47 protein-coding genes and 3 pseudogenes (2 of these 50 only partly in view) are annotated in these 57,671 nt (G+C 72.9%); 37 read left to right on the forward strand and 13 right to left on the reverse strand.

The genetic code is table 11. The features are described from left to right. Together DBP14_RS37030 and DBP14_RS28080 are read left to right on the forward strand one after the other, a co-directional pair. A pseudogene (locus tag DBP14_RS37030) lies at positions 1-541 on the forward strand (hypothetical protein); its annotated part reaches 329 nt to the left of the window's first position; the annotation flags it as partial. Positions 542-847: 306 nt separating this feature from the next. Continuing rightward, complete coding sequence (locus tag DBP14_RS28080) at positions 848-1,744, forward strand: tetratricopeptide repeat protein (RefSeq protein ID WP_241741296.1); 897 nt, start codon at positions 848-850, stop codon at positions 1,742-1,744. Positions 1,745-1,828: 84 nt separating this feature from the next. On the opposite strand, the gene DBP14_RS28085 is transcribed toward DBP14_RS28080, so the two are convergent. Further along, positions 1,829-3,112: a DUF1015 domain-containing protein gene (locus tag DBP14_RS28085; RefSeq protein WP_129309891.1), complete on the reverse strand. Its 1,284-nt coding sequence runs from the start codon at positions 3,110-3,112 to the stop codon at positions 1,829-1,831. A 73-nt stretch (positions 3,113-3,185) separates the two neighbouring features. Here DBP14_RS28085 and DBP14_RS28090 point away from each other — a divergent pair, with 73 nt between their 5' ends. The 4 genes from DBP14_RS28090 to DBP14_RS28105 all read left to right on the forward strand — a co-directional run bounded on the left by DBP14_RS28090 (position 3,186) and on the right by DBP14_RS28105 (position 7,327). After that, on the forward strand, positions 3,186-4,226 hold the full coding sequence (locus DBP14_RS28090) for an HAD hydrolase-like protein (RefSeq protein WP_129309892.1): 1,041 nt from the start codon (positions 3,186-3,188) through the stop codon (positions 4,224-4,226). A 127-nt stretch (positions 4,227-4,353) separates the two neighbouring features. After that, positions 4,354-5,397, forward strand: coding sequence for an iron chelate uptake ABC transporter family permease subunit (locus DBP14_RS28095; protein WP_129309893.1), 1,044 nt, complete (start codon positions 4,354-4,356; stop codon positions 5,395-5,397). Next, on the forward strand, positions 5,394-6,440 hold the full coding sequence (locus tag DBP14_RS28100) for an iron chelate uptake ABC transporter family permease subunit (protein WP_129309894.1): 1,047 nt from the start codon (positions 5,394-5,396) through the stop codon (positions 6,438-6,440). The genes DBP14_RS28095 and DBP14_RS28100 overlap by 4 nt, the downstream gene beginning before the upstream one ends. Then, the gene (locus tag DBP14_RS28105) at positions 6,437-7,327 is read left to right on the forward strand and encodes an ABC transporter ATP-binding protein (protein WP_164992420.1); all 891 of its coding nucleotides are present in this window, start codon (positions 6,437-6,439) and stop codon (positions 7,325-7,327) included. The genes DBP14_RS28100 and DBP14_RS28105 overlap by 4 nt, the downstream gene beginning before the upstream one ends. On the opposite strand, the gene DBP14_RS28110 is transcribed toward DBP14_RS28105, so the two are convergent. Beyond that, complete coding sequence (locus DBP14_RS28110; protein ID WP_129309896.1) at positions 7,311-7,658, reverse strand: sterol-binding protein; 348 nt, start codon at positions 7,656-7,658, stop codon at positions 7,311-7,313. The genes DBP14_RS28105 and DBP14_RS28110 overlap by 17 nt on opposite strands. Positions 7,659-7,700: 42 nt before the next feature. On the opposite strand from DBP14_RS28110, the gene DBP14_RS37035 reads away from it, so the two are divergent. From DBP14_RS37035 to DBP14_RS28140, 6 genes are all read left to right on the forward strand, one after another. Then, positions 7,701-8,126 carry a hypothetical protein gene (locus tag DBP14_RS37035; protein ID WP_241741051.1) on the forward strand — a complete coding sequence of 142 codons (426 nt, stop codon included), beginning with the start codon at positions 7,701-7,703 and terminating at the stop codon, positions 8,124-8,126. A 7-nt stretch (positions 8,127-8,133) separates the two neighbouring features. After that, a complete protein-coding gene (locus DBP14_RS28120; RefSeq protein ID WP_129309897.1) occupies positions 8,134-8,949 on the forward strand; it encodes a TlyA family RNA methyltransferase in 816 nt (271 codons plus the stop codon). Continuing rightward, complete coding sequence (locus tag DBP14_RS28125) at positions 8,946-9,863, forward strand: NAD kinase (RefSeq protein ID WP_129309898.1); 918 nt, start codon at positions 8,946-8,948, stop codon at positions 9,861-9,863. Before DBP14_RS28120 ends, DBP14_RS28125 begins: the two co-directional genes overlap by 4 nt. A 39-nt stretch (positions 9,864-9,902) precedes the next feature. Then, the gene (gene recN / locus DBP14_RS28130; RefSeq protein ID WP_206739369.1) at positions 9,903-11,645 is read left to right on the forward strand and encodes a DNA repair protein RecN; all 1,743 of its coding nucleotides are present in this window, start codon (positions 9,903-9,905) and stop codon (positions 11,643-11,645) included. 411 nt (positions 11,646-12,056) lie between these two features. Continuing rightward, positions 12,057-12,815 carry a hypothetical protein gene (locus tag DBP14_RS28135; protein ID WP_129309899.1) on the forward strand — a complete coding sequence of 253 codons (759 nt, stop codon included), beginning with the start codon at positions 12,057-12,059 and terminating at the stop codon, positions 12,813-12,815. Between the two features lie 307 nt (positions 12,816-13,122). Next, positions 13,123-14,250, forward strand: a complete 1,128-nt coding sequence (locus DBP14_RS28140) for a glycosyltransferase family 4 protein (protein WP_241741052.1) — start codon at positions 13,123-13,125, stop codon at positions 14,248-14,250. A 316-nt stretch (positions 14,251-14,566) separates the two neighbouring features. Here the strand turns inward: DBP14_RS28140 and DBP14_RS28145 are convergent, their stop codons facing one another. The 3 genes from DBP14_RS28145 to DBP14_RS28155 all read right to left on the reverse strand — a co-directional run bounded on the left by DBP14_RS28145 (position 14,567) and on the right by DBP14_RS28155 (position 19,538). Then, positions 14,567-16,222, reverse strand: coding sequence for a PucR family transcriptional regulator (locus tag DBP14_RS28145; RefSeq protein WP_129309900.1), 1,656 nt, complete (start codon positions 16,220-16,222; stop codon positions 14,567-14,569). 44 nt (positions 16,223-16,266) lie between these two features. Next, positions 16,267-17,649, reverse strand: a complete 1,383-nt coding sequence (locus DBP14_RS28150) for an FAD-binding oxidoreductase (protein ID WP_129309901.1) — start codon at positions 17,647-17,649, stop codon at positions 16,267-16,269. Positions 17,650-17,735: 86 nt separating this feature from the next. After that, a complete protein-coding gene (locus DBP14_RS28155) occupies positions 17,736-19,538 on the reverse strand; it encodes a glycoside hydrolase family 15 protein (protein WP_129312131.1) in 1,803 nt (600 codons plus the stop codon). 505 nt (positions 19,539-20,043) lie between these two features. On the opposite strand from DBP14_RS28155, the gene DBP14_RS28160 reads away from it, so the two are divergent. The 11 genes from DBP14_RS28160 to DBP14_RS28210 all read left to right on the forward strand — a co-directional run bounded on the left by DBP14_RS28160 (position 20,044) and on the right by DBP14_RS28210 (position 32,808). Then, complete coding sequence (locus tag DBP14_RS28160; protein ID WP_129309902.1) at positions 20,044-21,711, forward strand: CTP synthase; 1,668 nt, start codon at positions 20,044-20,046, stop codon at positions 21,709-21,711. 84 nt (positions 21,712-21,795) lie between these two features. Continuing rightward, positions 21,796-22,422 carry an NUDIX hydrolase gene (locus DBP14_RS28165; protein WP_129309903.1) on the forward strand — a complete coding sequence of 209 codons (627 nt, stop codon included), beginning with the start codon at positions 21,796-21,798 and terminating at the stop codon, positions 22,420-22,422. A 291-nt stretch (positions 22,423-22,713) separates the two neighbouring features. Beyond that, positions 22,714-24,780, forward strand: a complete 2,067-nt coding sequence (locus DBP14_RS28170; RefSeq protein ID WP_129309904.1) for a tetratricopeptide repeat protein — start codon at positions 22,714-22,716, stop codon at positions 24,778-24,780. Positions 24,781-24,918: 138 nt separating this feature from the next. Continuing rightward, a complete protein-coding gene (ald, locus tag DBP14_RS28175; RefSeq protein ID WP_129309905.1) occupies positions 24,919-26,043 on the forward strand; it encodes an alanine dehydrogenase in 1,125 nt (374 codons plus the stop codon). 435 nt (positions 26,044-26,478) lie between these two features. Then, complete coding sequence (locus DBP14_RS28180) at positions 26,479-27,612, forward strand: ParA family protein (protein ID WP_129309906.1); 1,134 nt, start codon at positions 26,479-26,481, stop codon at positions 27,610-27,612. After that, positions 27,597-28,160 (forward strand): hypothetical protein, encoded by a 564-nt coding sequence (locus tag DBP14_RS28185; RefSeq protein WP_164992421.1) that lies wholly within the window; start codon positions 27,597-27,599, stop codon positions 28,158-28,160. Before DBP14_RS28180 ends, DBP14_RS28185 begins: the two co-directional genes overlap by 16 nt. 18 nt (positions 28,161-28,178) lie before the next feature. Next, on the forward strand, positions 28,179-29,231 hold the full coding sequence (locus DBP14_RS28190) for a segregation/condensation protein A (RefSeq protein WP_129309908.1): 1,053 nt from the start codon (positions 28,179-28,181) through the stop codon (positions 29,229-29,231). Further along, positions 29,228-29,902 carry an SMC-Scp complex subunit ScpB gene (scpB, locus tag DBP14_RS28195; protein WP_129309909.1) on the forward strand — a complete coding sequence of 225 codons (675 nt, stop codon included), beginning with the start codon at positions 29,228-29,230 and terminating at the stop codon, positions 29,900-29,902. The genes DBP14_RS28190 and scpB overlap by 4 nt, the downstream gene beginning before the upstream one ends. Further along, positions 29,902-30,966, forward strand: a complete 1,065-nt coding sequence (locus DBP14_RS28200; protein ID WP_129309910.1) for a pseudouridine synthase — start codon at positions 29,902-29,904, stop codon at positions 30,964-30,966. Before scpB ends, DBP14_RS28200 begins: the two co-directional genes overlap by 1 nt. 80 nt (positions 30,967-31,046) lie before the next feature. Continuing rightward, positions 31,047-32,054 carry an ADP-ribosylglycohydrolase family protein gene (locus DBP14_RS28205; protein ID WP_129309911.1) on the forward strand — a complete coding sequence of 336 codons (1,008 nt, stop codon included), beginning with the start codon at positions 31,047-31,049 and terminating at the stop codon, positions 32,052-32,054. Positions 32,055-32,058: 4 nt separating this feature from the next. Beyond that, positions 32,059-32,808: a nucleotidyltransferase domain-containing protein gene (locus tag DBP14_RS28210; RefSeq protein ID WP_129309912.1), complete on the forward strand. Its 750-nt coding sequence runs from the start codon at positions 32,059-32,061 to the stop codon at positions 32,806-32,808. On the opposite strand, the pseudogene DBP14_RS28215 reads toward DBP14_RS28210, so the two are convergent. Together DBP14_RS28215 and DBP14_RS28220 are read right to left on the reverse strand one after the other, a co-directional pair. Beyond that, a pseudogene (locus DBP14_RS28215) lies at positions 32,740-33,513 on the reverse strand (nucleotidyltransferase domain-containing protein); the annotation flags it as partial. The gene DBP14_RS28210 and the pseudogene DBP14_RS28215 overlap by 69 nt on opposite strands. 22 nt (positions 33,514-33,535) lie before the next feature. After that, on the reverse strand, positions 33,536-33,937 hold the full coding sequence (locus DBP14_RS28220; protein WP_129309914.1) for a Rieske (2Fe-2S) protein: 402 nt from the start codon (positions 33,935-33,937) through the stop codon (positions 33,536-33,538). A 235-nt stretch (positions 33,938-34,172) separates the two neighbouring features. Here DBP14_RS28220 and aroH point away from each other — a divergent pair, with 235 nt between their 5' ends. The 5 genes from aroH to der all read left to right on the forward strand — a co-directional run bounded on the left by aroH (position 34,173) and on the right by der (position 38,714). After that, positions 34,173-34,535 carry a chorismate mutase gene (gene aroH / locus DBP14_RS28225; RefSeq protein WP_129309915.1) on the forward strand — a complete coding sequence of 121 codons (363 nt, stop codon included), beginning with the start codon at positions 34,173-34,175 and terminating at the stop codon, positions 34,533-34,535. After that, entirely contained in the window at positions 34,532-35,617 is a 1,086-nt protein-coding gene (locus DBP14_RS28230) for a prephenate dehydrogenase (RefSeq protein WP_129309916.1), read from the forward strand. Before aroH ends, DBP14_RS28230 begins: the two co-directional genes overlap by 4 nt. Before the next feature lie 189 nt (positions 35,618-35,806). Then, positions 35,807-36,493 (forward strand): (d)CMP kinase, encoded by a 687-nt coding sequence (cmk, locus tag DBP14_RS28235; RefSeq protein ID WP_129309917.1) that lies wholly within the window; start codon positions 35,807-35,809, stop codon positions 36,491-36,493. A 74-nt stretch (positions 36,494-36,567) separates the two neighbouring features. After that, positions 36,568-37,155: a lysophospholipid acyltransferase family protein gene (locus DBP14_RS28240; protein ID WP_164992548.1), complete on the forward strand. Its 588-nt coding sequence runs from the start codon at positions 36,568-36,570 to the stop codon at positions 37,153-37,155. Between the two features lie 77 nt (positions 37,156-37,232). Further along, positions 37,233-38,714, forward strand: a complete 1,482-nt coding sequence (gene der, locus DBP14_RS28245; protein ID WP_129309919.1) for a ribosome biogenesis GTPase Der — start codon at positions 37,233-37,235, stop codon at positions 38,712-38,714. Positions 38,715-38,787: 73 nt separating this feature from the next. On the opposite strand, the gene DBP14_RS28250 is transcribed toward der, so the two are convergent. Then, positions 38,788-39,192 (reverse strand): hypothetical protein, encoded by a 405-nt coding sequence (locus DBP14_RS28250; protein WP_129309920.1) that lies wholly within the window; start codon positions 39,190-39,192, stop codon positions 38,788-38,790. A 142-nt stretch (positions 39,193-39,334) separates the two neighbouring features. Beyond that, positions 39,335-40,114, reverse strand: coding sequence for a hypothetical protein (locus DBP14_RS28255; RefSeq protein WP_129309921.1), 780 nt, complete (start codon positions 40,112-40,114; stop codon positions 39,335-39,337). A gap of 538 nt (positions 40,115-40,652) precedes the next feature. On the opposite strand from DBP14_RS28255, the gene DBP14_RS28260 reads away from it, so the two are divergent. Together DBP14_RS28260 and DBP14_RS28265 are read left to right on the forward strand one after the other, a co-directional pair. After that, on the forward strand, positions 40,653-41,303 hold the full coding sequence (locus DBP14_RS28260; protein ID WP_129309922.1) for a transglycosylase family protein: 651 nt from the start codon (positions 40,653-40,655) through the stop codon (positions 41,301-41,303). Positions 41,304-41,712: 409 nt separating this feature from the next. Further along, the gene (locus DBP14_RS28265; RefSeq protein WP_129309923.1) at positions 41,713-41,928 is read left to right on the forward strand and encodes an I78 family peptidase inhibitor; all 216 of its coding nucleotides are present in this window, start codon (positions 41,713-41,715) and stop codon (positions 41,926-41,928) included. A gap of 20 nt (positions 41,929-41,948) precedes the next feature. Here the strand turns inward: DBP14_RS28265 and DBP14_RS28270 are convergent, their stop codons facing one another. Continuing rightward, positions 41,949-42,968 carry a phosphatase PAP2 family protein gene (locus tag DBP14_RS28270; RefSeq protein WP_129309924.1) on the reverse strand — a complete coding sequence of 340 codons (1,020 nt, stop codon included), beginning with the start codon at positions 42,966-42,968 and terminating at the stop codon, positions 41,949-41,951. Between the two features lie 221 nt (positions 42,969-43,189). Continuing rightward, positions 43,190-44,503, reverse strand: coding sequence for a glycosyltransferase family 39 protein (locus DBP14_RS28275; RefSeq protein WP_129309925.1), 1,314 nt, complete (start codon positions 44,501-44,503; stop codon positions 43,190-43,192). 259 nt (positions 44,504-44,762) lie between these two features. On the opposite strand from DBP14_RS28275, the pseudogene DBP14_RS28285 reads away from it, so the two are divergent. Further along, positions 44,763-46,307 (forward strand): annotated as a pseudogene (locus DBP14_RS28285) (MFS transporter); the annotation flags it as partial. A gap of 767 nt (positions 46,308-47,074) precedes the next feature. Continuing rightward, positions 47,075-48,265: an acyl-CoA dehydrogenase family protein gene (locus DBP14_RS28290; protein ID WP_129309926.1), complete on the forward strand. Its 1,191-nt coding sequence runs from the start codon at positions 47,075-47,077 to the stop codon at positions 48,263-48,265. Positions 48,266-48,312: 47 nt separating this feature from the next. Here the strand turns inward: DBP14_RS28290 and DBP14_RS28295 are convergent, their stop codons facing one another. Then, entirely contained in the window at positions 48,313-48,750 is a 438-nt protein-coding gene (locus tag DBP14_RS28295) for a cell division protein SepF (protein WP_129309927.1), read from the reverse strand. Positions 48,751-49,083: 333 nt separating this feature from the next. On the opposite strand from DBP14_RS28295, the gene DBP14_RS28300 reads away from it, so the two are divergent. The 4 genes from DBP14_RS28300 (at position 49,084) to DBP14_RS28315 (ending at position 53,908) form a co-directional block, all read left to right on the forward strand. Beyond that, positions 49,084-50,280 carry a DUF5685 family protein gene (locus tag DBP14_RS28300; protein ID WP_129309928.1) on the forward strand — a complete coding sequence of 399 codons (1,197 nt, stop codon included), beginning with the start codon at positions 49,084-49,086 and terminating at the stop codon, positions 50,278-50,280. Between the two features lie 170 nt (positions 50,281-50,450). Next, complete coding sequence (locus DBP14_RS28305; protein WP_129309929.1) at positions 50,451-51,299, forward strand: S1 family peptidase; 849 nt, start codon at positions 50,451-50,453, stop codon at positions 51,297-51,299. Between the two features lie 235 nt (positions 51,300-51,534). Further along, positions 51,535-52,443, forward strand: a complete 909-nt coding sequence (locus tag DBP14_RS28310) for a S1 family peptidase (protein ID WP_129309930.1) — start codon at positions 51,535-51,537, stop codon at positions 52,441-52,443. A gap of 382 nt (positions 52,444-52,825) precedes the next feature. Next, complete coding sequence (locus DBP14_RS28315) at positions 52,826-53,908, forward strand: S1 family peptidase (RefSeq protein ID WP_129309931.1); 1,083 nt, start codon at positions 52,826-52,828, stop codon at positions 53,906-53,908. Between the two features lie 50 nt (positions 53,909-53,958). Here the strand turns inward: DBP14_RS28315 and DBP14_RS28320 are convergent, their stop codons facing one another. Then, positions 53,959-55,056, reverse strand: a complete 1,098-nt coding sequence (locus DBP14_RS28320; RefSeq protein WP_241741053.1) for a DUF3533 domain-containing protein — start codon at positions 55,054-55,056, stop codon at positions 53,959-53,961. 155 nt (positions 55,057-55,211) lie between these two features. On the opposite strand from DBP14_RS28320, the gene DBP14_RS28325 reads away from it, so the two are divergent. Further along, positions 55,212-57,671, forward strand: partial view of a DNA polymerase III subunit alpha gene (locus tag DBP14_RS28325; protein WP_129309932.1) — the 5' portion only. Its footprint extends 1,080 nt past the window's final position; 2,460 of the gene's 3,540 nt are visible here — the first part of the coding sequence; it begins with the start codon at positions 55,212-55,214; its stop codon lies beyond the right edge, outside the window.

A 57,671-nucleotide genomic window follows, 5' to 3' on the forward strand; every position in this document is an offset into this window, starting at 1 on the left:
CAGCGACCGTGGTGGCCGCAGCGGCGGTGGCTACGGCCGCAGGGACGACCGGCGTGAGGGCGAGCGTGGCTCCCGCCCGGCGTTCCAGCGTGACGACCGGGACCGCGGTCCGCGCCGCGACGACCGCACCGGTGACCGGGGCGGCTTCCGCCGCGATGACAGGGGTGGCAACCGTCCCGCCTTCCGGAACGACGACCGCAGGGGCGACCGTCCGGCGTTCCGTCGCGACGACCGCAGGGACGACCGGCGTGATGACCGCCGTGACGACCGCGACCGGGGCGACCGGGGCGGGTTCCGGCGCGATGACCGTGGCGGCGACCGCCCGGCCTTCCGCCGTGAGGACCGCCGTGATGACCGCGGCGGGTTCCGGCGCGATGACCGTGGCGGCGACCGCCCGGCCTTCCGTCGCGACGACCGCCGCGACGACCGGGGCGGCGACCGCCCGGCATTCCGCAGGGACGACCGGAGCGGTGACCGGCCTGCCTTCCGGCGCGATGACCGTGGCGGCGACCGTCCGGCGTTCCGCAGGGACGACCGCAGGGACGACCGCCGTGACGATCGGCGTGATGACCGTCGTGATGACCGGGGTGGTTTCCGGCGGGACGACAGCCGTGGTGAGCGTGGAGGCTTCCGGGGTGGCCGGGACGACCGTGGCGGCGAGCGCGGCGGGTTCCGTCGTGACGACCGCGGTGGTCGGCCCGGTGGTTTCCGCGGGCGCGACGGACGCGATGACCGCAGGGACGACCGGCGTGACGACCGACGCGGCGGCGGCCGGTTCCGCGACGACCGGGACCGGGACCGCGGCCGTGACCGTGACCGGGACAGGGACCGTGAGCCCATCAAGCGGCTGCCGATCCCGGAGGACGTCACCGGCGACGAGATCGACAAGGACGTCCGGCAGGAGCTGCAGAGCCTGCCCAAGACGCTCGCGGAGGACGTCGCCCGGAACCTGGTGATGGTCGCCCGGCTCATCGACGAGGACCCCGAGGGCGCGTACGGCTACTCCAAGGTGGCCCTGCGTCTGGCGTCCCGTGTGGCCGCCGTGCGCGAGGCCGCCGGGTTCGCCGCCTACGCCAACCAGAAGTACAGCGAGGCCCTCGCCGAGTTCCGGGCCGCGCGGCGCATGACCGGCCACACCGAGCTGTGGCCCGTGATGGCCGACTGCGAGCGCGGGCTCGACCGGCCGGAGAAGGCGCTGGACATGGCCGGCGCTCCCGAGGTGCACAAGCTGGACAAGGCCGGGCAGGTCGAGATGCGGCTCGTCGCGGCGGGTGCCCGGCGGGACATGGGGCAGCTGGACGCGGCCATCGTCACCCTGCAGAGCCCCGAGCTCGCCTCCAACTCCGTCCAGCCCTGGACGGCGCGCCTGCGGTACGCCTACGCCGACGCGCTCCTCGCCGTCGGCCGGGAGGGCGAGGCGCGGGAGTGGTTCGCCAAGGCGGTCGAGGCAGACCGCGACGGCAGCACCGACGCCTCCGACCGGCTCGCCGAGCTGGACGGCGTGGAGTTCGTCGACGCCCTCGACACGGAGGACAGCGCGGCCGACGGCGCGCACGACACCGTGACCGACGGCGTACACGACAGTGCGGCCGTCAGCGTGGCCGACGACGTGGACGACGCCGAAGCGCGCACCGACGGCCCGGTCGACGAGCAGAGCGACGACCAGCACGACCAGCACGACCAGCATGACCAGCACGACGAGGACGATCAGGACGACGAGGACGAGCAGGACGACAAGGCCTGACCTGACTGACGCTGCCTGAGCGACGGAAAAGGGGCGGGACCCGACGGGTCCCGCCCCTTTCGTCTTTCCGTCTTTCCGCGGCGCTCAGACCTCCAGCGCCCGCAGCACCAGCCCCGAGGCCGGCTTCGGCCCGAACGACGTCGACTTGCGTGGCATCGTCACGCCCTGCCGGGCCAGGTCGCGGACGACCTCCTCGCGGACGGGGTGCATCAGCACGGCCGTACCGCCGTCCCGCTCCGCCTTCTCGACCGTCGCGGCCGTGTCGTGGATGTAGGCGATGTGGGCGGGGGAGTCCTCGGGGATGTGCCAGACGTGGTCCAGGAGCGTGGCGTGCAGGACCGTGGCGTCCAGGGAGCGCCACGCGGCCGGGCGGTCCTCCGGGATCGTACGGGCCAGCAGGTCGGGGTCCGGGTGGTCGAGCAGATGGAACGCGCCGTCGCCGGCCAGCAGGAACGCGTTGCCCGCGCAGGCCGCGTCGGCGAGCGTCTCCAGCGCCTCGGGCAGCGGCACGTCCAGGCGCCGTACCCGGAACAGGCCGTCCACGGCGGCCAGCGCGTCCGCGACCGGCAGCCCGTGCAGCAGGCGGTGGATGGCGCGGACGCGCAGCGGGTAGCGGGCGGTGTCGACGAGGAGGACCAGGCCGTGGTCCCAGGGGCTGGGCGAGGGATGCTCCGCGCGGAGTTGCCGGTAAGTGGCCCAGCGGTGGTGGCCGTCGGCGATCAGGGCCTGCTGCTGGGCCAGTTCGCTCTGGATGCCGGCCAGGTCGGCGGGATCGGTGACGGCCCAGAGGCGGTGGTGGAAGCCGTCCTCGGTGGTCGTGGCCAGCAGCGGAGCGCGCTCGACGGTGCGTTCGACGATCTCGGCCGCCGCGCCGTTCCCGCGATACGTCAGCAGCAGCGGCTCCAGGTTCGCGCGCGTGGCACGCATCAGGGCGGCGCGATCGGCGACGACGGGCGGCATGACGTCCTCGTGCGGCAGCACCACGCCCTCGGCCGGCTCCGAGACCAGCAGGGTTCCGATCACGCCCCGCTGCAGCATGCCGTCGCCGTCCCGCTGTTCGTACACGTACAGGCAGGGGTCGGAGTCGGCGGCCAGGATGCCCTCGGCGAGCCAGCGGCGCAGCGTGTCGGCTGCCTGTTCGTTGCGGGCCGAGGGGGTGCCGGCCTGCGGCAGGATCAGCCGGACGATGTTGTGCGGGTCGGCGGACTGGAGGTGGTGCAGGCCGTCGGGGCGTACGACGACGTCGTAGGGCGGGGACGTGACGGCGGCGAGGCTGCCGACCCGGTCGGGGTCGTAGCGAAGGCCACGGAACGGGGTGAGTTCCAGGCCTCGGCGCACCGTTGCTTCCGAGTGACCTGCTGTGTTCATCCCGGCATCGTACGTGTGTCAGTGGCGTGCGGGATGATCGGGGGAAAGGCGAGCGAACGAGGAGCGATGCGGAATGAGCCAGGGCGTCAGGACGAGGCCCGAGGGCAGTGGGCAGGCCCTGAGCGAGGCGTACGACACGGCGCTGCTCGACCTCGACGGGGTGGTGTACGCGGGCGGGCAGGCCATCGCGCACGCGGTCGACTCGCTGGCGGTGGCCCGGGACGGCGGGATGCGGCTGGCGTACGTCACCAACAACGCGCTGCGCACGCCGGACGCGGTGGCCGGGCATCTGACGGAACTGGGCATACCGACCGGGGCCGAGGACGTCATCACCTCCGCGCAGGCCGTCGCGCGGCTGATCAGTGACCAGGTGCCGGCGGGCTCCCGGGTGCTGGTGATCGGCGGTGAGGGGCTGCGGGTCGCGCTGTGCGAGCGCGGGCTGGTGCCGGTGGAGTCGGCGGACGACGAGCCGGTGGCGGTCGTCCAGGGGTACGGCGGCCCGGACCTGACCTGGTCGCGGTTCGCGGAGGCGTCGTACGCCGTCCGGCGGGGCCTGCCGTGGTTCGCCTCCAACACGGACCTGACGATTCCGAGCGGGCGCGGGATCGCGCCGGGCAACGGGGCCGCGGTGGAGGTCGTCCGGATCGCGACGGGTGCGGAGCCGCAGGTGGCGGGGAAGCCGTTGCCGCCCATGCACCGCGAGACGATTCTGCGGACGGGCGCGGAGCGGCCCTTGGTGGTCGGGGACCGGCTGGACACCGACATCGAGGGCGCGTTCAACGGCGGGGTGGACTCGCTGCTCGTTCTGACCGGCGTCACCGACGGCGCCCAGTTGCTCGCCGCGCCCCCGCAGCACCGGCCGACGTACGTGGACGCCGATCTCCGCGGCCTGCTCACCGGCCAGCCGGAGATCACCCACGAGGGCGACGGATTCCGGTGCGGCGGGTGGACGGCGACGGCCGGCGCGGACCGGCTGGAGCTGGAGCACGACGGTGAGGGTGAGGGCGCGCCGCTGGACGGGCTGCGGGCGTTGTGCGCGGCGGCGTGGACGGCGGCCGGCGAGGGGACCTGCGAGCTGGAGGGGGACAAGGCGCTGGACCGGCTCGGGCTCTGAGGTTCGCGGAGGGCTACAAGCGCCGTGCGCACCTTTCCCGGGGCAGGGGGCAGGGGGCAGGGGGCAGGGGGCAGGGGACAGGAGACAGGGGATCGAGATTGAAGAGAGGGTAGGCTAACCTAACCTCGTGTTGGTCGACAGTCCTCCGAACCAGTGCGCGCGGACCGCCCCCGCGCCCCCGACTCGCCGGGCGGCCCGGGCCGTTGGGCTCCTGCTCTCGGTCGCGGTCCTCGCGCTCGTCGCGCTGGCGAGCATCGCGATCGGGGCGAAGGCCCTGTCCCCGGACCAGGTCTGGCACGGCCTGTTCCACGGCACGGGAACGTACGGGGACGTCGTCGTCGACGAGCGGCTGTCCCGCACCGTCCTCGGTCTGCTGGCCGGTGCCGCGCTCGGCCTGTCCGGGGCGGTGCTCCAGGCGCTCACCCGCAATCCACTGGCCGACCCCGGCCTGCTCGGTATCAACGCCGGTGCCTCCGCCGCCGTCGTCACGGCCCTCACCTGGTTCGGCGTAACCAGCCTCACCGGCTATGTCTGGTTCGCCTTCGCGGGCGCCGCCGCGGTCGGCGCGCTGGTGTGGTTCCTCGGCGGCAGCCGGGGCGCCACACCGGTCCGGCTGGCCCTCGCCGGTACGGCGATCAGCGCCGCGCTGTACGGGTACCTCCAGGCCGTGATGATCATGGACGACGCGGCGCTGAGCAAGATGCGCTTCTGGACGGTGGGATCACTGGCCTCGGCGAACGACTCCACCATCACCCAGGTCCTGCCGTTCCTGGTCGGCGGCGCGCTCCTCGCCCTCGGTCTGGCCCGGCCGCTGAACGCCCTCGCGATGGGCGACGACTCCGCCCGCGCCCTCGGCGCCCACCTGCACCGCACCCGCGCCCTGGCCATGCTCGCGGCGACGGTGCTGTGCGGGGCGGCGACCGCCGCCTGCGGCCCCATCGTGTTCGTCGGACTGATGGTGCCGCACGCCGTGCGCTCCTTCACCGGACCCGACCTGCGCTGGATCCTGCCGTACGCGACCGTCCTCTCGCCCGTGCTGCTGCTCGGCGCCGACATCCTGGGCCGGATCGTGGCCCGCCCCGCGGAACTCCAGGTCGGCATCGTCACCGCGGTCGTCGGCGGCCCGGTCTTCATCTTTCTCGTACGACGACGGAGGACGGCCCAGCTGTGAAGACCCGACAGACCAGCCGCGTCCTGCGCACCCCCGGCGGGCTCTCGCTGCGCGTGGACGTCCGCGCCCTGATCGTCGTCGTACTGCTGCTGGCCGCCGCCTGCGCCGCCGGAGTGGCGCTCATCGGCACCGGCGACGCGAAGATCCCCGCCGTCGACGTGCTGCGGGCGCTGGCCGGGAACGGCACCGCCTACCAGGACTTCATCGTCAACGAGCTGCGACTGCCCCGCCTCCTGGTCGGTCTGCTGGTCGGAGCCTCGCTCGGCCTCGGCGGCGCCCTGTTCCAGTCCGTGTCCCGCAACCCGCTGGGCAGCCCGGACGTGCTCGGCCTGTCCCAGGGCTCCACGGCGGGCGCGCTCGTCGTGATCGTGCTGATGTCCGGCAGCGCCGCCCAGGTCACGGCCGGCGCCCTGGTCGGCGGCCTGGTGACCGGGCTGGCCATCTATCTGCTCGCCTGGAAACAGGGCGTGCACGGATACCGGCTGGTCCTCGTCGGCATCGGGGTCTCCGCGATCGTGACCGCCGTCAACGGCTACCTGCTCACCAAGGCCGACCTGGTGGACGCGGCCCGCGCGGTCATCTGGATGACCGGTTCGCTGGACGGCCGGGACTGGGACCAGGTCTGGCCGCTGCTCCTGCTGTGCGCCGCCCTCGTGCCGCTGGTCCTCGGCCACGCGCGCGCCCTGCGGACTCTGGAGATGGGCGACGACGTCGCACACGCCCTCGGGGTGCGCGTGCAGCGCGTCCGGCTGGTGCTGATGGTCTCCGCGGTGCTGCTCACCGCGGCCGCCACCGCAGCCGCCGGCCCGGTCGCCTTCGTGGCCCTCACCGCCCCCCAGCTCGCCCGCCGCCTCACCCGCTCGCCCGGCCCCAACCTCGTGCCCTCCCTCTGCATGGGCGCCGCCCTCCTGGTCACCGCCGACTGGGCCTCCCAGCGCGCCTTCGGCGCCGACCAGCTCCCCGTCGGCGTGGTCACCGGCGTCCTCGGCGGCTGCTACCTGCTGTGGCTGCTGGTCACCGAGCGCAGGGCGGGCCGGATATGACCGGCCACCCGCCCGCCGCTGAGGGACGGGCGGGCGACAACCAGACAAACCCGAGGAGCACCGTGAACCGCCTGTCCGCCGAGAACGTCACCCTCGCCTACGACCAGCGCGTCATCGCCGAGCGGCTGTCGGTGGAGATCCCCGACCACTCCTTCACCGTGATCGTCGGCCCGAACGCGTGCGGCAAGTCCACCCTCCTGCGGGCACTGTCCCGGATGCTCAGGCCGAGCCGGGGCCGGGTGCTGCTCGACGGGCAGGCCATCCAGTCGATGCCGGCCAAGAAGGTCGCGCGGACCCTCGGCCTGCTGCCGCAGTCGTCCATCGCACCGGACGGCATCACCGTCGCCGACCTCGTCGGCCGCGGCCGCTACCCGCACCAGGGCCTGCTGCGCCAGTGGTCCGCCGAGGACGAGCGGGTCGTCCAGGAGGCCATGGCCCGGACCGGAACCGCCGAACTCGCCGGCCGCCACGTCGACGAACTGTCCGGCGGGCAGCGCCAGCGGGTGTGGATCGCCATGGCGCTCGCCCAGCAGACCGAGCTGCTGCTCCTGGACGAGCCGACCACCTACCTCGACATCCAGCACCAGATCGACGTCCTCGACCTGTGCGCCGAACTGCACGAGAACCAGGGCCGCACCCTCGTCGCCGTCCTGCACGACCTCAACCACGCCGCCCGCTACGCCACCCACCTCATCGCCCTGCGCGACGGCGAGGTGATCGCCGAGGGCGCACCGAAGGACATCGTCACGGCCGACCTGGTCGAACGGGTCTTCGGGCTGCGCTGTCAGGTCATCGACGACCCGGAGACCGGCACCCCGCTGGTGGTCCCGGCGGCCAGGAAGACACGCGCGGACAGGGGGGCGGGCAGGGTCACAGCAGCTTCCTGAGCCGGAACAGGTCCAGCAGGCTCGCCTCCAGCCTCACCCGGCCCGAGCCCCAGGCCGTCGCGAAGTTCAGGTCGCCGCCGACCAGGGCCACGAGATCGTCGCCGGCCATCGCGAGCCGGATCTGCGCCTTCTCCCTCGGCATCCCTGGATGGGTGTCGTCCACCTCGATCCGGCCGCCGGTCAGCCGGCCGGCGAAGGTGACGTCCAGGTCGGTGATGTGGCAGCTCACGGAGCGGTCCATGGCGGCGGCGGCCCGGGCCTCGCCCTCGGCGCCCCGCATGTTGTCCGAAAGCTTTCCCAGCGCTGCCCGGCACTCCTCGATCGTGGCCATCGCGCACGACGGTACCGCAGCGGTTCGCGGTAGCGTCTGGGCATGAGCGAGTCCGTGTCCGGGGCCGAGCCGCCCACCGAGCCCAAGCCCGAGCCACAGTCCGGGCCACAGCCGGGGCCACAGGCCGAAGCCGGGCCACAACCCGAGGCCAACGCCGAGCCCCGGCCCGAGGCCGGCGCCGGACTACAGCCCGAGGCCGGCGCGGAGCCCCGCCGCGACCAGTACGAGCCCGCCGCGCCCGCCCCCCTGGGCGTCCCCCGTACCCCCACCGGCAACGCCGAGGTGGACGCGCGGCTGGAGCGGCTCGGTGATGCCGACCACCTCACGCCCGACGGACACATCGAGGTGTACGAGGATGTACACAGGGGGCTGCGCGACGCGCTCACCGCGCTCGACGCCCGCCCGGGACCTCCGGCGCCCCCGTCGTCGTACCCGGCGTCGCCGACGCCGTACCAGAGCAGGAGCTGAACCGAACGTGGCAGGAGTCGCACGCCGTCGTCTGGACGCGGAGCTGGTCCGCCGGAAGCTCGCGCGCTCGCGCGAGCACGCCGGCCAGCTGATCGCCGCGGGGCGCGTCACCGTCGGCAAGACCGTGGCGACCAAGTCCGCCACCCAGGTGGAGACCGCGGCGGCGATCGTGGTCCAGGCCGACGCCGACGACCCGGACTACGTCTCCCGCGGCGGCCACAAGCTCGCCGGCGCGCTCGCCGCGTTCGTCCCGCAGGGGCTCGTCGTCGAGGGCCGGCGCGCGCTGGACGCCGGTGCCTCCACGGGCGGCTTCACGGACGTGCTGCTGCGCGCGGGCGTCGCGCACGTCGTCGCCGTGGACGTCGGTTACGGCCAACTCGCCTGGTCTCTCCGGCAGGATGAACGCGTCACCGTCAAGGACCGTACGAACGTACGCGAGTTGACGCTCGACGCGATCGATGGGGAGCCGGTGGATCTTGTCGTGGGTGATCTGTCCTTCATCCCGCTCGGACTGGTGCTGCCCGCGCTGAAGCGGTGCGTGCGGCCGGACGCCGACCTGGTGATGATGGTCAAGCCGCAGTTCGAGGTGGGGAAGGAACGGCTGGGCAGCGGAGGTGTCGTACGGAGTCCGCAGCTGCGGGCGGACGCCGTGCGCCAGGTCGCCGAGAAGGCCTGGGAGCTGGGACTCGGGGCGCGGGGCGTGACCGCCAGTCCGCTGCCCGGGCCGTCCGGGAACGTCGAGTACTTCCTGTGGCTGCGTGCCGGGGCGCCCGCCCTGGACCCGGCCGACGTCGACCGAGCAGTGGCGGAGGGGCCGCGTTGACACAGAACCGAGCGCGTACGGTTTTCCTGCTCGCCCACACCGGGCGGCCGGCCGCGATCCGCAGTGCGGAACTCGTGGTCAAGGGCCTGCTGCGGCACGGTATCGGGGTGCGGGTGCTGGAGGACGAGGCGCGCGACCTGCCGCTCCCCGACGAGGTGGGCACCGTCAAGGAGGCCACCCCGCAGTGCCTGGACGGATGTGAGCTGCTGATCGTGCTCGGCGGCGACGGCACGCTGCTGCGCGGCGCCGAGTTCGCGCGGGCCTCCGGGGTGCCGATGCTCGGCGTCAACCTCGGGCGGGTGGGGTTCCTCGCGGAGGCCGAGCGGGACGACCTCGACCGGGTGGTCGACCGGGTCGTGGCGCGCTCGTACGAGGTCGAGGAGCGGATGACCGTCGACGTCGTCGTGCACCGCAACGGGGACATCGTGCACACCGACTGGGCGCTGAACGAGGCGGCCGTGCAGAAGGCCGGCGCCGAGAAGCTGCTGGAAGTCGTGCTGGAGATCGACGGGCGGCCCGTCACCGGCTTCGGCTGCGACGGGGTGGTCCTGTCGACGCCCACCGGGTCCACCGCGTACGCGTTCTCCGCCGGCGGGCCAGTGGTGTGGCCCGAGGTGGAGGCGCTGCTGATGGTGCCGATCTCCGCGCACGCGCTGTTCGCGAAGCCGCTGGTGACCTCACCGGACTCGGTGCTCGCGGTGGAGGTGCTGCCGCACATCCCGCCGGGCGTCCTGTGGTGCGACGGGCGGCGGACCGTCGAGCTGCCGCCCGGAGCCCGGGTCGAGGTACGGCGGGGGGCTGTGCCGGTGCGGCTGGCCCGGCTCCACCACTCCTCTTTCACCGACCGGCTGGTGGCGAAGTTCGCGCTGCCGACCACGGGATGGCGGGGGGCACCGCACCACTCGGCGGAGTGACATGGGCGGCCTGTGTGCACTCCCGGCCCCCGACCTCGTATGGTCTTCTCCGTGTTGGAGGAGATGCGGATACGGTCGCTCGGGGTCATCGACGACGCCGTGGTCGAGCTGTCGCCCGGGTTCACCGCGGTCACCGGCGAGACGGGCGCGGGCAAGACCATGGTGGTCACCAGCCTGGGCCTGCTGCTCGGTGGCCGGGCGGACCCGGCGCTCGTGCGGATCGGGGCCGGGAAAGCGGTCGTGGAGGGGCGGATCGCCGTGCCCGCCGACGCGGCCGCCGTCGTACGCGCCGAGGAGGCCGGGGCCGAGCTGGACGACGGTGCCCTGCTGATCAGCCGTACCGTTTCCGCGGAGGGCCGCTCACGGGCGCACCTGGGCGGGCGCAGCGTGCCCGTCGGGCTGCTCGCCGAGCTGGCCGACGACCTGGTGGCCGTGCACGGTCAGACCGACCAGCAGGGGCTGCTGAAGCTGTCCCGGCAACGGCAGGCCCTCGACCGGTACGCCGGGGACACCGTCGCCGGGCCGCTCGACAAGTACACCGAGGCCTACCGGCGGCTGCGGGCGGTCTCCGCCGAGCTGGAGGAGATCACCACACGCGCGCGTGAGCGCGCCCAGGAAGCCGACCTGCTGCGCTACGGCCTCGACGAGATCGCCGCCGTGGAACCGCGCGCGGGGGAGGACGTGGAGCTGGCCGAGGAGGCCGAGCGGCTCGGGCACGCCGAGGCGCTGTCGTCCGCCGCCACCGCCGCGCACGCCGCCCTCGCCGGCAACCCCGAGGACCCCGAGGGCATCGACGCCTCGACCCTCGTCGCGGGCGCGCACCGGGCGCTGGAGGCCGTACGGTCCCACGACCCGGCGCTGGCCGCGCTCGCCGAGCGGATCGGGGAGGTCGGCATCCTGCTCGGCGACGTCGCGGGCGAGCTGGCCGGGTACGCCGACGACCTGGACGCCGACCCGCTGCGGCTGGCCGCCGTGGAGGAGCGCCGGGCCGCGCTGACGTCCCTCACCCGCAAGTACGGCGACGACGTGGGCGCCGTACTCGCCTGGGCCGAGCAGAGCGCCGCCCGGCTCACCGAACTGGACGGCGACGACGACCGGATCGGGGAGCTGACCGCTGAACGGGACGCGCTGCGCACCGAACTGGGCGCGCTGGCCCAGGCCCTGACGGACGCCCGGACGGGGGCCGCCGAGCGGTTCGCGGCCGCCGTGACCGCCGAACTGGCCTCGCTGGCGATGCCCCACGCGCGCGTGTCGTTCGACATCCGGCAGACCGAGGACCCCGAGGGCGTCGAGGTCGGCGGCCGGACGGTCGCGTACGGGCCGTCGGGCGCGGACGAGGTCGAGCTGCTGCTCGCCCCGCACCCGGGCGCGCCGCCCCGGCCGATCGCCAAGGGCGCGTCCGGTGGCGAGCTGTCCCGCGTGATGCTGGCCGTGGAGGTCGTGTTCGCGGGCACCGACCCGGTGCCGACGTACCTCTTCGACGAGGTCGACGCCGGCGTCGGCGGCAAGGCCGCGGTCGAGATCGGCCGGCGGCTGGCGAAGCTCGCCCGGACCGCACAGGTCGTCGTGGTCACCCACCTGCCCCAGGTGGCCGCCTTCGCCGACCGGCAGCTGCTGGTCGAGAAGACCGACGACGGCTCCGTCACCCGCTCCGGCGTCAAGGTCCTGGAGGGCGAGGAACGCGTCCGCGAGCTCTCCCGGATGCTGGCCGGCCAGGAGGACTCCGAGACGGCCCGCGCCCACGCGGAGGAACTACTGGCCACAGCCCGGGCGGACCTGTAGGGGTCTTTGCGGGGCGGAGCCACAGGGGCCTTTGCGGGTGGGCCAGCAGCCGGTCTTTGCGGGTCGGGCCTGCGGCGCCCTCCGTGGGTGGGCGTGTAGCCGGCCCTTGCGGGCGGGCCTGTAGAGCGGGCCTCTGCGGGCGGAGCTGCATGGGCCTTTGCGTGCGGCCTGTGGCCGGTCTCTGCGGGCGGGCCTGTAGGGCCTCTGTGGGTGGGCGTGTAGCCGGCCCTTGCGGGCGGAGCTGCATGGGCCTTTGTGTGCGGCCTGTGGCCGGTCTCTGCGGGGCGGGCCGGTAGGGGCGTGTGCGGGCGGCCTGTGGGGGCCTTTGCGGGGCGGACTCGCAGCGGCCTCTGCGGGCGGAGCCGTAGGGGTCTTTGCGGGCGGGCCTGGAGCGGCCCTTAGGGTGGCCGGATGATCGGCAGCCGGAAGTACCGTTCGCTGTTGGTGTCCGCCGTGCTCACCCAGGCCGGGTTCGTGCTGCTGCGGGCCAACCCGCCGGGGAGGCCGGACCGTTGGGAGCGGACGAATCACGCGGGGCGGATCGTCAGGCTGTACGCCGGGCCGGCGACCGCGGTCGGCGCGGCGGCAGCTGCGGCGCGGGTGAGCCCCGCCGCGGGCGCCGCCGTGCTGGCCGCCGGCGCCTGCGGGGCGTACGACGACGTCGTCGGCCACGCCACCGGCGACACCCGGCGCGGCTTCCGTGCCCACCTCGGCGCGCTGCGGCACGGCGAAGTGACCAGCGGCGCCGTCAAGTTGTTCGGGATCGGTGCCGCCGGTCTGGCCACGGGCGCGCTGTTGAAGGAACGGCCGCTCGACAAGCTGCTCGCCGGGATCGTGATCGCGGGGGCCGCGCATGCTGTCAACCTCGTCGACGTACGGCCCGGCCGGGCGCTCGGGGCGGTGCTCGCGCTCGGTGCTCCGGGGATGCTGCGCGGCGGGCCGGGCGGCGATCTGGCCGCCGTCGCGGTGGGGGCCGCGGCCGCCGTGCTCCGCGAGGACCTCGGCGAGCGCGTGATGCTCGGGGACACGGGGGCGCACGCCCTGGGCGCGACGCTGGGAGCGGCAGCCGTCGTCTCCAACCGGCGCCCGGGGTTGCTCGCCCACGCCGTGGCGGTGGTCGCCGCCACGGTGTACGGGGACCGGGTGAGCGCGTGGGCGCGGACGCCGTGAGCTGCTGACCTCCGGGTACGGGCGGCTGGACCTTTCGGCCGGGCCGGGATTTCGCTCACCCGTGTGGGTGACGTGCTCCGGCGCACCGCCCCGGCCCACCGCCGTGCGCGTCTCCCGGCGTTGCCCGGAACGGCCCTGCGCCCTGGCATGCTTGGCAGGGAACGCGATGGGCGCGGGAGGGGCGCGCGGCACATACGTCCGCATCGTTCCGCCCGCTACCTTCTGTACGTCCCTCGTGTCCCCGCCCCACCCCACCCCGAGTCGGCCGAGTCAGGAGCCCCAGGCAACCGTGAGCCCCGCGAGTCCCGTGAGCAGCAACGCACCGCACGGCCAGGCGCCGCTGCGCACCGTGCAGGTGCTCGGCGGAGGCAACGCCGGCAGCAGCGCGCACGTGCGGTCACTGGCCGAGGGGCTCGTCGCGCGGGGCGTGCGGGTCACGGTGTGCGCCCCCGTGGAGGCCGATCGCGCCTACGACTTCACCGGAGCCGGCGCCGAGCACGTGCACGTGCCGCGCAGCAGCGATCCCGTGTCCGTGGCGGCGCTCCGGACGGCCTGCACGGACGCCGACCTGGTCCACGCGCACGGGCTGCACGCCTCCTTCCGCGCCGTGCTCGCCCTCGGCGGCCGGACCACCCCGCTGGTGGTGACCTGGCACAACCGGGCCCACGCCGAGGGTGCGCGGGCGCATCTGCTGCGGCTGCTGGAGCGGCGTGTGGTGCGCACGGCCGCCGTCGTCCTGGGCACCACCTCCGACCTCGTCGACCGCGCCCGCCGCAACGGAGCCCGGGACGCCCGCCTCGCCGCCGTGGCCCTGCCGGGCCGGCGCCGGCCGGCCGTACCGGACGACCCCGACCGGCTGCCGCCCAAGGTCCGCGCCGAACTCGGCTCCACCGGACGCCCGTTGCTCATCGCCGTCGGCTCCCTCGACGGGCTGCGCGGCTACGACGTCCTGCTCGACGCGGCCCGCACCTGGCGGGACCTCGATCCGGCGCCGCTGGTCGTCATCGCGGGGGAGGGGCCGCTGCGGCCCGAACTGCGGCGGCGCATCGCGGAGGAGGAACTCCCGGTCCGGCTCCTCGGACGCCGCGAGGACGTGCCCGAACTGCTCGCCGCCGCCGACGTGGCGCTCGTGACCAGCAAGTGGGAGTCCCGGTCCGTCCTGGCCCAGGAGGCGCTGTACGCGCGCGTGCCGCTCGTCGCGACCGCCGTCGGCGGCATCCCGGACCTCGTCGGCGACGCCGCCGAACTCGTCCCCTACGGCGACGCGAAGGCGCTCGCCGACACCGTCGTACGCCTCCTCGCCGACCCGGAGCGCCGGGAAACGCTCCGCGAACGGGGCGCCCGCCAGGCGGCGGGGTGGCCGACGGAGGACGAAACGGTCGCCCAAGTACTCAGCGTCTACGACGAACTGACCCAACCCAGGCCACTGGCCTAGTCGGCGGAGTGCCGCCCCCGGGGAGGTTTTCGTGCACACCTGCGGGCCGGTGGGGGCTCGTCGCGCAGTTCCCCGCGCCCCTTTCGGGGCGCGGCCCGTGGAGGCAGATCGCGCCCGCGCCCGGGGCTGTGACGAAACGCGGCTCGCCGTGTGGGCGCGGCCAGCGATGCGCAGGCTTGGGCGGCTGGGTGCGCCCCGAAGGGGCGCGGGGAACTGCGCGATCAGCCCCCACCGGCCCGCAGGCGAGCGCGCACGCGTCGGGGCTGGGGCGGCGGCAGTCCAGGCTCATTGGACAGTCACCGGGCTCGGCGCAGCGTCAGACGTGGCGGCGGGCCCGGAGGGCGAGGCTCAGGGCCAGGACGGTTTGGGGGTCTTCCAGGTCCGTGCCGAGCAGTTCGGCGATGCGGGCCAGGCGGTTGTAGAGGGTCTGCCGGTTGAGGTGCAGCTCGCGGGCCGTTTCCGCCTTGCGGCCCGCGTGGGCCAGGTACGTCTCCAGCGTGGGCAGCAGCGGCGGCTTGGAGCGGTGGTCATGCTCCCGCAGCGGCCCGATCGCGCGGTCCACGAACGCCGCCAGGTCGGGATGGTCGCGCAGCCGCCACAGCAGCAGCTCGGTGTCCAGGCGCCGCGCGTCGTACCAGGGCCGGTCGGTCAGCCCCTGGGCCGCCGTCGCCGTCTCCGCGGCGTGCCGGAGCCCCGCCGATGCCGCCGCCCAGCCGCCCGCCACCCCGACGACCACCACCGGCGGCGGGGACCCGGGCCGGTGCATCCCGGCCCGCTCCACGCCCGTCCGCAGCGCCGCCGCGACCCGGTCCGCGACCGCGGAGCGCTCCGACTCCGCGCGCAGCCCGAGCAGCACCGGTACCCGGCCCTCCACCGGCCGCACGCCCAGCAGCACCGGCACGCCCACCGCGGCCAGTTCCTCGCCGACGGCACGCGCCAGCACCGCCCAGCCCCCGCCGGGGGAGAGCGAGTCGCCGAGCCGCATCACCACCGGCAGCAGCGGGCCGGCGCCCGGCCGGAAGCCCAGCACCCTGGCCTGCGCCGGCGCGTCCTCCGCCGTGATCCGGCCCTCCGCCAGGTCGGTGAGGAAGTCGCCCCGGCCGCGGGCCGCCAGCTCCTCCTCCTGCCGGGCCTGCATCAGCACCACCGCCAGGATGCCCGCGGCCCGCTCGGCGGCGAGCCGGTGCACCGGGGCCAGCGGCGCGCACACCGGCAGCAGCACGAGCCGGGCCCGTACCGCGCCCGCCGTCCCCGGACCGCCGCCCGGCACGTCCACCAGCACCGAACCGGCCGGCGGCGGCACGTCCTTGTGCGGGCCTCGCAGCCCCTCCCAGACCTGCAGCGGATCCGCGCCCTCGGGGCCCGACCCGGCCGCGTACAGCAGCAGCCCGTCCGCCGTCTCCAGGAACACCGGGTTGCCGCCGAAGTCGGCCAGGATCCCCAGCACCTGCGGCACCCCGCCCCCGCCCAGCAGCGCCTCGGTGCACCGCCGGTGGACCTCCTCCGCCCGCTGGAGCAGCGCGTAGTGGCCGTTGACGATCTCGGTGTGGATCTCCTCGGTCACCGTCACGAACGGCACCTCGCGGTGCAGTTGGACCAGCGGCAGCCCCGCCGCCCGCGCGGTGTCCACGAGGGCGGCCGGGAGCCGGGCGAAACGCGGGCCCAGCTCCACCACCAGGGCGGCGATGCCCCGCTCGGCGAGCGTGCGGACGAACGCCCGCTGTTCGGCGGGCCGGGTGCCCAGGCCGTAGCCGGTGGTGAGCAGCAGCTCGCCGCCCTTGAGGAGCGACGCGATGTTCGGCACCTCGCCCGCGTGCACCCAGCGGACGGTCCGCCCGAGCCGGTCGGCGCCCGCCACGATCTCCGGCAGACCACTGCGCAGCCCGGGCAGCTCCAGCGCCCGCCGAACGGTGATCCCGGCGCCCTGGGTGTCGAACCCACCGCCCGCTCTGCTCTCCGTACCGCTCTCCATGCAGCGGACGCTACCTGCGCGAACGCCCTCGGCACACCTCCCGGCTAGACCGGCCGGATGTTGTGGTTGAAGCGGAACACGTTGTCGGGGTCGTACGCCCGTTTCACCTTCTCCAGCCGCAGCAGGTTCCCGGCGCCCAGGCCCTCGCTCACCCGCTCGCCGCCCTCGTCGCCGATGAAGTTGAGGTAGACGGCCCCGCTGCGCCACGGGCGGACGGCGGCGCGGACGTCCCGCACCCAGGCGATGGCCCGCTCGTCGTCGGCCGGGTCCTCCCAGATGCCGAAGGGGTGCACCGCCCAGGGCGCGTCCCGGTAGGGCACCGGGTAGTCGTGCGGGCCGGCCGCGATCGCGCCGCCCAGCGGGAACAGGATGTGCTGGGTGCCGGTCGGCACGGGCATGCTGTCGGCGCACGAGCAGTACAGGTCCACCAGGTCGTCCGGCAGCCCGGTCAGGTACTCCGCCGACCAGTAGTTCCTGAGGCCGGGCGGATCGTCCAGCATGCACTGCACGTCCGCGTACGGCATCGGGCCGACGATCTCCGCCTCGTGCGGCAGCGCCAGCAGCGGCCCGGCCAGCTTCCGCAGGCCCTCCTCGTCACCCGCGTAGGTGACCAGCACCCCGCACAGCAGCTTGCCGACCAGCTCCTCGGGGACGAACGGCTCCGGCGGACCGGTGACGTACAGCACCGCGCCGCTCGCCTCGTCCGGGCCGCCGCGGATGACCTCGCGGAAGGTGCGCACCGCGTCCGGGCCGAACTGGGGCAGGCAGAGCAGCAGGGCGATGGAGAACCGCGGCAGCTCGTGCAGGTTCAGGGTGAGGGCGGTGGCGACGCCGAAGTTGCCCCCGCCGCCGTGCAGGGCCCAGAACAGTTCGGGGTTCTCGTCGGCGCTGGCGTGCACCCGCTCGGCGTCGGCGGTCACCAGTTCCACGCCGAGCAGGTTGTCGACGGCCAGGCCGAAGGCGCGGTCCAGCCAGCCGGAGCCGCCGCCGAGGACGAAGCCGCCGACGCCGGTGGTGGAGGCCCGGCCGCCGGTGGTGGCGAGGCCGTAGGGCTGGGTGGCCCGGTCCAGGTGGCTCATCGTGGCGCCGCCCTCGACCCGTGCGGCCTCGGCCGCGGGGTCCACGGTCACCTGGTTCATCCGGCGCAGGTCCACCACGAGCGCGTTGTCGCCCAGCGCCGTGCCGGCCACGCTGTGCCCGCCGCCGCGCACGGCGATCGGCAGGTCCAGCTCCCGGCCGAAGCGGACGGCGCGGACGACGTCGGAGGCGTTCGCGCACTGGGCGATCACCGCCGGGCGGCGGTCGATCATCGCGTTGAAGACGGTACGGGCCTCGTCGTAGCCGGGGTCCCCAGGGGCGAACACGTCGCCGACCAGATCCTGACGCAGCGCGGCAAGGGCCGCACCCGCCTTAGAGAGGGAAGCCATGGCCGCCCCCTTTCCAAAAGGGGCTTTTGTCCGCCTTACAGCCTACGTTCCTGACATGGGGCGGTCACGCCGGGCGGGACGTCACCTCAGCCCCCGTACGCCCCCGACGCAGTCAGCCGCAGCGCCGTGTCGATCAGCGGAACATGGCTGAACGCCTGCGGGAAGTTCCCCACCTGCCGCTTCAGCCGCGGGTCCCACTCCTCCGCCAGCAGCCCGAGGTCATTGCGGAGCGCGAGCAGCTTCTCGAAGAGCTTGCGGGCCTCGTCCACCCGGCCGATCATCGCGAGGTCGTCGGCCATCCAGAACGAGCACGCCAGGAAGGCCCCCTCGTCGCCCGGCAGGCCGTCGACGCCCTCGTCCTGGCCCTCCGTCGGATAGCGCAGGATGAACCCGTCCGAGGTGGACAGCTCGCGCTGGATCGCCTCGATCGTGCCGATCACCCGCTTGTCGTCCGGCGGCAGGAAGCCCATCTGGGGGATCAGCAGCAGCGAGGCGTCCAGCTCCTGGGAGCCGTAGGACTGCGTGAAGGTGTTCCGCTCCTTGTCGTAGCCCTTCTCGCACACGTCCCGGTGGATGTCGTCGCGCAGTTCCTTCCACCGCTCCAGCGGTCCGTCCGCGTCACCCGACTCGATCAGCTTGATCGTGCGGTCCACGGCGACCCAGGCCATCACCTTGGAGTGCACGAAGTGCCGGCGCGGCCCGCGCACCTCCCAGATGCCCTCGTCCGGCTCCTGCCAGTGGTCCTCCAGGTAGCGGATCAGCTTCAGCTGGAGCAGCGAGGCGTAGTCGTTGCGGGCCAGCCCCGTCATGTGCGCCAGGTGCAGCGCCTCGGTGACCTCGCCGTACACGTCCAGCTGGAGCTGGTGCGCGGCGCCGTTGCCGACCCGGACCGGGGCGGACGTCTCGTAGCCCGGCAGCCAGTCCAGTTCCGCCTCGCCCAGCTCGCGCTCGCCGGCGATGCCGTACATGATCTGCAGGTTCTCGGGGTCCCCCGCGACCGCGCGGAGCAGCCACTCGCGCCAGGCGCGGGCCTCCTCGCGGTAGCCGGTGCGCAGCAGCGAGGACAGGGTGATCGCCGCGTCCCGCAGCCAGGTGTACCGGTAGTCCCAGTTGCGCACCCCGCCGATGTCCTCGGGCAGGGAGGTGGTGGGCGCGGCGACGATGCCGCCGGTCGGGGCGTAGGTCAGCGCCTTCAGGGTGATCAGCGAGCGGACCACGGCCTCGCGGTAGGGCCCGTGGTACGTGCAGTGCTCCACCCACTCGCGCCAGAAGGTCTCCGTCGCCTCCAGCGACTGCTCCGGCTCGGGCAGGGCCGGCGGCTGCTTGTGCGAGGGCTCCCACGAGATCGTGAACGCGATCCGGTCACCCGGGGCGACCGTGAAGTCGGAGTACGTCGTCAGCGACTTGCCGTAGGTCTCCGCCTCCGTGTCGAACCACACCGAGTCGGGACCGGCGACCGCCACCGTGCGCCCCTCGTGCTTGTGCACCCAGGGCACGACCCGGCCGTAGGAGAACCGCATCCGCAGGGCCGAGCGCATCGGCACCCGGCCGGTGACGCCCTCCACGATCCGGATCAGCTGCGGGGCGCCGTCACGCGGGGGCATGAAATCGGTCACGCGGACCGTGCCGCGCGGGGTGTCCCACTCCGACTCCAGGATCAGCGAGTCCCCGCGGTAGGTGCGCCGGGCCGCCGTGGGCGGCGGCGCGTCGGCCGCGTGCGCCGGGCCGAGCCGCCAGAAGCCGTGCTCCTCGGTGCCCAGCAGCCCGGCGAAGATGGCATGCGAGTCGAAGCGGGGCAGGCATAGCCAGTCGACTGTGCCGTCCCGGCAGACCAGTGCGGCGGTCTGCATGTCTCCGATGAGTGCGTAGTCTTCGATGCGCCCGGCCACGTGCAACTCCAGTCGAACGGCCACGTCACCCCCGCACGGGGGCTGTCGCTAGTGCGGTCAAGGGGTCGTTGTTGTGCGTCGTTGAGCGGTGAAGCAAAGCAGCCCGCCGAGCCCTGAGGCAAAACGACAGTCCTTGCTCAACGAACTGCCGCGCGCTCGTTGTTCCGGGTGGTGCAGGCGGGGGTGTGCCGTCGTTTCCGGCCGGGCTCGGCAGCGAGTGTCCGAGCAGGATACGACGCACGTAGATGATCTGCGTGCCGCTCCGGGCAACCCGTGTGGGCCGAACGGGTGAGCACCGGGTGAGGGTCGTGTGCCCGGTACGGCCGTGTGCCGGCGTGTGTGCGGAGCGTGGCCGGAAGCCATCGCGCCGCTTCGCTGATACCCTGGTAGCCCGTGGACGGGTGGGAGACCAACCCCCGAACCGCAGCGGCGGCACCCCCGGAATCCTCCGGTCCGGCGGCCGCACCGCATCACAGACAGCGACCACGGGAGCCCCCTCTTGGCCATGCCGCCGCATGTTTTCCGCAACAGCACCGCCACGACGACCAAGCACATCTTCGTCACCGGGGGTGTCGCCTCCTCACTCGGCAAGGGTCTCACCGCCTCCAGCCTGGGCATGCTGCTCAAGGCCCGCGGCCTGCGCGTCGTGATGCAGAAGCTGGATCCGTACCTGAACGTCGATCCGGGCACGATGAACCCCTTCCAGCACGGTGAGGTCTTCGTCACCAACGACGGCGCCGAGACCGACCTGGACATCGGACACTACGAGCGCTTCCTTGACCGCGACTTGGACGGCTCCGCAAACGTCACTACAGGCCAGGTGTACTCGACCGTCATCGCCAAGGAGCGGCGCGGCGAGTACCTGGGCGACACCGTGCAGGTCATCCCGCACATCACCAACGAGATCAAGCACCGCATCCGGCGCATGGCGACCGACGAGGTGGACGTCGTCATCACCGAGGTCGGCGGCACCGTCGGCGACATCGAGTCGCTGCCGTTCCTGGAGACCGTCCGCCAGGTCCGGCACGAGGTCGGCCGCGACAACGTCTTCGTGGTGCACATCTCGCTCCTGCCCTACATCGGCCCCTCGGGCGAGCTGAAGACCAAGCCGACCCAGCACTCCGTGGCGGCGCTGCGCAACATCGGTATCCAGCCGGACGCGATCGTCCTGCGCTGCGACCGCGAGGTGCCGACCGCGATCAAGCGCAAGATCTCCCTGATGTGCGACGTGGACGAGGCCGCCGTCGTCGCCTGCCCGGACGCCCGCTCGATCTACGACATCCCGAAGGTCGTCCACACCGAGGGCCTGGACGCCTACGTCGTCCGCAAGCTCGACCTGCCCTTCCGGGACGTCGACTGGACGACCTGGGACGACCTGCTCGACCGCGTCCACAACCCCGACCACGAGATCACCCTGGCCCTGGTCGGCAAGTACATCGACCTGCCCGACGCCTACCTGTCGGTCACCGAGGCGCTGCGCGCGGGCGGCTTCGCCAACAAGGCCCGCGTCAAGATCAAGTGGGTCACTTCGGACGACTGCAAGACCCCGGCCGGCGCCAAGGCCCAGCTCGGCGACGTCGACGGCATCTGCATCCCCGGCGGCTTCGGCGACCGCGGCGTGCTCGGCAAGGTCGGCGCCATCCGCTACGCCCGCGAGAACAAGATCCCGCTGCTCGGCCTCTGCCTCGGCCTGCAGTGCATCGTGATCGAGGCCGCGCGCAACCTGGCCGGCATCACGGACGCCAACTCCACCGAGTTCGACCCGTCCACCGCCCACCCGGTCATCTCCACCATGGCCGAGCAGCTCGACATCGTCGCCGGCGAGGGCGACATGGGCGGCACCATGCGGCTCGGCATGTACCCGGCGAAGCTGGCCGAGGGCTCGATCGTCCGCGAGGTGTACGACGGCAAGGAGTACATCGAGGAGCGGCACCGCCACCGCTACGAGGTGAACAACGCCTACCGCGCGGAGCTGGAGAAGAAGGCCGGCATCCTCTTCTCGGGCACCTCCCCGGACGGCAAGCTCGTCGAGTACGTGGAGTACCCGCGCGACGTGCACCCCTACCTGGTGGCCACCCAGGCCCACCCGGAGCTGCGCTCGCGCCCGACCCGCCCGCACCCGCTCTTCGCGGGCCTCGTCAAGGCCGCGGTCGAGCGGAAGAACTCCAACTGACACACCGGTTGTACGGTGGCCGGGGCGCGCGCATTCAAACAGCGTGGGCCCCGGCTTTTTTCTGCACGTGGGGAAGGACTGGGCATGACCATCAAGGACACTCCCGAGGAGTGGGAGATCCGGGCGACCGAGACCCCGTTCACCGGGAACAAGACCTCCGTCCGCACGGACGACGTGGTCATGCCCGACGGCTCCGTCGCCCGCCGCGACTACCAGGTCCACCCCGGCTCGGTCGCCGTCCTCGCCCTCGACGAGGAGGACCGGGTCCTGCTCATCAACCAGTACCGCCACCCCGTGCGGCACAAGCTGTGGGAGATCCCGGCCGGCCTGCTCGACGTACCCGGCGAGAACCCGCTGCACGCCGCCCAGCGCGAGCTGTACGAGGAGGCGCACGTCAAGGCGGAGGACTGGAGGGTCCTCACCGACGTGTACACCAGCCCCGGCGGCTGCGACGAGGCCGTACGGATCTTCCTCGCGCGCGACCTGTCCGAGGCCGAGGGGGAGCGGTTCCAGACGGAGCACGAGGAGACCGACATGGAGTACGCGCGCGTGCCGGTCGACGAGGTGGTCCGGCTGGTGCTGGCGGGGGAGCTGCACAATACGTGTCTGGTGGTGGGGGTGATGTCGTTCGTCTCGGCCAGGGCCTCCGGCGGTTTGGCCGAACTGCGGCCGGCGTTGGCTCCTTGGCCGGCTCGGCCGTTCCAGGAGTGAACGATCGCGGCGCGCCGTGGGGGGTCGGTTCGTTTGCGCCGTGCTGGTGCGTTGTGGTTGATCGCGCCCACGCGGCGGAGCCGCATATCGACACAGCCCCGCGCCCCTGACGGGGCGCTCCGCTGAGGCTTGTTCCTATGATCCGTTGGTTCGCTGATCCGATCGGGTCGTCTTCGGTCCTCGCCGTCGTGCTCTGACAGGGGCGTTGCAGAGAGTGAACTAGGCTCTGCCTCATGCCCGACCCGGGGTCGCCGGCGGGCTTGCTCGTGCGGTGGGACGGGAGTGTGGCCCGTGACGGATCAGGCGGTGGACACGGACGGCGTACGGCAGTCGGGCGAACCGGCCGCCGAGGGTCATTTCCTGGGCCGCACACGGGAGTTGAAGGAGCTGCGCGCCGACATCGAGCGCGCGGGACTGGACACCCTCTCCGGCCGCAAGGCACCCCGCGCGCGCGTGCTGCTCATCGCGGGACGCCCCGGTTCCGGCCGTACCGCCCTCGCCGCGGAACTCGTCCGGCAGGTCGCGGACGGTTACCCCGACGGGGTGCTGCGGGCCCGGCTCAGCGAGCCCGACGGAACCGCCGTACCCGTCGAGCGCACCGCCCGGGAGCTGCTCGCCGCCCTCGATGTGACCGCCCCGCCCGGGGCCGGCGAGGACGAGCTGACCGAGGCGCTGCGCACCGCGCTGGCCGACCGCCGGGCGCTGCTCCTGCTGGACGACGCCGCCGGTGCCGAGCAGGTCGACGCCCTGCTGCCCGAGGCCCCGGACTGTCTGGTCGTCGCCGTCTCCGCCGGTCCCCTCACCGGCATCCCCGACGTCCGCCCCTGCACGCTCGGCGGCCTCGACACCAAGTCGGCGGTGGAACTCCTCACCCGCTACACCGGCTCGGTCCGCATCACGGTCGACCCACGCTCCGCCGAGAGCCTCACCGAGGCCTGCCAGGGCCGGCCCGCCGCCCTCACCCTGGCCGGCGGCTGGCTGGCCACCCGCCCCCAGGCGGCCGTGTCCGACCTCGCCAAGCGCCTGCACACCGCCGACGAGGACGGCGCCGACGCCGGTCCGCTGGCCCGCGTCTTCCGCCTCGTGCACGACCAGCTGTCCGGACAGGCCGCCCGGATACTGCGTCTGCTCTGCCTGGCCCCGGCCGGCCTGGTCGACCCGCACACCGCCTCCGCGCTCGCCGGGTGCTCGGTCGGCGCCGCCCGCGCCACACTGGACGACTTCACAGCCCTCGGTCTGCTGCACGCGGTGGACTCGCCCGTGCCGCAGTACGAGGTACCCGGCTGTCTGCACCCCCTGCTGCGCTCGCTGGCCGAGACCCGGGACCGCCCCGGGGAGCTCCAGCTGGCCCGGGCCCGCATGCTGGAGCGGACCGTGCGGCTGCTGCAGGCCTGCCGTGCCGTCACCGAGACGGACAGCCCCGAGGCCCGGGAGAAGCTCGCGGCCATGCCCCGCGAGGTGCGCTTCCCCGGCCCCCGGGCCGCCGCCGACTGGCTGACCGCCCGCCGTCCCGCCCTGCTGGCCGCCGCCCGGCTCGCGGTGGCCGACGGCGAGCTGGACACCCTCGCCCGCCGGCTGCTGTCCCAGCTGGTCAGGGCCATGGTCGCGCACCACGGCACGCAGGCCGCCGCCGCCGACCTGTACGGCGTCCACGGGCTCGTCCTCGACGTCGCCCGCCGCCGCGGACTGCACCGGGAACAGGCCGCCGCGCTGCTGAACCTGGGCGACGTGGACGCCCGTACCGGCCGCACCCGCGCCGCGCTCGCCCGCTACCGGGCCGCGCTGGAGGCCGGACGCGAGGCGAAGGACCCGTACGCGACCGGCCGCGCGATGGAATCCGTAGGCGGCGCGTACCTGGAGCTGGCGGACTACGACCGGGCCGCCGACTGGTTCGGCCGCGCCCTCGCCCTGTGCCTGGCCCGGGACGAGCGCGCCGACGCCGCCCGGCTGTACGGCCGTACCGCCACGGCGCACACCTACGCGGGCCGCTACGGCGAGGCGCTCCGGAGCTGGCGGGCGGCCGCGGCCGGATACCGCAGGAACGGCGAGATCGCCGCTCACGCGCGGGCGTTGAGCGAGGTCGCCCGGGTCCAGGAGTACGCGGGCCGGCCGGAGGAATCGCTGCGCACCTGCCAGGAGGCGGTGGAGTGGGCGCGGCGCGCCGACGACGCCCGGCTGCTGGCCGCACTGCAGCTCAGGGTGGCCGACACCCTGGAGCGGATGGGCGACCCCGCGGCGGCCCGGCTGCACCGCGCTGCGGCCGAGCGCATGCTGGCCGAGGAGCCATCGGAGAGCGACACAGAGCCAGAATCGGCCGAGAAGGCCTGCGAAATCCGCAGTGCATCCGACGAAGATTGATGCAATGAAAGGCTAGACACGCAGAACACCTTCATTAGACTGGCTCTGCCGCACGTTCTCCTGCGGTGTCTCCCGGTGTGCCCCTGCATGCCTGGGTATGTCTTGTAATGCACCCCCATACCCCCTGAGCCAAGGACCGTGATCGACGTGAAGGTCGGTATCCCCCGCGAGGTCAAGAACAACGAGTTCCGGGTGGCCATCACCCCCGCCGGCGTGCACGAGCTGGTGCGCAACGGCCACCAGGTCGTCATCGAGCGGGGCGCCGGCCTCGGCTCGTCGATCACGGACGAGGAGTACGTCTCCGCCGGTGCCGCGATCCTCGACACCGCCGACGAGGTCTGGGCCACCGCCGACCTGCTGCTGAAGGTCAAGGAGCCCATCGCCGAGGAGTACCACCGCCTCCGCAAGGACCAGACCCTCTTCACCTACCTCCACCTGGCCGCCTCCAAGGAGTGCACGGACGCCCTCCTGGAGTCCGGCACCACGGCCATCGCCTACGAGACCGTCGAGCTGCCCAGCCGCGCGCTGCCGCTGCTCGCCCCGATGTCCGAGGTCGCGGGCCGGCTGGCCCCGCAGGTCGGCGCCTACCACCTGATGCGCGCGGCCGGCGGCCGCGGCGTGCTGCCGGGCGGCGTCCCGGGCGTGGCGGCCGGCAAGGCCGTCGTCATCGGCGGCGGCGTCTCCGGCTGGAACGCCGCGCAGATCGCCATCGGCATGGGCTTCCACGTGACCCTGCTCGACAAGGACATCAACAAGCTCAAGGAAGCCGACAAGATCTTCGGTACGAAGATCCAGACCGTCGTCTCCAACGCCTTCGAGCTGGAGAAGGCCTGCCTGGAGGCCGATCTCGTGATCGGCGCCGTCCTCATCCCGGGCGCCAAGGCCCCCAAGCTCGTCACCAACGAGCTGGTGTCCCGCATGAAGCCCGGCAGTGTCCTTGTCGACATCGCGATCGACCAGGGCGGCTGCTTCGAGGACTCGCGTCCCACCACGCACGCCGAGCCGACCTTCCCGATCCACAACTCGGTCTTCTACTGCGTCGCCAACATGCCCGGCGCGGTGCCGAACACCTCCACCTACGCGCTGACCAACGCCACGCTGCCGTACATCGTCTCCCTCGCCAACAACGGCTGGGCGGAGGCGCTGCGCCGCGACGCCGCGCTCGCCAAGGGCCTCAACACCCACGACGGCAAGGTCGTTTACCGCGAGGTCGCCGAGGCGCACGGCCTGGAGCACGTCGAGCTGGAGTCGCTCATCGGCTGACCCGCCGATCCGGAGCGGTCCTCTTCGCGACCGGTCAAGTCGTCAAATCGCCGTCAGTCAAAAGGCGATTCGTCAACACTGGTCGTCAACCTCGCACATCCGGCCGGACCTTGCCCGACAAGGTCCGGCCGGATGTGTGTATGGTCACTTCGCGACTCTCGGTCAACTCGCCTCGAACGTAACGCTTCGACCGATTCGCACACCGGTGAAACCTGCTGTGCGACGGCCGTACGCCCTTGACAGCGAGATGTTTCATTGCCGACACATCCTGCCGGGTCCGGCGGATTGTGTTGCTGCGGACCGCCGACACGCCATAGAGTCGCCAACCGTCGGCATGGTGCCACGCTGACCTTGTCTAGAAGTTTCCTGGTCACCAAGGAGGTAAGACGACTTGTGAATGAGTCGACATTTTCTCCCGGGGGTGGTCAACCAGGAATGCCTGCACGGGGCCAGGGTCCCGCGGGATTCGAGGCTGTCGGCTCCGTCGCTGTGCGCACCTTCGCAGCCCACCAAGGTCCGGGTCCCCAGACCGCCCGGAGAGCACACCAGAGCATGGATGGTCATCACGTGAACGCCATGGCCGGCGACGGAAGTGGCGCGCCCCACAACCACCTCGCCGACTACGACGAACTGCCCGAGGGGCACTTCTACGACCCCGACGCCGAGTACGAGCCCGACCCCGAGTACGCGGCCACGCTCGCGCCCGACGCGGCCCGGCAGCGCCGGGAGCGCGTCGGTCCGACCGGACGCCCGCTGCCGTACTTCCCGATCCCGGGCCCGCTGACCGACCACGGACCCGCGAAGATCATCGCGATGTGCAACCAGAAGGGCGGCGTCGGCAAGACCACGTCGACCATCAACCTGGGTGCCGCGCTCGCGGAGTACGGCCGGCGCGTGCTGCTCGTGGACTTCGACCCGCAGGGCGCGCTGTCGGTCGGTCTCGGCGTCAACCCGATGGAACTCGACCTCACCGTCTACAACCTGCTCATGGAGCGGGGCATGTCGGCCGACGAGGTCCTGCTGAAGACCGCGGTCCCCAACATGGACCTGCTGCCGAGCAACATCGACCTGTCGGCCGCCGAGGTCCAGCTGGTCTCCGAGGTCGCGCGCGAGTCGACGCTGCAGCGGGCGCTGAAGCCGCTGATGGACGACTACGACTACATCGTGATCGACTGCCAGCCCTCGCTCGGCCTGCTCACGGTCAACGCGCTGACCGCCGCGCACAAGGTGATCGTGCCGCTGGAGTGCGAGTTCTTCGCACTGCGCGGTGTGGCCCTGCTGACCGAGACCATCGAGAAGGTCCAGGAGCGGCTCAACCCCGACCTGGAGCTCGACGGCATCCTCGCCACGATGTACGACTCCCGCACGGTGCACAGCCGTGAGGTGCTCGCGCGTGTCGTCGAGGCGTTCGACGACCACGTCTACCACACGGTCATCGGGCGCACGGTCCGCTTCCCGGAGACCACGGTCGCCGGTGAGCCCATCACCACCTACGCCTCCAACTCCGTCGGTGCCGCCGCCTACCGCCAGCTCGCCAGGGAGGTGCTCGCCCGGTGTCACGCCGAGTGAGTCTGCCCGGGGCCGACGAACTGTTCCGCACGACCGGGGGGATGGCGCTGCAGCCGTCCACTCCCCGGCGCGGGACCAACGGTGAGGCCCGGGTGCCGGCTCCCGCGGGGGAGAGCGACGAAGCGGCCGCGGCGGGCACCGAGGACGTGCCCCAGTCGGTACCCGCCCAGAACGGGGACGGGGAGGGCGCGGAACACACGGCGGCCGACGCCGAGCCGGGGCAGGCCGGCGAGGCCCGGTCCCGGTCGGGGCGGCGGCAGGCGGGACCCGACGGTCCCGGTCCGGCGGCGGCCGACCAGTCCCGCAAGCGCGGGCGGGCGGCGTCGCGGCGGCCCAGCGGGCGGGAGCGGCACGACGAGAAGATCACCGTGTACGTCTCCGCCGAGGAGCTGATGGACCTGGAGCACGCGCGGCTGGTGCTGCGGGGTGAGCACGGGCTGGCGGTCGACCGGGGGCGGATCGTGCGGGAGGCGGTGGCCGTGGTGCTGGCCGACCTGGAGTCCCGCGGGGACGCGAGCATCCTGGTACGGCGGCTGCGGGGGCGGTAGGGGTAGCCTTCGGGGGCTATGACCTCGCGTGATGTTCCCGTATCCGGTGCAGGTGCCGGGCGCCGGCGTGCGTTGGGCCGGGGGCCTGGTGCGTCCGTGGTTGAGGTTGAGGCGCCTGCTGAGGCCGGTGGGCCGTTGTGCCCACCCGTTCCTCCCCCAGTGCCTGAAGGGCCTGGGGGGACCCCCAGCGGAACGCCTGCCCACAACGGCGACGGAGTCGAGAGTGCGCCGTCCGCTGCAGAGACTCAGGAACCCGACGGAGTCTTCAAGGTTCGGCTTGCTAATTTTGAGGGGCCGTTCGATCTGCTTCTTCAGTTGATCTCGAAGCACAAGATGGATGTCACCGAGGTCGCGCTGTCGAAGGTGACCGATGAGTTCATGGCGCACATCCGGGCGATGGGGCCGGACTGGGACCTGGATCAGACGACCGAGTTCCTGGTGGTCGCGGCGACGCTGCTGGACCTGAAGGCGGCCCGGCTGCTGCCCGCCGCCGAGGTGGAGGACGAGGGGGACCTCGCGCTGCTGGAGGCGCGGGACCTGCTGTTCGCGCGGCTGCTGCAGTACCGGGCGTACAAGCAGATCGCCGACATCTTCAACCGGCGGCTCGACGACGAGGCCCGCCGCTGGCCCCGTACCGTCGGCCTCGAACCGCAGCACGCCGAGCTGTTGCCCGAGGTCGTCATCAGCATCGGCCCCGAGGGGTTCGCCCGGCTCGCGGTCAAGGCGATGCAGCCGAAGCCCAAGCCGCAGGTGTACATCGACCACATCCACGCCCCGCTGGTCAGCGTGCAGGAGCAGGCGGGGATCGTGGTGGCCCGGCTCAAGGAGCTGGGCGAGGCCAGTTTCCGGGCGCTCGTCGAGGACACCGACGACACCCTCACCGTCGTAGCGCGGTTCCTGGCGCTGCTGGAGCTGTACCGGGAGAAGGCCGTCGCCCTGGAGCAGGAGGCCGCCCTGGGGGAGCTGACCGTGCGCTGGACCGGCGGGGACGGGGACGCGGCGCCGATGGTCACCGACGAGTTCGACCGCCCGCCGGAGCAGCCCGGTCAGACCGAGGAGGAGAAGTCGTGAGCGAGGAGACCGCCGAGATCCCGGCCGGCCTGCGGACCGTCGCCGGCCTCGACCTCAAGCCCGCCCTGGAGGCGGTCCTCATGGTCGTCGACGAACCGGCGACCGAGGAGCACCTGGCCAGGATCCTGGAGCGGCCGAAGCGGCAGATCGGGGACGCGCTGCGCGAGCTGGCCGACGAGTACACCGTGCAGGGCCGCGGCTTCGAGCTGCGGTTCGTCGCGGGCGGCTGGCGCTTCTACACCCGCGCCGAGTACGCCGACGCCGTCGAGCGGCTCGTCCTGGACGGCCAGACGGCCCGCCTCACCCAGGCGGCGCTGGAGACCCTCGCGGTCGTCGCCTACCGCCAGCCCGTCAGCCGCAGCCGCGTCTCCGCAGTCCGCGGGGTCAACTGCGACGGCGTGATGCGCACGCTCCTGCAGCGCGGTCTGGTCGAGGAGGCGGGCACGGAACCCGAAACAGGTGCGATCCTGTACAGGACGACGAACTACTTCCTGGAACGGATGGGCCTGCGCGGCCTGGACGAGCTTCCGGAGCTGGCGCCCTTCCTTCCGGAGGCGGAGGCGATCGAGGCCGAGACCCAGGAAGCCGTACCCTCGTTCGATCCGGATGCCCCGGACCCGGACGACGGTCCCATGACGGACATGCCTAATAGGACAACGACGGAACTTTGATGCGAAGCAGCGGCAGCGGCAAGAGCGGCGGACGCGGTAACCACCGCAGTGCCGGCAACGACAGGGACCAGAAGCAGGGGCAGGGCCGTCCCCGCAAGCCCCGCCCCGAGGAGCGCCGCTACGACGTGGGCCCCGGCGCCACCAAGGACGGCCCCAAGGCCGGGCGCGGCGGCGCCGCGCGCGGGGGAGCCAAGGGCGGCCCGCGCCAGTCCCAGCAGCGTGACGGGCGTACGGCGCCGGGGCGCTCGCGGGAGTACGAGGCCCGCGCCGAGGAGCGCAACCGCGAGCGGTACGCCGGCAAGAAGGACGTCAAGCTGCCCAAGACCTTCCCGGGTGCCGAGCAGGAGGGCGAGCGGCTGCAGAAGGTCCTCGCGCGCGCGGGCTACGGCTCCCGGCGCGCCTGCGAGGAGCTGATCGACCAGGCCAGGGTCGAGATCAACGGCGAGATCGTCCTGGAGCAGGGCCGCCGCGTCGACCCGGAGAAGGACGAGGTCAAGGTCGACGGCCTGACGGTGGCGACGCAGTCGTACCAGTTCTTCTCGCTGAACAAGCCCGCCGGGGTCGTCTCCACCATGGAGGACCCGGAGGGCCGGCAGTGCCTCGGTGACTACGTCACCAACCGCGAGACCCGCCTCTTCCACGTCGGCCGGCTCGACACCGAGACCGAGGGCGTCATCCTGCTCACCAACCACGGCGAGCTGGCCCACCGGCTGACCCACCCCAAGTACGGCGTGAAGAAGACCTACCTCGCGCACATCGTCGGCCCCATCCCGCGCGACCTCGGCAAGCGCCTGAAGGACGGCATCCAGCTGGAGGACGGCTACGCGCGCGCGGACCACTTCCGGGTCGTGGAGCAGACCGGCAAGAACTACCTGGTCGAGGTCACCCTGCACGAGGGCCGCAAGCACATCGTGCGCCGGATGCTCGCCGAGGCGGGCTTCCCGGTCGACAAGCTGGTGCGCACCGCCTTCGGCCCGATCACCCTGGGCGACCAGAAGTCCGGCTGGCTGCGGCGGCTGTCCAACACCGAGGTCGGCATGCTGATGCAGGAAGTCGATCTCTAGGCGCCCGGCCGCGCCCCGGCCCTTGCGTTGATCACCATCCCCCTTTATTGTCAGGATGACGATAAAGGGGGATGGTTCCTATGACCAAGCAGGCGGCCACCGGTGCGCTGATCGGGCTCGCCCTCGGGGACGCGCTCGGCTTTCCGACCGAGTTCAAGACCGTGCCGCTGATCCTCAACATGTTCGGGCCCTGGCGCGACATGGATCTGCCGCAACGAGCGCGGGTGTCCGACGACACCCAGATGACCCTCGCCTTCGGGCGCGCCCTGCGTACCGCCATGGACCGGGGCGTGCTCGGCGCGCCGACGCTTCAGGCGCCGCTCCGCGCGGAGTTCGTCGGCTGGTACGAGTCGCCGGACAACAACCGTGCCCCGGGCAACACCTGCCTGACCGCCTGCGGTCTGCTCAAGGACGACGGGCGCCGCTGGCAGGAGGCCAGCCAGATCGGTTCCAAGGGCTGCGGCGCCAACATGCGCGTCGCCCCCGTCGGCCTCGTCCCCGGGCTGAGTGACGACCAGCGGGCCGGGGCCGCCCAGTTGCAGTCCGCGCTCACCCACGGCCACCCGACGGCCCTGGCCGCCTCCGACCTCACCGCCCGCGCCGTGCACCTGCTCGCCCGGGGTGTCGATCCCGCCGGTCTGGTCGGGCGGCTGCGGTCGTACGCCTACGACAACCGCAGCCGCTACCACCACGCCTGGCTCGGGGACCTGTGGACCCGCTCGCAGGACCCGAGCCCCGAGCAGTTCATCGCGCGGGGCTGGGACGAGTGCCTGGAGATCCTCGGTCGGCTGCAGGAGGCCGTGGGCACCGTCTCCCCGGAGACCGACCCGTGCCTGGCCACTGGGGAGGGCTGGATCGCCGAAGAGGCCTTCGCCACCGGGCTGCTGTGCTTCCTGCTCTTCCCCGACGAGCCCGTCACCGCCCTGCGCCGGGCCGCCTGCACCTCCGGCGACTCCGACTCGGTCGCCTGCCTCACCGGCGCCTTCGCGGGCGCCTGGCTCGGCGCGGACGCCTGGCCGGGAGACTGGGCCGACCGGATCGAGTACCGGGGCGACCTGGTGGCCCTCGGAGCGCTCTGGGACGCTTGAGCCCATGATCGACGACCTCGACATGGACCTGACGCCCGTGATCGCCGAGCAGCCCGACCCCCTGCTGTTCGCGACCGTCTCCGGCGCCCACCTGTACGGCTTCCCGTCCCAGGACTCCGACCTCGACCTGCGCGGCGTCCACCTGCTGCCCGCCGCAGACCTGGTCGGCCTTCGCGAGCCGGCCGAGACCCGGTCGCGGACCTGGGTGCGCGACGGCGTCGAGCTGGACCTCGTCACCCACGACCTGCGCAAGTTCGTACGGCTGATGCTGCGGCGCAACGGCTATGTGCTGGAGCAGCTGCTCTCGCCCCTGGTCGTGCACACCGGCGACGCGCACCGGGAGCTGGCCGCGCTCGTGCCGGGCGTCCTCACCAGCCACCACGCCCACCACTACCGGGGCTTCGCGGTCACCCAGTGGCGGCTCTTCGAGAAGTCCGGCGAACTCAAGCCGCTGCTCTACACGTTCCGGGTGCTGCTCACCGGCATCCACCTCATGCGCACGGGCGAGGTGCAGGCCCATCTGCCCACCCTGGCCGACCAGTTGGACGCGCCCGGCTATCTGTCCGAGCTGATGACTGCCAAGGCGGAGCGCGAGCACGGGCCGGCGGAGATCGACCACGCGCGCGTGGAGGCCGACGTGGAACGGCTGCACACCGCGCTCGACGAGGCGCAGGCCGGGTCGGCCCTGCCCGACGCCCCCACCGCCCAGGACGCCCTGCACGACCTGGTCGTCCGCCTCCGCCTCAAGGGCTGAGAGGGCCTCAGGGGCTTAGCCGGCCTCATGGGCCGAGGCGCGGCGCACGCGGAACAGGAATTCGGCCACGCGCGCGTGATCAGGCTCGGGCGGGAGCGGACTGCCCGCCAGGGCCTCCTCCGTCTGTGCCGCCAGCCCGGCCATGCGCGCCTCCACCTCCGCCCAGGACACCTCGCCCCGCTTCACCGCGAGCAGGGACTCCCGCCCGTCGCCCACGTCGATCCGCAGCTCGCCCGTGCGCAGCAGGTCCCGGGCGCTGGTCAGCAGGCGGAGCAGGTGCATGGCGTGCTTCCAGCGCGGGGCGCCGGTCGTGCGGACGTCGGCGTCGAGCTTTTTGCGCTGGCCGAGGGCGTAGCGGGTGAAGGTGTCGTAGGCCCGGCGGGAGAGGAAGGCGCCCCGCAGGGACAGCAGTTCGCGGCCGGTGTCGTCCACGTGCTCCACCAGCGGTGAGTGCAGGCACTCCAGGATGTTCGGGTTGCCGCGCAGCGCCAGCTCGCAGAACCGCTCCAGCTCCCAGGAGAACTGCTCCTCGCCGGGTCCCTCGACATGCGTCGGCGGCTTCTCGAACCGCCAGAACAGGGGAGTGGGCGCCAGGAACACGCCCCGCCGGTCGGTGTCGCTGTCCCCGGTGGCCAGGCCGAAGGCCCGTGAGCCCATGACACAGGCGTAGATCGTGTGGTGACGTACCAGGTCCTCGGGCCGCATGCCGGGAGCGTACGCGGGCCGGTCACGCCAGGCGGATCGAATTTCCCTTCACCGTGATCGTCTCCGGGGGCAGCGGCTTGGTCGCCGGGCCCTGGGCCACCGCACCGTCGGCGATGCGGAACCTGCTGCCGTGGCAGGGGCAGTCGATGGTGCCGTCCGCGACCGTGGCCACCGTGCAGCCCATGTGGGTGCAGACCGCCGAGAACGCCTTGAAGTCCCCCTTCCCGGGCTGGGTGACGACGACCTTCCGGTCCGTGAAGATCTTCCCGCCGCCCTCCGGGATGTCACTGGTCTTCGCCAGCTCCTCGCCGCCGGAGCCGTCGCCGCCGGAACCGCCGCCGTTGCCGCCGCATCCGATGCACGCGCCGGCGAGCGCCACGGCACCCGTCGTCACCACCGTGCGCCGTGTCGCGCCCTGTCTCATGCCACTACTCCGATACTCCGAACGCCGATTCGACCAGAACGGGCGGGAAAATCGCCAGGAAGGTCACAAACACCGGCATCCTCCCATTCAGGGCGCCCCGGCCGAAGGACCCCGGGCAGGGGTCACCTGGTCGGCCCCGCCGTCTCAGCGGGCGGGCGCGGCGCGCCCCGCCGGCGCCGGCTGACTACGCTGGACGGACCAACAGCCGTGATCCGAGTCAGCGAGGAGCAGCGCCGTGGCGGTACGAGCGGTCCGGGGGGCCGTCCAACTGGAGCGGGACGAGGCCGGGCACATGGACGAGCAGGTCGGAGTCCTGCTCACCGCCGTCCTGGAGCGGAACGGGCTCACCCCGGACGACCTGATCAGCATCTGGTTCACCGCCACCCCCGACCTGCACAGCGACTTCCCGGCCGCCGCCGCACGCAAGCTCGGCATCGTCGACGTCCCGCTGATCTGCGCCCAGGAACTGGACATCGCCGGCGCCATGCCCCGGGTCGTACGGATCCTCGCGCACGTCGAGTCGGACCGCGCCCGCGCCGACATCGCCCATGTCTACCTCGGCGCCGCCGCCGCCCTGCGCAAGGACATCGCCCAGTGAGGACCGCACTCGTCATCGGCACCGGGCTCATCGGCACCTCCGCCGCGCTCGCCCTGACCCAGCGGGGAGTCGTCGTCCACCTCGTCGACCACGACCCCGAGCAGGCCCGTACGGCGGCCGCGCTGGGCGCCGGCACCGCCGAGGCGCCCGAGGGCCCCGTCGACCTGGCCGTCGTCGCCGCCCCGCCCGCACACGTCGCCGCCGTCCTCGCCGATGCCATGGGGCGCGGTGTGGCCCGCGGCTACGTCGACGTGGCCAGCGTCAAGGGCGGACCGCGCCGCGAGCTGGAGGCCCAGGGCCTGGACCTGGCGTCGTACATCGGCACCCACCCCATGTCCGGGCGCGAGAAGTCCGGCCCGCTGGCCGCCACCGCCGACCTGTTCGAGGGCCGGCCCTGGGTGCTCACCCCGACCCGGGACACCGACACCGAGGTGCTGAACCTCGCCCTGGAGCTGGTCTCGCACTGCCGGGCCGTACCCGTCGTCATGGACGCCGACGCCCACGACCGCGCCGTGGCCCTCGTCTCCCACATGCCCCACCTGGTGTCCAGCATGGTCGCCGCCCGTCTGGAGCACGCCGAGGAGGCCGCCGTACGGCTGTGCGGGCAGGGCATCCGGGACGTGACCCGGATCGCCGCCTCCGACCCGGGCATGTGGATCGACATCCTGTCCGCCAACCCCGGCCCGGTCGCCGACCTCCTCGCGGACGTCTCCGCCGACCTCGACGAGACCGTCCGTGCCCTGCGCTCCCTGCAGTCCGCCGACGAGGACAAGCGGCGCGAGGGCAGCACGGGCATCGAGGACGTGCTGCGCCGCGGGAACGCGGGACAGGTCCGGGTCCCCGGCAAGCACGGATCCGCCCCGCGGGCGTACGAGACGGTCGCCGTCCTCATCGACGACCAGCCCGGCCAGCTGGCCCGCATCTTCGCCGACGCCGGCCAGGCGGGGGTCAACATCGAGGACGTCCGCATCGAGCACGCGACCGGGCAGCAGGCCGGTCTGGTGCAGCTGATGGTGGAGCCGAGGGCGGTCCCGGTCCTGACCGCCGCGCTGCGCGACCGGGGCTGGGCGCTGCGCCAGTAGTCGGCGGGACCGTGGCCGCGCGCTGCGCGCTCTCCCGCCGCACCGGCCCGGCGCCGCACCGGCCCGGTGGGCAGCCCGTGGCCGCCGGGCGCGCACGCGTCCGGACGAGTGACGGGAACCCAGTAACCTTGTGCGGGGCGCGTTCGCTCCCCCTACCTCGCCCACACCGCACCAGGAAGGTGTCCCCCCGTGGAAAACGGCGCCGCCCAGCCCGTGATTGTCGCGATCGACGGCCCCTCGGGCACCGGCAAGTCGAGCACCTCGAAGGCCGTGGCCGCGCAGCTCGGCCTGAGCTACCTCGACACCGGCGCCCAGTACCGGGCGATCACCTGGTGGATGGTGAACAACGGCATCGACCTGGAGGACCCCACCGCGATCGCCGCGGTGGCGGGCAAGCCGGAGATCGTCTCCGGCACCGACCCGGCCCACCCGACCATCACGGTCGACGGGGTGGACGTGGCCGGCCCGATCCGCACCCAGGACGTCACCGCGAAGGTCAGCGCGGTCAGCGCGGTGCCCGACGTGCGCACCCGCATCACCGAGCTGCAGCGGTCGATCGCCGCCGGCGCCGAGCAGGGCATCGTCGTCGAGGGCCGGGACATCGGCACGACCGTGCTGCCCGACGCCGACCTGAAGATCTTCCTCACCGCCTCCCCGGAGGCCCGCGCCGCCCGCCGCAGCGGCGAGCTGAAGGGCGCCGACGTGCACGCCACCCGCGAGGCGCTCATCAAGCGGGACGCGGCCGACTCCGGCCGCAAGACCTCGCCGCTGGCCAAGGCCGGCGACGCGGTCGAGGTGGACACCACCGACCTCACCCTCGCCCAGGTCATCGAGTGCGTCGTCACCCTGGTCGAGGAGAAGCGGGCCGGGAAGTGAGCAAGCCGTCCACCCCGGCGGAGCCGGCCTCGGAGCGGGGCGCCGAGGTCGGGCGGCGCATCGGCGTCGGCCTGATGTACGGGCTGTGGAAGCCGCGCGTGCTCGGCGCCTGGAAGGTGCCCGCCAACGGTCCGGTGATCTTCGCCGTCAACCACTCCCACAACATCGACGGCCCCATGGTGATGGGCGTGGCGCCCCGGCCCACGCACTTCCTGATCAAGCGGGAGGCGTTCGTGGGACCGCTCGGCGCCTTCCTGACCGGCATCGGCCAGGTCAAGGTGGACCGCACGTCCGCCGACCGTACGGCCATCACCCGGGCGCTCGGCGTGCTGGCGGCCGGGGGAGTGCTGGGCATCTTCCCGGAGGGCACCCGGGGCGAGGGCGACTTCGCCTCACTGCGCGCGGGGCTGGCCTACTTCGCCGTGCGCGGCGGGGCGCCGATCGTGCCGGTCGCGGTGCTCGGCAGCACGGACCGGCCCGGACGGCTGATCAAGGGGCTGCCCCCGCTGCGCTCCCGCGTCGACGTCGTCTTCGGCGACCCGTTCCAGGCCGGGGACGGCTCCGGCCGGGCCACGCGGCGGGTGCTGGACGAGGCGACCGAGGGAATCCAGAAGCAGCTCACCGGCCACCTGGAAAACGCCAGGCGCCTGACCGGGCGCTAGGCGACACTTGAGTAGTGGATCAGCCCGCCAGGGGTGCTCCACCGATCACCACGAAGGAACGACGAGGTACGGACTTCATGAACGACCAGAACCAGCCCGGCGACTCGGCTGAGCACGAGTACGACCACGGGGCGCTCGGCGACGCCGAGTACGCGCAGTTCATGGAGCTGGCCGCCGAAGAGGGCTTCGACATCGAGGACGTCGAGGGAGCCATCGAGGAGGCGGGCCACGGTCCGCTGCCGGTGCTCGCCGTCGTCGGCCGCCCCAATGTCGGCAAGTCGACCCTGGTGAACCGGATCATCGGCCGCCGCGAGGCCGTCGTAGAGGACAAGCCCGGCGTCACCCGAGACCGCGTCACCTACGAGGCCGAGTGGGCGGGCCGCCGCTTCAAGGTCGTCGACACCGGCGGCTGGGAGCAGGACGTCCTCGGCATCGACGCCTCCGTGGCCGCCCAGGCCGAGTACGCGATCGAGGCGGCCGACGCGGTCGTCTTCGTCGTCGACGCCAAGGTCGGCGCCACCGACACCGACGAGGCGGTCGTCCGCCTGCTGCGCAAGGCCGGCAAGCCGGTCGTGCTGTGCGCCAACAAGGTGGACGGGCCGAGCGGCGAGTCCGACGCGGCCTACCTGTGGAACCTGGGCCTCGGCGAGCCGCACCCGGTCTCCGCCCTGCACGGCCGCGGCACCGGCGACATGCTGGACGCCGTCCTGGAGGCGCTGCCCGAGGCCCCCGAGCAGTCCTTCGGCACCGCGATCGGCGGCCCCCGCCGGATCGCGCTGATCGGCCGCCCGAACGTCGGCAAGTCCTCCCTGCTGAACAAGGTGGCCGGCGAGGAGCGCGTCGTCGTCAACGAACTCGCGGGCACCACCCGGGACCCGGTCGACGAGATGATCGAACTCGGCGGCAAGACCTGGAAGTTCGTCGACACGGCCGGCATCCGCAAGCGCGTTCACCTGCAGCAGGGCGCCGACTACTACGCCTCGCTGCGCACGGCGGCCGCCGTCGAGAAGGCCGAGGTCGCCGTCGTCCTGATCGACGCCTCCGAGAACATCTCCGTGCAGGACCAGCGCATCGTCACCATGGCCGTCGAGGCGGGCCGTGCGATGGTCATCGCCTACAACAAGTGGGACACCCTCGACGAGGAGCGCCGCTACTACCTGGAGCGGGAGATCGAGACCGAGCTGGGCCAGGTCGCCTGGGCCCCCCGGGTCAACGTCTCGGCGCAGACCGGCCGGCACATGGAGAAGCTGGTCCCGGCGATCGAGGCCGCCCTCGCCGGCTGGGAGACCCGCGTCCCCACCGGCCGGCTCAACGCCTTCCTCGGCGAGCTGGTCTCGGCCCACCCGCACCCCGTCCGGGGCGGCAAGCAGCCGCGCATCCTCTTCGGCACCCAGGCCGGCACCAAGCCCCCGCGGTTCGTGCTCTTCGCCTCCGGCTTCATCGAGGCGGGCTACCGGCGCTTCATCGAGCGCCGGCTGCGCGAGGAGTTCGGCTTCGAGGGCACCCCGATCCATATCTCGGTCAGGGTTCGCGAGAAGCGCGGCGCGAAGAAGAAGTAGCGGTCACGCACCGACGTAGCGGTACGGCACGAAGGGCGGCCCCTGAGCACCAGGGGCCGCCCTTCGCCGTACGTCACATGCCCCGGCGCGGGGCCGGGGGCAGCGCGGCCGGCACGAAGTGCGTCCGCGTCTCCTGGTGCTGGCCGCCGAGTGTGCCGATCCGCTGCCACTGCGACTGCGACTGCTGCCGGGCGCTGTACGCACCGGCGCTGTAGGCGCTGTACGAGCTGCTGAACGACCCCGGGCGGTGGCCGCCGTAGGAACCCGTGCTGTGCGGGATGCACCCGAAGGCGGTGAACCCCAGCTCCTCCTCGCCGCTGCGGTCACCCGGCAGCGTACGGAAGGTCTTGACCCACTCGGCGTAGAGCGAGTCGTAGATCGGCGTGGCCGACGGCCCCCCGCCCCCCTCCGGCCCCGACCGAGCGGCCGGAACAGAGGAGAACGGAGCCCGACGAGAAGGAGTGTCGTATGCGTGCACACAACTCCAAACGACCAGAGCCTCAAAGGGATGCGGTACTGGAACGTGCCCCAAAGGGGCGCGGGGAACGGCGCGAGCAACCACCACGCACCCGCACCCGCACCCGCCGACGCACCGAACTCACCCGCCCGTCAGGCGACTCTCACGTACCGGCAAGAGGCAACGCGGCAGCGACCAACTTCCCACTCCCCGCAGCCTTGTCGAGAGACTCCCGCAGCAGATCCTCCCGCGGCTGCCGTCCGATCGACCCCACCGGCGCCGCGAACATCAGCACCTGCTGATGCTTGTTCGCCGCCGCCCGCCAGCTGTCCGTGACCTGCAGCGGCTGGTGCGCCTGCCACCACGCCACCGGCTGTCCGCCGTTCGGCGACGGCTGCAGCACCGCGTGCAGCTGGCCCACCGCGAGCAGCACCGACCAGCCGTGCAGCACCGGCGGCACCGTGGTCAGCTCGGTCACCGGCATGAAGCCCTGCTCGATGAGGAGCGGCAGGAAGTCGTCGCCGGCCCCGGTGGAGCCCGGCCGCACGATCGGCGCGGTCGGCTCGACGACCAGCGCGGGGTGCAGCTCGCCCTCGATGAGGACGAGTCCGCTGGTCACGCCGAGCACGGCCTGCTCGGGCACGGCCTTATCCGGCTCGCCGGCCGGCCCGCTCCCGATCGAGCGGACGGCGCCCTGCAGTTGCTCCTCGGTGACCTGGACGACCTGCGAGGGCAGGCAGCCGGCGTGGGCGAAGGCGAGGACGGCGGTCTCGTCGCCGACGAACAGAACGGTGCTGGTGCGCTCCTGCTCGGAGTCGCCCGGGGTGCGGCAGGACGTGCAGTCGTAACTGCCCGGGGCGTTCTCTCCGGCGAGCAGCCGGTCGGCTTCTTCGTCGCCGATCTCGGCGCGTACGGCGTCACTGACGTCGAGCATGCGCGGCACGGTGGCTCCCTCGGGATGCGGTGCTGGGTCGGCCGGGTGGCTCCCGGCCCTGAGCCCCGGGGTTCCGGGCTCATGAAGATGACAACGGAGGACCTGTGGCCGGAGTCACGCACCGCGGGGAACGGAATCGAACCATCCCGAGCACAGCGTCACGTCCCGCCCGGAACCGGCCACTCAGCGTCAACTTCGCGCGCCGTCAAGGAACTTGTACGGGTGAAGTGAGTCACAGATCCTCTCGACTGCTGGTCGACATATCTGGAAATCAGCGGATGAAGGGGCTGGCCGAAAATCGCCGATACCCGGGGTAATGACCAACTGGCCTGGGCGGACCCGGAGTTGGTTGCCGCCGGGCGCCCCGGCTCCCTACATTCCTCCGCCGTGTGCAACGAGCACCGCTCGGGTACGTCCGCCGGCCGGCACAGGCAGCGCAGCATCGCCGCACCGGCCGCGGCGGACGGGGCGGGCGCGAGGAACCGCGAATCAGCGCGGCGAGACGCGCTCCGTCCGGGGGAGCCCGGGTTCGTGGAGAGGGAATTACATGTCCGAGTGTGCCCATACCAGCCGCACCACCGCCCGTCCCGGCAGTGCCCGCAAGGGCCGTACCGCGGCCGTCCTCGCCGGAGCCGTCCTGGCAGCCCCGCTGGGGCTGCTGGCCGCGACCGGCGGCGCGGCAGCAGCCGGCAGCGGCGTGTGGGACCGCATCGCCCAGTGCGAGAGCGGCGGCAACTGGCACATCAACACCGGCAACGGCTACTACGGCGGGCTCCAGTTCGCCGCCGGCACCTGGCGCGCCTACGGCGGTACCGCGTACGCCCCGACGGCCGACCAGGCCTCCAGGGGCGCGCAGATCGCCGTCGCCACCAAGGTCCAGCACGCCCAGGGCTGGGGCGCCTGGCCGGTCTGCTCGGCCCGCGCGGGAGCCTCGGGGTCCGCGCCGTCGGCGGCCTCTCCGGCCGCCTCGAAGGGTGACGTGAGGGCGAAGTCCGCCCCGGCGAAGGCGCCGAGCCGCCCCGCGGGCCACACCAACCGCAGCGCCGCGCGCGGCGACTACACCGTCCGCGCGGGTGACACCCTCAGCACGATCGCCGCCCGGCACGGGACCACCTGGCAGCGGATCTACGCCGCCAACACGTCCGTCATCGGCGGCGACCCCGACCTGATCGTCCCGGGCCAGCGCCTCGCGCTCTGACCCGTCCCGTCCGGCACCCCCGCGGCCCGCGGGGGTGCCGGCGTTTCCGCCTCCAGGGGGCGTCCCTGTGCGGCGAGGATGTGCGGCGAGGATGTGCGCGTCGCGTGAAATTCTCATGAGAACGTCGGGCGCCCCGCCGTCCCTCCGGAATCCGTGAGAATCCCCTTGGGAAGGCGCTCCCGCCCCTTCCCGGCACGTTTTTCGGCGTCCCATTCGAAGAGGGTCGCCGACACGCGGAAATCGAGTTCGATTAGCTCGGGAAGCCGTACGGAAACGCTCGTACGGGTGAGGGATTTCGGCCGGAACGGGTGTCGGGAACCTGTGACAGAAGTGTGACCGGAGGGGGACGCGTGCCGGGTGGTGCCGGGCCCGGCTTCCGTCGTCGGCCCCTGCGGCCTAGCGTGGCCGCATGACATCTTTCCCCACTCCGCCGGCGGAGCCCCAGGACAGTCCGGACGGGTACGTCGGCCTCGACGCCGCCCACGCCGAGCGGCTCGCCCGGGAGCGGGGGTGGCACACGGTCCGGTCGCTGCCGCCGGGTTCGATCATCACCATGGAGTACCAGGTGGGCCGGATGAACTTCGAGGTCAGCGACGGCCGGGTGGCCCGCGCCTGGAAGGGCTGAACCGGACGCTCAGCCGTCCGTCAGGGGCGGGCCGGCTGGGTCGTGCCGCGCGGGACGCGTTCGGCGTGCGGCGGACGGCGGCTGCCGGCCGGGGTGACCGGGGTGCGCTCCGAGCGGGGCGAGTGCGCGCCGGTGGTGCGGTGCACCGGGGCTCGTGGACCGCGCGCCGGTGCGACGGGCTCGCGCGCCGGGGCGGGCTGTTCGGCGGGCGCGGCACGCTGTTTGAGCAGCACGGGGGCAGGGGTGACCGGGACGGCCGGTGCGGGCACCGGGCGGCCGCGACGGGCGCGCCAGAGGTCGCGCAGGTCGAACAGCGCGTTCTCGGCCCGGGTGATCAGCGGCTCGAACCAGGGCAGGGCGAGCAGGATCAGCAGCCCGGCGGCCCAGCCCAGCAGCACGTCGCTCAGCCAGTGCGTACCGAGGTAGACGGTGGTGAGGCCGACGCCGAGGGCGGTGATCGCCGACAGGGCCGAGAGCCAGCGGCGGGCGCGCGGGCTGGACGCCAGATAGGCCAGAATTCCCCAGGTCACCACGGCGTTCGCGGTGTGGCCGCTGGGAAATATATCGCCGCCCATGCCCATCTCGTTCGAACCGATCACGGTCGCGTAGTGCGGACCGAGTCGCCCCATCCCGAGCTTGGCGGCGCCGACCGTGATGTTCAGCAGCAGCAGCGAGGTCGCCAGCGTCAGCAGCGGGCGCAGGGTGTGCTGCCGCCAGGAACGCCAGCCCAGCCAGGCCGCGACCATCACCGCGGTGGGGCCGCGCTGGCCGAGCACCACGTAGTAGTCGAGGAACGCGTGGATCTGCGGCCACTGCTGGTACGGGCGGAAGAACATGACCTGCCAGTCCAGCCGGACCAGCCAGGAAGTGATCACCACGGCCCACACGATCGCCAGGTAAAAGGCGAGGGTCGCCGTGAACAGCACGACCCGGTGCCGGCTCATCCTGGGCACGTCGATGTGAGCCGGTCGTTCCGGCTCACGGTCCAGCCTGGCGAACACCCGGTCCAGACGCCGGGTCAGGCTTCGTTCGGTACGCACCCAATCGACGTTACAGCGAGTGAGCTGTGTTCCCTGTCAAAACAGCTGGGTCGTGATGACGATGTGATGTGGGAAACGTCTCAACCACGCCCAGAATTCCGCTGGTTCCGCAATCCGTTGAGACGGCTTCCGGCAATTCCTTTGATCATGCCGGCCGGCAGTTTTATGGCACTTATGAATTCGTTCACCGGTTCACCGGGTGGAATTCGGTGCGTGACCGGTCACGGCGGGCCGGAACCGTTCAGCCAGAACGCCCCGTAGACCGCCGAGGCCACCGCCGCACTCGCCACGATCAGCACCGACCGGGAGCGGCGCGTCCGGGCCAGCGCGCGGGCGAGCGGCAGCAGCAGCGGGAACGCGGGCATCAGCAGCCGGGGCTTGGAGCCGAAGTAGCTCGACGCGCACAGGGCGAGCGCGAGCACCACCCCCGTGTAGACGAGCAGCGGCAGCGGCTGTCGCTGCCGTACGCCCGCCAGGTACAGCCGGACGAGCAGGGCGACGCCGACGATCAGGCCGAGGCCGACGAGGGCCGACGGGAACGACGTGAGCTTGCCGACGGCGAAGCGGGCGAAGGCGTACCCGCCGTCGAAGCCGTTGCGCCAGCCGGCCTGGACGTCGAGATAGCCGAAGAGGCCCTTTCCGGTGCGGTGCCCGACCCACAGGACATAGCCGGCCGTGCCCAGCGGGGCGATCAGCAGACCGAGGGCGCGAAGCAAGGCGGGGGCGCCGGGCAAGTCGGGGGCCGCCGGGGCGCCGGAGGCGTGCGAGGCGAAAGGGAGGGCGCGTGCTGTGGTGTACGCGCTGTTCGTGCTCTGTGCGCGCCTGGCGCGCGCGCCGCTCGTCAGGCTCGGGGCGCGTTCGTCGTCGCGTGCGCCGTGCGCGCTCCGCGCGCTTCGGTCTCGCACGAACGAGACAAGGCCCGCCGCCCACACCGCCGCGACCACCGCGAGCCCCACCGGCCGGGTCAGCCCGGCGAGCGCCGCCAGCGTCCCCGCCGCCACCCACCGCCCGGTCAGCACCGCGTACAGCGACCACGCGGCCAGCGCCGTGAACAGCGACTCGCTGTACGCCATCGACTGCACGATCCCCACCGGCAGCACGGCCCACAGCAGCACCCCGTACAGGCCCGCGCGCGCCCCGTACACCCGCTCCGCGACCGCGAAGATCCCGCCGGCCGCCGCCAGCGACGCCAGCAGGCTCACCACGAAACCGGCGTCCGCGTACGACAGCGGCGCGCACGCGTGCAGCAACCGCTCCAGCCAGGGCAGCAGCGGGAAGAACGCCAGGTTGGAATGCAGGTCGCCGTTGGGCAGCCGCACCTCGTAGCCGTACCCGAGGTGGGCGACCCGGGTGTACCACAGGGCGTCCCAGCGCGCGGTCAGCAGCGTGTACCCGCTCTTGCCGCGCGCGGCGCTCCACACCGCCAGCACGACCAGGCCCAGGGCGCGCACGGCGGCGTACCCGAGCAGGGCCGGAGCCGCCCGGCGGGCGAGGGGGGCGCGGGCCGGGGCCACGCGCGTCGCAAGATCGGTCACGGGCTCGATTATCGACCGGACCGGGAACCCGGCCGGCCGCCGGGGCGTTTTCAAGGGCGGAGGACGTGGCGTACGCCACATGGGTTCCCTGCCGCGTGTGAGAGGTCCGCCACGCGACCGCGGAACGAACTCGCGTACGCTCAGGTGTCACCCGCGTGGGATCGCGCGGGCCGGAGACCCCGCTCCTCTCCGGCCGTACGACGGGAGTCCCCACCCCGTCGGTCCGCCGCACGCGAGGGATCATCTGGGAGGTACGTACATGTCCGGGACGACCACGGCCGCCGCACTGCTGCGCCGTCGGGCGGCCGGGGCCGGTGCCAACCGCTGGGTCGTGCTCGTCGTCCTCTGTGTCAGCCTGCTGCTCGTCGCCCTCGACGCGACGGTGCTGCACGTGGCGGTCCCCGCCGTCACCGAGGACCTGCGGCCCGGCGCGATAGAACTGCTCTGGATCGTCGACGTCTACCCACTGGTCTGCGCCTCGCTGCTGATCCTCTTCGGCACGCTGGGCGACCGGGTCGGCCGCAGACGCATCCTGCTGCTCGGCTACGCCCTCTTCGGGGTCGCCTCCGCGGTGGCCGCGTTCGCGCAGACCGCCGAGACGCTGATCCTCGCCCGCGCCCTGCTCGGCGTCGGCGGTGCGATGATCATGCCGGCCACGCTGTCGATCCTCCGCCAGGTCTTCCCCGACCGGCGCGAGCGCGCGCTGGCCATCGGTATCTGGAGCGCGGTGGCCGCGGTCGGCGCGGCGGTCGGACCGCTGCTCGGCGGATTCCTGCTGGAGCACTTCTGGTGGGGCGCGGTCTTCCTGATCAACATCCCGTTGATGCTGGTCAGCCTGCCGGTGGGCCGGATCCTGCTGCCCGAGTCACGCGGCGACGGGGGCGGCCCCTGGGACGTGACCGGCGCCCTGATGGCGGCGGCCGGCCTGTTCGGCGTCGTCTTCGGCGTGAAGCGGCTGGGCGGCGGCGAGCCGGTGATGAGCCCGCTCACCGTGCTGCCGCTGCTGATCGGTGCCGTGCTCGTCTTCCTCTTCGTACGGCGCCAGCGGCGGCACCCGCATCCGCTGGTGGACCTGCGGATGTTCCGCCGCCCGGCGTTCAGCACCGCCGTGGGCTGCATCGTGCTGGCGATGCTCGCCCTGGTCGGCCTGGAGCTGATCGCGGCGCAGTACCTGCAACTCGTGCTCGGACTCTCCCCGCTGCAGACCGGCCTGCGGCTGCTGCCCCTGACCGTCGCCGCGATGGCGGCGGGCCTGGCCGGCGCGCGGATGCTGCGCCGCTTCGGACCGCGCCGGATGGTGTGCTTCGGCTTCTGCCTGACCGCCACCGCGGTCGTGACGCTGACCGCCATGGGCGGCGTCGATGACGCGCCCCTGCTGCTGACCGGCTTCGTCCTGCTGGGCTTCGGCCTGGAGACGACGCTCTTCGGGGCGTACGAGTCGATGCTGAGCGAAGCCCCGCAGGCACAGGCCGGCGGCGCGGCGGCGATCGGCGAGACGTCGTACCAGCTCGGCGCCGGCATCGGCATCGCGCTGCTCGGCAGTGTGATGAACGCCGCCTACGCCCCCGGCCTCGCTTCGGTGCCGGGCGTCCCGGCACGGGCCTCGGCCGCGGCGAGCAACTCGCTGGGCGAGGCCTACGAGGTCGCCGGGCACCTCGGCGGCCCCGCCGGAGCCGCCCTGCGCCACACGGCCCGGCACTCCTTCGTCCACGGCCTCCATGTCACGCTCCTGGTCAGCGCGGGCCTGCTCCTCCTCGGCGCGATCATGGCCCTGCGCCTGCCACGGGTGATGCACTGCGCCGAGGAGAACCCCGAGCCGGCCCTCGCCGTCCACAGCGACCTTCCCACCGAGACCGGCCTTCCCACCGAGACCGGCTTCCCCGCCCCCAGGCAGGCGGAGCGGCCGGCGCCGGCCACCGACCTGGTGAGGACGGAGCGGCCGGCACCGGCCGCCGGGGCCGGGCAGCGGGAGTGGCCTGCGACGGTCGCACGGTCACGGGAGGTGGAGTGGCTGCGGTCGGCCGAGCGGCCGACCGGGGCCGAGCGGCCGTGGGCCGGCGAGACACCGGTGGCGGCCGAACACGCGCAGGCGGCCGAGTCGTCGGCGGCGAGCGAACACCCGTGGGGGAGCGGGGCTCCGGCGGCGGACGGCGGACTGCGGGCGATCGGCAGGCCGCGCACCCCCGACGGGGCTCCGAAGACCGAGGCGCCCCGGAACGCCGACGGGCCCTGGAAGGCCGAGGAGCCCTGGGCGCTCGGCCTGCCCCGAGCGATCGGCAGGCCCCGGGCGGCCGAGAGCCTCCGCACGACCGACGGCCCGCGTGTGGCCGACGGCCACCGCACCGCCGACGACACCGGCTCCGGCAACGACCCCCAGACCGCCGGCAACGCCGCCCGGACCGCCGACGGCCGCCGGACCTCCCGCGACTCCCGCGCGCCCGGCAAGCCCCGGGTGGGCGCCGCTCGTGTGGTGGCGCTGGACGTGGGGGACGGCGCACCGTAACGTCGGCTCCGGAATCGTAACTAGCGCTGCTAGTTTTCAGAGTGCCTCAGTGTGCCGGAGGGTGTTCCATGTCCGCGTCCGCGAAGCTGCCCCCGTTCGACCCCGCCGACCCCCTCGGGATCGACGACCTCCTGGACCCGGAGGACCTGGCCGTCCGGGACACCGTGCGCGCCTGGGCGGCCGACCGCGTCCTGCCGTACGTCGCCGACTGGTACGAGAAGGGCGAGCTGCCCGGCATCCGGGACCTCGCACGCGAACTCGGCTCCATCGGTGCCCTCGGCATGTCCCTGTCCGGGTACGGCTGCGCCGGCGCCACGGCCGTGCAGTACGGCCTCGCCTGCCTGGAGCTGGAGGCCGCAGACTCGGGCATCCGCTCCCTGGTCTCCGTGCAGGGCTCGCTTGCCATGTACGCGATCCACCGGTTCGGCAGCGAGGAGCAGAAGCAGCGGTGGCTGCCCCGCATGGCCGCCGGCGAGGTGATCGGCTGCTTCGGGCTCACCGAACCCGACCACGGCTCCGACCCCGCCTCCATGCGCACCCACGCCAAGCGCGACGGCACGGACTGGATCCTCAACGGGCGCAAGATGTGGATCACCAACGGCTCGGTCGCCGGGGTGGCCGTCGTGTGGGCGCAGACCGAGGACGGCATCCGCGGCTTCGCCGTACCGACCGACACCCCCGGTTTCTCCGCGCCGGAGATCAAGCACAAGTGGTCGCTGCGCGCCTCGGTCACCAGCGAACTCGTCATGGACGACGTACGGCTGCCCGCCGACGCCGTGCTGCCGGAGGTCACGGGGCTGCGCGGACCGCTGAGCTGTCTCTCGCACGCCCGGTACGGCATCGTCTGGGGCGCGATGGGCGCCGCGCGCAGCAGCCTGGAGGCGGCGGTCGACTACGCGAAGTCGCGGGAGCAGTTCGGGCGGCCCATCGGGGGCTTCCAGCTCACCCAGGCCAAGCTCGCCGACATGGCGGTCGAACTGCACAAGGGGATTCTGCTCGCCCATCACCTGGGGCGGCGCATGGACGCGGGCCGGCTGCGTCCGGAGCAGGTCAGCTTCGGCAAGCTCAACAACGTCCGCGAGGCCATCGAGATCTGCCGTACGGCGCGGACGATCCTCGGTGCCAACGGGATCTCCCTGGAGTACCCGGTGATGCGGCACGCGACCAACCTGGAATCGGTGCTCACCTACGAGGGCACCGTCGAGATGCACCAGCTCGTGCTGGGCAAGGCGCTCACCGGGCTCGACGCGTTCCGCTGAGCCCGCGGGTCCCGTGAGGGGAGGCAGGGCCGGTGAGCGGCCCTGCCTCAGCTCTGGTTGAAGAAGCCGTCCGAACGGTGCTGCGACGCGTCGCCGCTGATGATCTCCGTGTCGGCCGGGGTCAGCAGGAACACGCGGTTGGACACGCGGTCGATCGAACCGCGCAGGCCGAAGATGAGCCCGGCCGCGAAGTCGACGACGCGCTTGGCGTCGGCCGGCTCCATCGCCGTGAGGTTCATGATCACCGGGACGCCGTCCCGGAACAGCTCGCCGATGGCGCGGGCGTCCCGGAAGCTGTCCGGGGTGACCGTGCCGATCCGGCGGTCCTTCTCCTCGGCCTTGTCCGTGGCCACCTTCACCCGGGGGTCCGTGACCCAGGCACCCTCGGACTCGGCGCCCTCGGTGTAGTCGTCGTCGTAGTAGCGCTCGTCATCGTTGTCGTCGACGAGGCCGAGCCACGCACTCGCCTTGCGTACCGATCCCATGGACGCCTCCTCTCACAGCGGTCCTTCTTGCTTCCGCATCCCTATGGTCATCCATGATGCGGACGGCGCGCCAAGTGAATAGACGCCGCGCGGGGGGTTTGTGACGGTACTGGTGCACAGCGCGTCCGTCGAGAGTCCTTGTGCCCCAAGGCTCGTGACTCATACGGCTGCTGACTGTGAGTGAAATATGATTGTCATGGGCGTACGGGTGACGCACGGTGCGTACGGGTGAACGAGCGGACCGATACGCCGCTGATACGACGTCGGTACGAGCGGACGGTCGGCCGATACGATGCGGCCGCTCAACATCGCTTCACGCCACGGGGGATCGTCGTGTTCGGAATCGTACGACCGTGCAGTCACCGGCTCGGAGAGGGCCTCAAGGCCCAGTGGATGGCGCACATGTGCGGCCTGTGCCTGGCCCTGCGTCACGATCACGGACAATTCGCCCGAATCGTGACGAACTATGACGGGCTGCTCATATCGGTTCTGACGGAGGCTCAGGCCGGAATCCGGGGTACGTCGCGGCGTACCGCGGGACCGTGTCCGCTGCGCGGGATGCGCACGGCGTCCGTGGCCAAGGGCGAGGGGGCACGGCTGGCCGCCGCCGTGTCCCTGGTGCTCGCCTCCGCCAAGATCCGCGACCACGTCGCCGACGGGGACGGGCTGCTGGCCCGCGGGCCGGTGGCCGTCGCCGCGCGCCGGGTCGCCGCGAACTGGACGCGGGCCGGGGCGCGCGGCGGTTCGGCGGTCGGGTTCGACACCGCCGTCCTCCTGGACGCCGTCGACCGCCAGATTGGCGTCGAGGCGCTCGCCGGGCGCGGCACCCCGTTGCTCGCGGTCACCGAGCCCACCGAGACCGCGACGGGCGCCGCCTTCGCCCACACCGCCGTCCTGGCCGGGCGGCCGGGCAACGCCGAGCCGCTCGCCGAGGCGGGCCGGCTCTTCGGCCGGCTCGCCCACCTCCTGGACGCCGTCGAGGACCGGGACGCCGACGCCGCGTCGGGCGCCTGGAACCCGCTGACGGCCACCGGGACGCCCCTGCCCGAGGCGCGCCGGCTCGCCGACGACGCCCTGCACGGCATCCGCCTGGCCCTGCGCGAGGCCGAGTTCACCGACGGCGCGCTGGTCCACCGGCTCCTCGTCCACGAACTGCGCCGGTCCGTGGACCGGGCGTTCGGCGCGGGGCACGCGACGCACGGTGCGCACCAAGGGCCACCGCATGAGGGCCTGGGCCACCCGGACCTGAGCCACCCGGGCCACCCGAACCCGGGCCACCCGGACCTGGGCCGGCCCGGTTTCGGGCACCCGCCCGCGCACAAGCCGCGCGGCTTCCTGCCTGGCTGCGGCATGTTCGCCCTCCTCTGCTGCGGCTGCCAGATGTGCTGCGCCGAGGAGTACGAGGGTCCTTGGTCCCGGAAGAAGCGCGAGGGCTGCTGCCGGGACTGCGACTGCGACTGCCCGTGCGACGGCTGCGACGGCTGTGATGGCTGCGGCGACTGCTGCTGTTGCCCGTGTGACGGCTGTTGACCAGGAGGCCGGCCGGCGGAAGGCGCGATTCCTTCCGTCGGCGCGACTCCCTTGTGCGCGGGGCGTTCCGGAGTCATTCTCTTGACCGGCGCATGTCAGAAACACGCCATTCCGGCAGCGTCTCACGGGCCCCCACCCCGTAGGGCCTTCCGCTCCCAAGAGGAGGATCAGTGAGAACCAAGCGCACCCGACTGCTCGCCGTCGCCGCAGGTCTCGTCGCCGTCACCCTGGCCGGGGCACCCGGCGCGGGAGCGGCGTCCCCCGCCCGAGGCGCCGCGCGGCTGGCCCGAGTTTCGGACAGCGTCGCCCGGGCCGCCGTGGGCGGCACCGCCTGGTACACCGACGCGCACAGCGGCCGTGTCGTCGTCACCGCCGACAGCACGGTCGGCGAGGCCGGCATCGCCCGCATCGAGAAGGCGGCCGGCGCCGACCCGGGCGCCGTGGAGGTCCGCCGCACCACCGGCGTCTTCCGGCCGCTGCTGGGCGCGGGCGACGCCATCTACGGCGGCCAGTACCGCTGTTCGCTCGGATTCAACGTGCACAGCGGCAGCACCTACTACTTCCTCACCGCGGGCCACTGCGGCAAGGTCGCCAAGACCTGGTACACCGACCAGGCGCACCGCACTCTCATCGGCGCGACCGTGAACTACAGCTTCCCCGGCAACGACTACGCGCTCGTCCGCTACGACAACGGTGCCCTCGGTCACCCCGGCGGCTACAGCGCGGCGAACGCCTACGTCGGCGAGAGCGTCAAGCGCACCGGCTCCACCTCCGGCACCCACGGCGGCACCGTCACCGCGCTGAACGTCAGCGTCCACTACCAGAGCGGCGGCACGGTCCGGGGCCTGATCCAGACCACGGTGTGCGCCGAGCCCGGCGACTCCGGCGGCCCGCTCTACGACGGCACCAAGGCCATCGGCCTCACCTCGGGCGGCAGCGGCGACTGCTCCTCGGGCGGTACGACGTTCTTCCAGCCCGTCACCGAGGCGCTCAGCGCCTACGGAGTCAGCATCTACTAGGCGAACGCGCGTAGCTCAGCCGAAGGTTGAAGGCTGTACGGCCGAAAGGCACCCTTGTGTCGACCGGCCGTTCGGCCGAATACTCCCCCTCAGCGCTTGCCGGGGGCACACGCTGCCGGAAACCTGAGACATCGGAACCCGGTGCGCACGGCCTCCGTACGCGATGCCCCCTGGCTGCGCCTCACGGGCCCCGACCCCACGCGGGCCCCCGACTTCCCCTGGGAGGGAACGACACGTGAGGATCAAGCGCACCACTCCCCGCACCGGAACGGCGAGACGGACCCGGCTGGTCGCCGTGACCACGGGCCTGCTGGCCGTGGCCGCGTTCGCCGCCCCCACCGCGAACGCCGCCAACGCCGACGGAAACCACACGTTCAGCGCCAACCAGCTCACCCGTGCGAGCGACTCCGTCCTCAAGGCCGACGTCCCGGGCACCGCCTGGGCGGTGGACAGCAGGACCGACCGGGTCGTCGTCACCGTCGACAGCACCGTGTCCCCGGCCGAGATCGCCAAGATCAGGCGGCAGGCCGGCGCCGGCGCGGACGCGCTCACCATCAAGCACACCGACGGGAAGTTCAGCAAGCTCATCACCGGCGGCGACGCCATCTACGGCGGCCAGTACCGCTGTTCGCTGGGCTTCAACGTGCACAGCGGCAGCACGTACTACTTCCTGACCGCCGGCCACTGCGGCCAGGTCGCCTCCACCTGGTACAGCAACTCCAGCCACAGCACCGTGCTGGGAACCAACGTCAGCTACAGCTTCCCGGGCAACGACTACGCGCTGGTGCGCTACACCAACTCGTCCGTCTCGCACCCGAGCGCGGTCGGCGGCCAGTCCATCACCCGGGCGGCCACGCCCAGCGTGGGCCAGACGGTCTACCGGCGCGGCTCCACCACGGGCACGCACAGCGGCCGGGTGACCGCGCTGAACGCCACCGTCAACTACGGCGGCGGCGACGTCGTCTACGGGCTGATCCAGACCACGGTCTGCGCCGAGGGCGGCGACAGCGGCGGCCCGCTCTACTACGGCAGCACCGCCTACGGTCTGACCTCGGGCGGCAGCGGCGACTGCTCCTCCGGCGGTACGACGTTCTTCCAGCCGGTCACCGAGGCGCTGAGCCACTACGGCGTGAGCGTCGGCTGAGGTTCGTCCGTCCTCCCGGCCCTCCGGTGGTGGGCCACCCGGGCCCCCGTACGCCGCGGCGTACGGGGGCTTCGCCGTGTCCGGCATCGGCCGTGTTCCGCATCCAGCCCTGTCCCGCCTCCAAAGGGGCGGAATCGAGCCACCGTTGGCGGTCGACGCCCGGTGAGAGGTTACTCGCTCGTAGTGTTTGCAGTGCGAATTCCCAGGGACGACTGGCCCCGGTCGAGCGGGGCGGGGGCGTGCGGGGCGCCCGTGCGCGCGTCCTGAAGTCGACCTTGTGTGCTCCCTGTGCGGCTCGGAATAGTGGGCGCCCGTCAACCAGCCTTCCGGCCCGTGAGTCCCCACAACTCCGCGGGCCGATCCCCCCACAGGAGGACGTGAGTTGCAGCACCGACGCATACCCAGGCGACGGGCCGCCGTGGTCGGAGCGGGCATCACCGCTCTGGTCGCCGCGGGAGTCACCTTCCAGACTGCGAACGCCAGCGAACCCTCCCACGCCGTGCCCCAGCCGCGGGTCCTGTCGACCCCGGCGGCCGGAAAGCTCGCCTCCAGCCTGCTGAGCGGCCTCGGTTCCGGCGCGGCCGGCAGCTACTACGACGCCGGGTCCGGGAGCCTCGTCGTCAACGTGCTCGACCAGACCGCCGCGAGGACCGTCGAGGCGGCCGGCGCCAAGGCCAGACTCGTCACCCGCTCCCTCACCGAACTCGACGGCGCCCGCGCGACGCTGAAGAAGGACGCGACCATCCCCGGCACCTCGTGGGCGACCGACCCGGTCAGCGACAAGGTCGTCGTCACCGCGGACCGTACGGTGTCCACGGCGCAGTGGAGCAAGCTCTCCCAGGTGGTCGCCGGGCTCGGCGGCAAGGCCGAACTCAAGCGGTCCAAGGGGACCTTCAAGCCCTTCGTCGCCGGCGGCGACGCGATCACCGGTTCGGGCGGGCGCTGCTCGCTCGGCTTCAACGTGGTCAAGGACGGGCAGCCGTACTTCCTGACCGCCGGGCACTGCACCGAGGCCATCTCCAGCTGGTCGGACTCCTCGGGCGCCGTGATCGGCCAGAACGCCCAGTCCAGCTTCCCGGGCAACGACTTCGGGCTGGTGAAGTACACGGCCGGTACCGATCACCCGAGCGAGGTCGACCTCTACAACGGCTCGGCCCAGCAGATCACCGGCGCGGCGGAGGCGACCGTCGGCATGAAGGTCACGCGCAGTGGCTCCACCACGCATGTGCACGACGGCACGGTCACCGGCCTGAACGCCACCGTCAACTACTCGGAGGGCACGGTCAGCGGGCTCATCCAGACCGATGTGTGCGCCGAGCCCGGGGACAGCGGCGGCTCGCTGTTCTCCGGCAGCAACGCCATCGGGCTGACCTCGGGCGGCAGCGGTGACTGCACCTCCGGCGGGGAGACGTTCTTCCAGCCCGTCACCGAGGCGCTGTCCGCCACCGGGAGCCAGATCGGCTGACGTCACCGAGCCGCATCGGCTGACCTCGCGGGAAGCCGGATCGGCTGACGCTACGGCGACTCGGAGCGGCTGAGGCCGCCGGGGTCCCGCGCCGGGTCCGTCCGGGGCGGGACCCTTCCGCGTGCGCGGGCGCGGAGGGTGGCCATCAGGAGGGTGACCGCGATGCCGCCCAGGGCCCAGCCCGCCAGGACCCAGAGCGCGCCCGTGCCGCCGTTGCCCTGGAAGTAGGCGATGGAGCGGGCCGCCCAGGTGCCCGCGCCCGGCGGCAGGGCCGGCCCGATCGTGCTCCAGAACGGGGGCAGCAGCGGGAAGGGGAAGGCGCCGCCGGCGCTCGGGTTGCCCGCGATCACCACCAGCAGGATCGCCAGTCCGATGCCGACGATGCCGAAGACGCCCTGGAGGGCGAGGGTGGCCGCGCCCACCGCGAAGGTGATCAGGGCCCCCAGCCCCCACAGGGCGTACACGCTGCCGGGCAGGGCGTCCAGCGCGGGGCCCACGATCAGCGCGCCGCCCAGCCCGCCGGCGGCCGCCACCAGCGCCATCACCGACAGGCGGATCACCGCGCGCCGGGGGTTGGCGGGCCTGGCGCCGGTGCTGACCGCCAGGGCCGAGGCGCACAGATAGCCGCCCACGCACCAGCCGACGACGAGGTAGAACGACGACAGGCCGTTGAAGTCCCCGGCCGAGGCGGGGGCCACGTCCACCACGCGCACGGTGCGGTGCTGGGCCGCCTCCAGGCCGGTGACGAGGTTCTTCAGGGTGGTGGCGAGGGCCGTGCCGCCGCCGGTGGCCACCAGGAGGGTGTCGGTGGTGCCGCGGGGGTCGACGACCAGGGCGCCGTCGAGGTCCCGGTGCAGGATCCGGGTGCGGGCGGTCCGGGCGTCCGGCACGGTCCGGGGGCTCAGCGGGTGGCCCGCCAGCTGGTCGAGCCGGGGCACCGTCCGGTCGGCCGCGGGCTGCGGGGCCACCACCCCGAAGGCGATGTCCCGGGGCCGCGGGTGGTGCAGGGCGCCCACGTAGGAGGCGATGAAGAGCAGCTGGAGAGCGATCACACCGATGACGAGCGCCGTGGCCCGGGGGGTCACGGCGTCCTTCAGCTCGGCGAGGAAGGAGCGGTCGGGCGGGGCCGCCCCGGCTGTTCGGCTCATCCCCCCACGGTCCGGGCAAACCGGTGTTTGCGCAGGTGGGAGGCGGCTGAACGGATGTCGCACAGATGTTCGGGAATGGAGGTATGGTGGGGTGGCGGGGGCAGGGAACTGATGTTCGAAGAGTCGTTCGGGGCTCACGAGTGCGGGAGGTGCGTGTGCCGGGCTTCGCGCATCTGCACACCGTCTCCGGGTTCTCCCTGAGGTACGGCGCCTCACATCCGGAGCGGCTGGCCGAGCGCGCCTCGGAGCGGGGCATGGACGCCCTCGCGCTGACCGACCGCGACACCCTCGCCGGCGCCGTGCGCTTCGCCAAGGCCTGCGCCGGGGCGGGGGTCCGCCCGCTGTTCGGGGTCGACCTGGCGGTGGGCGCGCCGGAGGCCGTACGACGGGAACGGCGTCGTACGCCGGTGCGCGGGGGAGCCTTTGTCGATGAGTCGACCCCGCGGGTGACCTTTCTCGCCCGGGACGGCGCCCGGGGCTGGGCCGACCTGTGCCGGCTCGTCACCGCCGCCCACCGGGGCGAGGGCCCGCCCCTGCTGCCCTGGGGAGAGAACCACGGGGACGGCCTGACCGTCCTGCTCGGGCCGGGCTCGGACGTGGGCCGGGCGCTGGCCGCCGGCCGCCCCGACCGGGCCGCGAAGCTCCTCGGCCCCTGGCGCGAGGTCTACGGCGACGCGCTGCGGCTGGAGACCGTCTGGCACGGCCGGCAGGGCACCGGTGCCGGGTCCCTGCGGCTGGCCGCCCGTACCGTCGGCTTCGCCGCCGAGCAGCGGGTCCGGCCCGTCCTCAGCAACACCGTCCGCTACGCCGACCCCGGCCAGGGTCCGGTCGCCGACGTGCTGGACGCCGCCCGGCGGCTGATGCCGATCGACCCCGCCGGGGAGCTGGACTCCGGCGAGGCCTGGCTGAAGGACGCCCGCGCCATGCTGCGGGTCGCCGAACGGGTGGTGGAGGCGGCCGGCTACCGGCGCGACACCGCCCACCGGCTGCTGGAGCAGACCGGGGCCACGGCCGCCGCGTGCCTGGTCGACCCGGAGGACGACCTCGGCATCGGCACCGTCCACTTCCCCGAGGCCCGTCTCGTCGGCGCCGGCCGCCGCACCGCCCAGCGGGCGCTCGCCTCCCGGGCGGTGGCGGGGATGGTCCGGCTCGGGTACGGCGGCCGGCGCGCGTACTGGGAGCGGATGCACGCCGAGCTGGACATCATCGCCCACCACGGCTTCGCCTCCTACTTCCTGACGGTCGCCCAGGTCGTGGACGACGTGAAGAGGATGGGCATCCGGGTGGCGGCACGCGGTTCCGGCGCGGGCTCCCTGGTCAACCACGTCCTCGGCATCGCGAACGCCGACCCGGTCGAGCACGGGCTGCTGATGGAGCGCTTCCTGTCCAAGGAGCGCGTCGTGCTGCCCGACATCGACATCGACGTGGAGTCCGCGCGCCGGCTGGAGGTCTACCGGGCGATCATCGGCCGGTTCGGCACCGAGCGGGTCGCCACCGTCTCCATGCCCGAGACCTACCGGGTGCGGCACGCCGTCCGGGACGTGGGGGCCGCGCTGTCCATGGACCCGGCGGAGATCGACCGGGTGGCCAAGTCCTTCCCGCACATCCGCGCCCGGGACGCCCGCGCGGCGCTGGCGGAACTGCCCGAACTCAAGGAACTGGCGGGGGAGAAGGAGAAGTACGGCAGGCTGTGGGAGCTGGTCGAGGCGCTCGACGCCCTCCCGCGCGGAGTCGCCATGCACCCGTGCGGGGTGCTGCTGTCCGACGCCTCGCTGCTCGCCCGTACGCCGGTGGTGCCGACCAGCGGCGAGGGGCTGCCCATGTCGCAGTTCGACAAGAAGGACGTGGAGGACCTCGGGCTGCTCAAGCTCGACGTGCTGGGCGTGCGGATGCAGTCGGCGATGGCGCACGCGGTCGCCGAGGTGGAGCGGACGGCCGGTGAGCGGATCGAGCTGGACTCCCTGGCGCCGGGCGACCCGGCGACGTACCGGCTCATCCGGTCGGCGGAGACGCTGGGCTGCTTCCAGATCGAGTCACCGGGCCAGCGGGACCTGGTGGGGCGGCTGCAGCCGAGCACCTTCCACGACCTGGTCGTCGACATCTCGCTGTTCCGGCCCGGCCCGGTCGCCGCCGACATGGTGCGGCCGTTCATCGAGGCCCGGCACGGGCGGGCGCCCGTGCGGTACCCGCACCCCGACCTGGAGCGGCCGCTGAAGGAGACGTACGGCGTCGTCGTCTTCCACGAGCAGGTCATCGACATCGTCGCCGTGCTGACCGGCTGCGGGCGCGGGGAGGCCGACCGGGTCCGGCGCGGGCTGTCCGACCCGGAGTCGCAGGGGCGGATCAAGGTGTGGTTCGCGCAAGCGGCGGCGGCGAACGGGTACGACGCGGAAACGATCCGGCGCACCTGGGAGATCGTGGAGGCCTTCGGCAGTTACGGCTTCTGCAAGGCGCACGCGGTCGCGTTCGCCGTACCGACCTACCAGTCGGCCTGGCTGAAGGCCCATCACCCGGCCGCCTTCTACGCCGGGCTGCTCACACACGACCCCGGGATGTACCCCAAGCGGCTGCTGCTGGCGGACGCACGGCGGCGCGGGGTGCCGATCCTGCCGCTG

This window comes from Streptomyces sp. L2 (assembly GCF_004124325.1).
GTDB lineage: Bacteria > Actinomycetota > Actinomycetes > Streptomycetales > Streptomycetaceae > Streptomyces.

Excerpts from the sequence above, each read along its gene's own strand:
- DBP14_RS28220 (WP_129309914.1), bottom strand. The coding sequence starts at position 33,937 with ATGAGACAGGGCGCGACACGGCGCACGGTGGTGACGACGGGTGCCGTG.
- DBP14_RS28135 (WP_129309899.1), top strand. The coding sequence starts at position 12,057 with ATGATCGGCAGCCGGAAGTACCGTTCGCTGTTGGTGTCCGCCGTGCTC.
- DBP14_RS28145 (WP_129309900.1), bottom strand. The coding sequence starts at position 16,222 with ATGGAGAGCGGTACGGAGAGCAGAGCGGGCGGTGGGTTCGACACCCAG.
- DBP14_RS28265 (WP_129309923.1), top strand. The coding sequence starts at position 41,713 with ATGACATCTTTCCCCACTCCGCCGGCGGAGCCCCAGGACAGTCCGGAC.
- DBP14_RS28210 (WP_129309912.1), top strand. The coding sequence starts at position 32,059 with ATGATCGACGACCTCGACATGGACCTGACGCCCGTGATCGCCGAGCAG.
- DBP14_RS28150 (WP_129309901.1), bottom strand. The coding sequence starts at position 17,649 with ATGGCTTCCCTCTCTAAGGCGGGTGCGGCCCTTGCCGCGCTGCGTCAG.
- DBP14_RS28180 (WP_129309906.1), top strand. The coding sequence starts at position 26,479 with ATGCCTGCACGGGGCCAGGGTCCCGCGGGATTCGAGGCTGTCGGCTCC.
- der (WP_129309919.1), top strand. The coding sequence starts at position 37,233 with ATGAACGACCAGAACCAGCCCGGCGACTCGGCTGAGCACGAGTACGAC.
- DBP14_RS28240 (WP_164992548.1), top strand. The coding sequence starts at position 36,568 with ATGTACGGGCTGTGGAAGCCGCGCGTGCTCGGCGCCTGGAAGGTGCCC.
- DBP14_RS28295 (WP_129309927.1), bottom strand. The coding sequence starts at position 48,750 with ATGGGATCGGTACGCAAGGCGAGTGCGTGGCTCGGCCTCGTCGACGAC.
- DBP14_RS28320 (WP_241741053.1), bottom strand. The coding sequence starts at position 55,056 with ATGAGCCGAACAGCCGGGGCGGCCCCGCCCGACCGCTCCTTCCTCGCC.
- DBP14_RS28110 (WP_129309896.1), bottom strand. The coding sequence starts at position 7,658 with ATGGCCACGATCGAGGAGTGCCGGGCAGCGCTGGGAAAGCTTTCGGAC.
- recN (WP_206739369.1), top strand. The coding sequence starts at position 9,903 with ATGGTCTTCTCCGTGTTGGAGGAGATGCGGATACGGTCGCTCGGGGTC.
- DBP14_RS28160 (WP_129309902.1), top strand. The coding sequence starts at position 20,044 with ATGCCGCCGCATGTTTTCCGCAACAGCACCGCCACGACGACCAAGCAC.
- DBP14_RS28190 (WP_129309908.1), top strand. The coding sequence starts at position 28,179 with ATGACCTCGCGTGATGTTCCCGTATCCGGTGCAGGTGCCGGGCGCCGG.
- DBP14_RS28090 (WP_129309892.1), top strand. The coding sequence starts at position 3,186 with ATGAGCCAGGGCGTCAGGACGAGGCCCGAGGGCAGTGGGCAGGCCCTG.
- DBP14_RS28260 (WP_129309922.1), top strand. The coding sequence starts at position 40,653 with ATGTCCGAGTGTGCCCATACCAGCCGCACCACCGCCCGTCCCGGCAGT.
- DBP14_RS37035 (WP_241741051.1), top strand. The coding sequence starts at position 7,701 with ATGAGCGAGTCCGTGTCCGGGGCCGAGCCGCCCACCGAGCCCAAGCCC.
- DBP14_RS28205 (WP_129309911.1), top strand. The coding sequence starts at position 31,047 with ATGACCAAGCAGGCGGCCACCGGTGCGCTGATCGGGCTCGCCCTCGGG.
- DBP14_RS28105 (WP_164992420.1), top strand. The coding sequence starts at position 6,437 with ATGACCGGCCACCCGCCCGCCGCTGAGGGACGGGCGGGCGACAACCAG.
- DBP14_RS28290 (WP_129309926.1), top strand. The coding sequence starts at position 47,075 with ATGTCCGCGTCCGCGAAGCTGCCCCCGTTCGACCCCGCCGACCCCCTC.
- DBP14_RS28085 (WP_129309891.1), bottom strand. The coding sequence starts at position 3,112 with ATGAACACAGCAGGTCACTCGGAAGCAACGGTGCGCCGAGGCCTGGAA.
- DBP14_RS28165 (WP_129309903.1), top strand. The coding sequence starts at position 21,796 with ATGACCATCAAGGACACTCCCGAGGAGTGGGAGATCCGGGCGACCGAG.
- DBP14_RS28200 (WP_129309910.1), top strand. The coding sequence starts at position 29,902 with ATGCGAAGCAGCGGCAGCGGCAAGAGCGGCGGACGCGGTAACCACCGC.